Source organism: Thermithiobacillus tepidarius DSM 3134, assembly GCF_000423825.1.
In the GTDB taxonomy this organism is placed as follows: Bacteria; Pseudomonadota; Gammaproteobacteria; order Acidithiobacillales; family Thermithiobacillaceae; genus Thermithiobacillus; species Thermithiobacillus tepidarius.
This window is the reverse complement of the sequence record NZ_AUIS01000003.1, coordinates 220,947-276,835: the sequence shown is the minus strand read 5'-3', so window position 1 is coordinate 276,835 and position 55,889 is coordinate 220,947. Positions and strand designations below refer to the sequence as shown.

Genomic DNA, 55,889 nt, shown 5'->3' with positions numbered 1-55,889 from the left:
CCGCCGCTATCGTCGTCCCGTGGCGCATCCCCCAGCACATCCCATGTCAAGGCCACCCGGGCTGTAGCTTTGGGTGCCCCCGGACAAGCAACCGGAAATTATCGGCGCAGCGCCGGGTCTATGTGGTACGGGGCGCTGGCGTGAGCCCTGCGCGGGCCCTGGCGCTGCATCTCTGCAATGCCGGGTCGTCACTGAATGACGAGGAGGTGCCATGATCAGTAAAGTGGTGGGATTCTACGACAATGCCGCCGACGCGGGGCGGCTGGTGCTGGAGCTGGTGAACGACGGCTTTGCGCGGGCCGACATCGATCTCTTCGCCTGGGAAGAGAGCTTTGGCCCGGGCGATGATTTCCGCCTCGAACAGGGCGGAGCCTCGGCCCATCCCGGCACCGATCCCCTGGACGGCCTGCGCGCCGTGCTGGAAGAGGTAGGTACGGCGGATGTGCGCAGCCGCGAAGGCATCAGCGCGGTCATGCTGAGCAACTATCTCGACGGCGTGCGTCGGGGCGGAGCGGTGGTGGCGGTGCGGGTCAACGAGAACAAGACCGAGCAGGCCTTTGCGCGCTTGAGCGAACATGGCCCTGCCGACATGAGCATGCCGGCGGGGGCGGCCGGGCGGCCCGGCGCGGAAGCGGGCGCCTCCGCGCCTGCACCTTAGGCACCGACCGCCACGGCAGCGGCCTGTACCCGGCCCTGCGCGGCGAGGCCTCCCACACCCTCATCCGGCATTTGCCCCTCGCCCGCCATCCGGCGCGGGGCTATGCTGAAAGCAGGCCGGCCGGTCCCAGGCCATGATTCATCAGGCGATAGCCAGAGGAGTACCTGTACATGCATGATCAGACGTTAAAAAAGAAACGGTGGTGGCAGAGCAGTCCCCTCTACGTGGTCGTCGTGCTCACCGTGTTGGCGTGGGCCTCGCTGTTCAGCGTGATCTTCGCCAGTCTGCTCACCGATTCCACCGGCGTTTCCCAAGCCTCTGCCGCGCTCCACGCGCCTGCCCAGGTACCCCAGTCCGCGCAGACGCAGCAAAACCAGCAGCCCGCCGGGGCGTCCAAGCAGGCGGGGGCGGAGGCCGGGTCGGCGGCTGAGGGGTAGATGAGGGGTAGAGTGGGCTGGGTTTGGTTCAGCCAGTCGATTTAGAGTTGGAGCGGGTTGGCGCCCGCGCTGGTTAGGTGTCGGGGGTTACCCGACAGCAAATCGCTTGGACGCTCTCGCTGCACTTGTTTTGCCGTTCGCTGCGTTCACGCTCGCCTGCGGCTCGCGAAAACGGGCAACGCCCGTTGCCTGACTCGCCGGCCGCGCTGACTCAGACAGACGCTCGCTCGTTGCTGCCGCCATTGGCTGTAGGAGCAAGCTTGCTCGCGATCCACTGTGCCGATCGGGAAGCAGTCGCGAGCAAGCTCGCTCCTACATTTCCCGCCGGCCCGGCGGGACAGCGGGGTGGAAAAACCAAACCCTGAACCCCGCTGTCGCCACCGGCGACAGGAGCGAGCTTGCTCGCGATCCGCCGTAGCGGCCGCCGCATTGAATCGCGGGCAAGCCCACTCCCACCGCCGGCAGTTGTAGCGCGACCTAGGGTTGCTGCCGGAACGCTCGTTGCATTGCTCCTTACCCGGCCCTCTCCCGGCGGGAGAGGGTGTTCGGGGCGGACCGGCACCTAGGCTACGGAGTGAGCTTGCCTGCCATCCGCCCGCACATCGCGGGCGCAACCCGTTACCTCTCTCAACCAAGCTGCGCCAGGTTCACGCCGCGGCTTCAATCGAAATCAAACAGCTCGCCAAGGAAAGACTTGTGCTTTTTCTTGCGGTAGTGGCCGCCGTGATGATAGTGGCTGTCGGCGTGCTGCGGCGGGTAAGGGCTGGGCTGCGGCTGGGGGGCTGCGGTCGTGGCGGAGCGTTCGATGAGCTTGTCCAGCTCGCCGCGGTCCAGCCACACGCCGCGGCACTGGGGGCAGTAGTCGATTTCGATGCCCTGGCGTTCCGCCAGCTTCAATTCCACATTGCAGATCGGACATTTCATGGGCTTGCTCCTCTCGGAAAAAGCGAAAGGCGCCCGGAGGCGCCTTCGCGGTAGCGTCAGTCCTGGAACACCGGGTTGCGGCCGGCGCTGGCGCGCAGGGCGGCGATGCGCTCCTCCAGGGGCGGGTGGGACAGGAAGAGCTTCATCAGCCCCGACGCCGCGCCGCCCTTGATGCCGAAGGCGGCCATCTGCGACGGCAGGTGAGAGGGCTCCTGCATGGCGCGCAGGCGCTCCAGGGCGGCGATCATCTTGCTGCGGCCGGCCAGGCCGGCGCCGCCGGCATCCGCCCGGAACTCGCGGCGGCGGCTGAACCACATGACGATCATGGTGGCCAGGAAGCCCAGCAGGATCTCGGCGGCGATGCTGGTCACCCAGTAGGCGATGCCGGGGCCCTGGTATTCCTCGTCGCTGTTGGAGGAGAGGAAGCGGTCGACGGCGTAGCCGACGATCTTGGCGATCATGATCACGAAGGTGTTCACCACGCCCTGGATCAGCGCCAGCGTCACCATGTCGCCATTGGCCACGTGGCTGACCTCGTGGGCCAGCACCGCCTCCACCTCATCCTCGCGCATGCTGTGCAACAGGCCGGTGCTCACCGCCACCAGCGCGTTGTTGCGGCTCGGGCCGGTGGCGAAGGCGTTCGGCTCCGGGGAGTCATAGATCGCCACTTCCGGCATCTTGATGCCGGCCTGCCGCGCCTGGCGCTGCACCGTCTCCAGCAGCCAGGCTTCGGCCTGGTTGCGCGGCTGCTCGATCACCTGGGCGCCGGTGGACATCTTGGCCACCCACTTGGAGATGGCGAGCGACAGGAACGAACCGCCCATGCCGAAAATGGCGGCGAAGGCGAAGAGACTGGTGAGATCCAGCCCCGCCTGCGAGATGAAGCGGCCCACGCCGAGCACGCTGACGGTGATGCCGAGCACCACCATGATGGCCAGGTTGGTCAGGACAAAGAGTACGATGCGTTTCATGACTCCCCTCTTGGAATCTCAAAAATGCCCCTGGTCAACGTTCCGGCTGGTGCCGGCGGGTAAACGCAGCCAGGGGCAAAGGCTACGGGGTTTCCCGTTACATCCTACGGCAGGAGCTAGTGTACGCATCTGTAAACTAATATAAAATTCGATTGTTGTTGGTATATATCTTCGGAAAATCCGAAAGGTTGGTGGCGTGAGAGGATTGAATTACAACCATTTGTATTATTTCTGGACGGTGGCCAAGGAAGGCGGCATCGCCCGTGCCAGCGAGATCCTGCACTTGACCCCGCAGACCATCAGCGGTCAGCTGCGGGTGCTGGAGGACTCGCTGGGGGGCAAGCTTTTCACCCGCTCCGGCCGCAATCTGGTGCTTACCGACATGGGTCGGCTGGCCTTCAACTACGCCGACGACATCTTCCGCCTGGGCGCGGAGATGGAGGACGTGCTGCAGGGACGCGTGAGCGGGCAGCCGCTGGAGTTCACCGTCGGCATCGTGGACGTGGTGCCCAAGATGGTGGCCTACCGCCTGCTGGAGCCGGCCCTGCACCTGCCCGAGCCGGTGCGCATCGTCTGCCGGGAAGGCAAGCTGGACCATCTCCTGGCCGACATCGCCGTGCACAAGCTGGACATGGTGTTGGCCGATACGCCGCTCAGCCCCACGGCCAACGTGCGCGCCTTCAACCACCTGCTCGGCGAATGCGGCATCACCTTTTTCGCCGCCCGCGACCTGGCCGCCCGCTACCGGGAGCGTTTTCCCGAGTCCCTGAGCGAGGCGCCGATGCTGCTGCCGGCCACCAACACCGCCCTGCGCGGCGCCCTGATGCAATGGCTGGACCAGTTGAACATCCGGCCGCGCATCGCCGGCGAGTTCGAGGACAGTGCGCTGATGACCGCTTTCGGCCATGCGGGCGTGGGCATCTTCATCGCCCCCAGCGTGATCGAGCAGGACATCATGCGCAACGCGGCAGTGGAGCCGATCGGCCGCAGCGAGCGGGTGCGCGAGCGCTTCTACGCCATTTCCGCGGAGCGGCGCCTGCGCCATCCGGCGGTGGTGGCGGTCAGCGAGGCCGCCCGCCTGGAGGTCTTCACCAAAGCCCGCAAGGCCGCTTGCGTCAAGGCAACGGCCTGAGCACGGGGAAGTATCCAAAGGGAGGAGGTTTTTCCGGTGCCGTTGCGGCATCATCAAGTCAGCTTCATTTTGAGGAGGTGTGCCATCCATGCTGCCGACCACCTTGCGCCTGCCGGTCAAGATCCTGCCGCAGCCGGACGAAACCACCTGCGGCCCCACCTGCCTGCATGCCCTGTACCGCTACTGGGGCGAGGAGGAGGCGCTGGAGGCCGTCATTCCCCGCACCCGCAGGCTCGAGCACGGCGGCACCTTCGCCGTGTTCCTGGCCTGCGACGCCCTGCGCAAAGGCTATCAGGCCACCATCTACACCTACAATCTCACGGTGTTCGACCCCACCTGGTTCGCGCGGCCCGGGGTGGACATCGCCGAGCGCCTGCGCCGCCAGCGCGAGCTGAAGAGCGATCCGCGGCTGCACCACGCCACCGAGGGCTATCTGGAGTTCCTGGGCCTCGGCGGGCGGCTGCGGCTGGTGGATCTGTCGCGTCATCTGATCCGCGGCCTGCTGCGCCGGGGTCTGCCGATCCTCACCGGCCTGAGCTCCACTTATCTCTACCGCACCGCGCGGGAATACGGGCCGAACGACGAGGCGGACGACGTGCGCGGCCTGCCGGCCGGGCATTTCGTGGTGATTGCCGGCTACAACCGGCCGGAGCGCACCCTGCTGGTGGTCGATCCCTACGGGCCGCACCCCTATGGTCCGGCGCATGAGTACTGGATCAACATCGATCGGGTGGTCGACGCCGTGCTGCTGGGCATCGTCACCCACGATGCCAACCTGTTGGTCATCCATCCGCGCCGGCCGGGGCGTGCATGAGCCTGCTCTTCGTCGTCAGCGATCCCGGCGACTGGGCCATCGACATTCCCGGTGTGACCGTCGTGTCGGCGCGGGCCTATCTGACCGACCCCGCCTTCGGCGAGGACCGCGATGCCAAGGTGTTCAACCTGTGCAGCCGTTACCGCTACCAGAGCTTCGGCTATTACGTCTCGCTGCTGGCCGAGGCCCGCGGCCACGATCCGCTGCCCACCGTGAGCGCCATCGAGGATCTGCAGTCGCCGAACGTGGTGCGGCTTCTGACGGAGGATCTGGACGAGCTGATCCAGCGCCTGTTCGCGCCCATCAAGTCGAACGCATTCGAACTCAGCATCTACTTCGGCCGCAACGTGGCGGGCCGCTACGACCTGCTCTGCCAGCAGATTTTCAGCCTCCTGCCGGCGCCGCTGCTGCGTGCCTACTTCGATCGCCACAACGGCCAATGGCGCATGCGCCGCGTGCAGCCCATCGCTCCCGCCGATATCCCGCTCTCCCATCACGAATGCGTGGTCGAGGCGGCCCTGGACCATTTCGCCGGACGCAAGCGGCGCCTGCGCAAGCGCGCCGCGCCGCGCTACGACCTGGCCATCCTGCATGATCCCGCCAATCCCGAGCCGCCGTCCAACGCCAAGGCCCTGCAGAAGTTCGAGAAGGCCGCGGTTGCCCTGGACATGCAGGTGCAGTTCATTACCCGCGTGGATTTCGACCGCTTGGCCGAGTTCGATGCGCTCTTCATCCGCGACACCACCGCCGTGAACCACTATACCTACCGCTTTGCGCGGCGCGCGGTGGCCGAGGGGCTGGTGGTGATCGACGATCCGGATTCCATCCTGCGCTGCACCAATAAGGTCTACCTGGCCGAACTGCTGGCCCGCCACCACGTGCCCACGCCCCGGACGCTGCTGGTGCACCGGGACAACGTGCATCAGATCGCCGCCCAGATCGCGCTGCCCTGCGTGCTCAAGCAGCCGGACAGCGCCTTTTCCAAAGGCGTGGTGAAGGTGGAGTCGGCGGAGGAGATGCTCGCCAAGGCGGGCGAGCTGCTGGAAAAATCGGAGCTGATCATCGCCCAGGAGTATCTGCCCACCGAGTTCGATTGGCGCGTGGGCATCCTGGACCGGCGCCCGCTCTACGTTTGCAAATACTTCATGGCGGCTGGGCACTGGCAGATCATCAAGCGCGAGGAGGAGCGCAAGCTGGTCGAGGGACCGGCGCGCACCCTGTCCGTGGGCGAGGCGCCGGAGGAGGTGGTAAAGGCCGCCCTGCGGGCCGCCAATCTCATCGGCGAGGGCTTTTACGGAGTCGATCTCAAGCAGGTGGGCGACCGCTGCTACGTCATCGAGGTCAACGACAACCCCAGCGTGGATGCCGGCTGCGAGGACAGCGTGCTCAAGGACGCCCTGTACCGCGAGATCATGGGCGTGTTCCTGCGCCGCATCGAGGCGCACAAGCGGTGTCTGCCGCGATGAGCGCGCTGCACGCTTTCGCCGGCTACGGCGTCGAACTCGAATACATGATCGTGGACCGCCGCACCCTGGCGGTGCGGCCCATCGCCGATCGGCTGCTGCGCGCTGCCGGCGGCGGCAACGAAATGCAGCGCGGGCAGTTGGCTTGGTCCAACGAGTTGGTGTTGCACCTCATCGAGCTCAAGAACGCCGAGCCCGCGCCCGCGCTCGCGCCGCTCGCGCCCGCCTTCCAGGCCGAGGTGGACTACCTCAACGGCCTGCTCGCCGCGCAGGGCGCCCGGCTCATGCCGAGCGCCATGCATCCGTGGATGGACCCGCGCACCGAGACCCGGCTCTGGCCCCACGACAATGCCGAGATTTACCAGGCCTTCGACCGCATCTTCGATTGCCGGGCGCACGGCTGGGCCAACCTGCAGAGCATGCAGCTCAACCTGCCATTTGCCGATGACGCGGAGTTCGCGCGGCTGCACGCCGCCGTCCGGCTGCTGCTGCCCATCCTGCCGGCCCTGGCTGCCAGCTCGCCCATTGCCGCTGGCCGCCCCGCCGGCCTGCTGGACTTGCGCCTGGAAGCCTACCGCAGCAATGCCCTGCAAATCCCGTCCATCACCGGCCTGGTGATCCCGGAGACGGTGACGAGCCGCGCCGACTATGAGGAGCGCATTCTCGCGCCTATGTATCGCGACATCGCACCCTTCGATCCCGGCGGCGTGCTGCAGCACGAGTGGCTCAACGCCCGCGGCGCCATCGCCCATTTCGAGCGCGGCGCCATCGAGATCCGCGTCATCGACATGCAGGAGTGCCCGCAGGCCGACCTCGCCATCGCCGCCGCCAGCGCCGCCGCCATCCAGGCTCTTTATGACGCCCGCTGGGCACCGCTGGCCGCGCAGCAGGCCATCGGCACCGAGGCGCTGGCGGCCATCCTGCGCGCCTGCATGCGCGACGCCGAGCGGACGGTGATCGAGGATGCCGGCTATCTGCGGCTGCTCGGCTTCCCCGGGCGCCGCGGCGAGGCGCGGGAGCTGTGGCGGCACCTGCTTGAAGCGACCCTGTGGAGCAGCGCCGGCGAGCGGGAGGTCTGGCGGGAACCGCTGCAGGTGATCCTGGATCAGGGGCCGCTCGCCCGCCGCATCCAGCGCGCCCTGGGGCCGGGTTGGGAACGGCCGCGCCTGGAGGCCGTCTACCGCGAGCTGTGCGACTGCCTGGCGGCGGGGCGGCTCTTCGCCGGGGCGCCGTGAGCGACCGTTTTCTCATCACCTGCGAGCACGGCGGCAAGCGCATCCCACCGCGCTACCGACCGCTCTTCGAGGGCCGCGAGACCCTGCTGCACAGCCATCGCGGCTACGATCCCGGCGCCCTGCGCCTGGCCCGCGACCTGGCCGCGGCGCTGGACGCGCCCCTGGTCGTTTCCACCACCAGCCGCCTGCTGGTCGACCTCAACCGCTCCATCGGCCATCCGCGCCTCTATTCCGAGGCCACCCGGCAGGCGCCCGCCGCCGTGCGCCGCGAGATTCTGGCACGCTATTATCTGACCTACCGCCGGCGGGCCGAAGCGCAGGTCGCCGCACTGCTGGAGCAGGGCGGTCGGGTACTGCACATCGCCGCCCACAGCTTCACCCCGGTGCTCGACGGCGTCGAGCGCCGCGCCGACGTCGGTCTGCTCTACGACCCGGCGCGGCCCAGCGAGGCCGCCCTCTGCGGCCGCTGGCAGGCCATCCTGCGGGCGCGGGCGCGCGATCTGCGGGTGCGCCGCAACTACCCCTATGCCGGCCGTGCCGACGGCTTCACCACCTACCTGCGCCGACGCTTTCCGGCGGACCGCTACGTGGGCATCGAGCTGGAGGTCAATCAGCGGCACGTCTGGGCGGGCGGGCGCCACTGGCGGGCGTTGCGGGAGCTCTTGGTGGCGACGCTGCGGGAGGCGCTGGCGGCGCCGGGGGAGGGGTAGGCGCAATGCCGCCCGGCGAGGGCGGCAGCGTTATCGCGGGCCAGCCCGCTCCTACGCGCGGTGCCGGCATGTGGGAGCGGGCTGGCCCGCGATGGGGTTCGGCCAAGCGGGAATGCCGCCAGGCGGCTCAGCCCGCCAGACGCTGCCAGGAGCCTTCCTGGTTGGCGACCTCGTACTTGGCCCAGCGGGCGAACTCCTCCCGGCTGCAGGCGGCGGCACGGCCGGCACCCTTGCCGGCCACCACCCGGTAGACAATGGTGCCCTGCGGGGCGTCGGGCGTGCCGTTCACGTCGATCACCTGCCGCACCGCCCAGCTTTCCCCGTAGCGGCCGTTGCTGTAGAAGCCGCCCAGACGGATCAGTTCCGGATCCAGGCTGTCCGCCTGCTGGGCGTGGCGGGCGGCGAGCTGATAGATGCGCGCCAGATCGTCCTCGCTGATGTCGATGAAGGAGTCCAGCTCCCTCAGCGCATAGGCCAGGTCGCCGTGGGAGAAGCGGGCCTCCGGTTCGCCCTGCCAGAGCGGCGTATTCGCCGGCTTCGATCGGCTCTTCGCCAAGGCGGCGGGGTAGCGGCGCCAAGTGAAGAGGGCGTTCACGCCGATCGCGATCAGCAGGATGATGCTCACGTTCAGGAGCACGGGCGTGAGCACGTAGTGGTAGCCCAGCTCGTGTACCGCGGGGCCGCCCAGCACGGCGGTGAGCGCGGTGGCGCCGCCGGGCGGATGCAGGCAGCGCAGATAGTGCATGGCGCCGATGGCGAGGGCGACCGACAGCGCTCCGGCCAGCATTTCGTCGGGAACCAGGCGGGCACAGGCCACGCCGATGGCGGCCGAAATGAGATTGCCGCCCACCAGCGGCCACGGCTGCGAGAGTGGGCCGTGAGGCATGGCGAAAAGCAGGACGGCGGACGCGCCCATGGACGCCACGACCAGGGCGGTTGCGTGGGCGCCCACGAAATGCTGGCTGATCCAGATCACGCCGAGGATGCCGAGCAAGCCGCCCAGCGCGGAGATGAGCCGTTCGGCGTGGCTGACCGGACTGAACTCCACGCCCAGCAGGGACGCCAGAGTTTTCAGGTTTTTGTGCGACATGGCTGGTGGATTTTTTCTCGCCTGAGACAGAGTTTTTTGGGGAGCGCAAACATAGATTGTCCAGTCCGGGTTCGTCAACCCACCGGGTGGCGGATAGTCCCGAGTCGGCTTGTAAAGTAAGCTGTGGCTGCCTATGATGCTAAACAGGTACTCGTTTTTTGTTGCACAGCGCCAGTCGAGTCGATCGTTGTCACCCAAGCTGTTTTTTCGTTTTTCCAGTCTGCCGTCCCACCCGCAAGAGAGCCTCGCCACGCGCTCCTAGCGGGGCGACCGCGCGTGCGTGGCGCCCCATTCTCGTCCTTTTTCCGGCTTTTCTCGTGCACAAAAGGAGCAGGCAATGGCTGCAAGCAATATCTACATCACCGAATTCGATCGTGCGCGCCTGGAGGGCATGATCCGCTCGGCGCGGGCGGCCAGCGACCGCGACTACGAATACCTGGACCGCCTGGAAGCGGAACTCGACCAGGCGCACGTGGTGGAACCCAGAGACGTGCGCCCGGATGTGGTGACCATGAACTCCCAGGTGCGCCTCCAAGATACGCAGACCGGGCAGAGCGAGGACTACGTGCTGGTCTTTCCCAAGGATGCGGATGCCGGCCGCAAGCAGATCTCGGTGCTGGCACCCATGGGTGCCGCGCTGCTGGGGGCCAGCGTCGGGCAGGTGGTCGAGTGGCAGGTGCCCGGCGGCCGGCGCGCGATGCGGGTCGAGGCGGTGCTCTACCAGCCCGAAGCCGCGGGCGACTACCACCTCTGAGTGCCGGAGGGCGGCACCGCTTCAGCGGGAGGCGCCCGCCCGCCGGTCGCCGCTGGCCGAGCGCCGGTGATGTCCCGCCGTGCGGCGGTCCGGCATGCCGGCGTGCCACGCCGCTTCCGGCGCGCTCTTGCGGCTGCGCCGTTTCTTCGCCGGCGTGGCGGCCACGCGCCGGTCGATGCCGACCCGTCGGTCAGCCTTCGCAGCCACGCGCCGGTCCGGCAGGCCGGGATGCCACGCCTCCGTCTCCACCGCTGCCGGCCGCCGGGCGGCAATCCGCTCCACGACCGGCAACTCCACCACGGGTGGGGTGGCGGTGGCCGGCTGGCGCGCCGTGGTGCCGGACTCGCCCATGAAGGCCTCTGGCGTCGCTGCTGACGGTACCGGCTGCGTCATGCTGGCGCCGGCCCGCCGGTCGCGCCCCGCCATCCCGCCGATCAGGCCCCGGGCCGCCGGTTGCAGCACGGCTTTGGCCACCGGCAGGACGATGCCGCTGAAGACCGCCATTCCGGTCAGCGCCGCCAGCCCCAGCGCCACTTTCCCGCCTCTGAACACATCTTCCACGATCGACATGATCCCCTCCTGTTGCTCCGCTGATGGAGTAAATCAGCCTTTTACTCAGTGGACCCGCAAAATCCCGAGGTGGTTCATAAAAGGCAGCGTTTTCACGTTGCGGCGCGCCGGTTAAGACCCTGGTCGGACCTGGGAAACGCCATGAGGGCAATCGGGGTCGAAGGATGAGAGGACAATGATCAATAAAATGGAGGGCAGCATGTTGAAATTCATCGGCTGGACCGTTTTCATCATTTTTTTGATTGGGCTGCTGGTAGTTACGGGCGTGCTCAAAATGATTTTCTGAGGCACTTTTCGATGGCTGCCGAGTGTCGCCGGGCGGGCGGGGTGCCTGCCCGGCAGCCGCTCAGTCCCGCAGATGGCCGGCGATGCTGATGACGTTCCGTAGTATTCCGCCCTTGGAATGCCGCTTGCGGCGTCGGCAGCGCGCTCGGCAAGCCATGGGATCCCGTTCTTGCGCTCACCGACCCGGTGTCGCCGGGATGTAGCGGTAGGTCATCTGCAGCTCATCGGTTTGCCGCGCGGTTTGCGCCTGCCCGGCCTGGACCATAGTCATCGCGCTCACCTTGCGGGATTCCACGCGGTGGGGCAGGAGGGTGCCGGGCTCGGTGACTAGCCTGGCCCGGTAGTCGACGCGCATGGATTTGATCGTCAGCTGGCTGCCCGTCAACCGCTCGAAGCGGGCCATGAACGGGCCCATGGCCTGGGCCAGTTTCTGGGAATCGGCCAGACTGCGCATTTCCAACTCGACGCAGCCCACCGCGCGGTCTGCTGCATGGCAGGGCACCCGGCCCAGATAGCGGATGGAGGTCCGCATGGGGACAGCCGCGTTGTTCAGCATCGGCACCCGCGAGGTGAGGTTCGTCCGGTACACCGAGCCCCGCGCCAATTCGCCGCCCGCCCAGGCGCCGACGCTGCGGTTCCAGTCCTCGGCAATCATGGCTTCCAGCTGTTCCTTGGAAAACAGGGAGTTGATGAGCCCCTCGATCACCTGCCGGGCAGCCGGCGGCAGCTCCCGGCCGCCCGAAGCGTTCTGCACGGTCTCGTCGAAATAGCTCCTGATCCGGCCGTGGAGGCTATCCAGGCCGTCCGTGCGAACGTACTCGCCCGCCGGACTGACGATGTAGCTGGGGCTGACGCTGGTCAGTTTCAGCAGGGCCCGCTGGAAATCGTCCAGCTTCTGCGCGGTCATGCCGGTATTCTGGATGTCCACCCGCACCTCGTCGAAGTCGATGCGCAGCCCCTCGGCCACCGGCACGCTGCGCATCCGGTAGCTGCCCGTCATGGCGAGGCTTTCTTCCTGCTTGCCGGTGATCTTGCTGCTCCTGGACACGAAGTCCACTTGGCTCTCCAGGTGCGCGGGCCAGGCGTAGCTCAACTGCACCGTGTCCTTGGGCGCGGTGTGGGCGTGCAGGGATGCAGCCAGCAGCAGCGGCACGGTGAAAAAACGGGCCGGATCATGTGTTCCCCTTTTTGTTATGGGCGCGGACAGGCTGGTGACCAGCCTCGCTGGCCTAAAAGATAGGCACTTTTCGGCATCTGCCCAGGTGCCCGGCAAGGGCTGCTTTGGTCGGATCGCCAGTTGCGCTCGCAAGCGCGACCATTTTCGGAGCGGGTGGCCGGGGTGGTCGCCTGCGAATGCAGGAGGCATCATGCAAGCGAACGAAGCATTCGAGGTGGTCGCCAGCCAGGAGCGCATCGACCGCACCGTCGCCGCGCTCAAGCAGCACGGCATCGACGCTCTGGTGGTGGAGAACGGCGCCGCGGCCAGGCAGCGGCTCTTCGAGCTGTTGCCGGCCGGCGCGGAGGTCATGAACATGACTTCCATGACGCTCGAAGCCATCGGCGCCGTCCGTGAGATCATGGAATCCGGCCGCTACGATCCGGTGCGCAAGCGGCTGACGGCCATGGACAAGCAAAGCCAGGGCAGCGAGATGCGCAAGCTCGGCGCCGGTCCGGATTGGGCCGTCGGCAGCGTCCACGCCGTGACCGAGGACGGCACGGTGCTGATCGCCTCGGCCACTGGCAGCCAGTTGCCCGCCTATGCCTACGGCGCCGCGCGCGTGATCTGGGTGGTCGGCGCGCAGAAGCTGGTCAAGGACTTCGCCGAGGGCATGCGGCGCATCCACGAGTACAGCCTGCCCCACGAGGATGCGCGCGCCCGCAAGGCTTATGGCGCCGGCAGCGGCGTCAACAAGGTGCTGGTGATCCGCAAGGAGGCGACGCCCGGCCGCATCACGATGATCCTCGTCAAGGAAAGGCTCGGGTTCTGAGGCGGAGACTGCCGCCACATGCGCCGCCGCGCTTTCCGGAACCCGCTTGTCCGCTTGGCCGCTTTCCCTGTTGTCCCGTGCGCAACGCCTGGGTCCGCGAGCGCGAAAGGCGACATGGCGCTTGCCGAGGTCGCGCGCTTCCATCTCCCTGCTGGAAGGCGGCCGGCCATCCCGCATGCCGAGCCGAGAGGTGATCATGGATGCACCGCATTCCCTGCAGACCGCTTTCAAGCCGCTGCCCCATGCGCCCGACGGCTACCTGCCCATCGAGGATCACGGCCTGATCGGGGATGGGGCGGGGGCGGCCCTGGTCGGGCGTGACGGCACCATCGCCTGGCTCTGCGTCCCCCGCTTCGATTCCCCACCCATTTTCTGCGCTTTGCTCGATGCCCGCCGGGGCGGTGCCTTCACCATTGCGCCGGAGCGCCTTGCCGACTCCCGGCAGTACTACCTGCCCGACAGCGGCGTGCTGGTCACCGAGATGCGCGGGCCAGACGGCGTGCTGCGCGTTACCGATGCCATGACCTTCCGGCGCGGCGCCGAGTTGGGCGAGGGCGTCAGGGCCGCGCGCGGCGAACTGCTGCGCAGTGTCGATGTGCTGGAAGGCGAGGTGCCGCTGCGCGTCGCCATGGTGCCCCGGCGGCCGGTCGCCGCCGAGCCCCACGGCGATGGCCTGCGCATCCGTTGCGCGGGCGATCCGTCCCTGCGTTTCCATGCCACCGTGCCCATCCAGGGGCTGCGTGGCCGCTATCGCCTGACCCGCGGCGAGCGCGCCCATTTCGTGCTGTCCTGGGCGCCCGGGTCATACCGCTACGACCCGCTCTCCCACGACGAGGTCATGCAGGACACGCTCGCCGCCTGGCAGGCCTGGATCAGCCGCTTCGACTACGAAGGTCCCCAGGCGCCGCTGGTGCGGCGCGCGGCCGTTACCCTGAAGTTGCTGGACTACTTCGAAAACGGCGCCATCATCGCAGCCCCCACCTCGTCCTTGCCGGAGGCGATCGGCGGCGCCCGCAACTGGGATTACCGCTACACCTGGGTTCGCGATGCCGCCTTCTCCGTCTATGCCCTGCGCCGGGTCGGCCTCACCCATGAGGCCCAGGCGTTCCTGGCCTGGGTGCTCGACGACGTGGAGAGCCCCGGCCGTCCGTGCGTGCTGTACAGCCTGGACGGCACCCAGCCGCCGCCGGAGCGGGAGGATGGCGACCTGGAGGGCTACCGCCGCTCGGCGCCGGTGCGCTGGGGCAATGCCGCCGCGCAGCAGCGTCAGCACGACGTCTTCGGCGAGATCCTCGACTGTGCCTATCAGTGGGCCAGCCGGGGCGGCCGCATCACGCCCCATCTCTGGTCGCGCCTGCATCAGTTCGTTGAGCAGGCCCGGACGGAGTGGCGCCAGCCCGATCACGGCATCTGGGAAGTGCGGACCGTCGGCCATCCATTCACCTATTCGGCCGCCCTGTGCCAAGTGGCGCTGGACCGCGGCGCGCGCTTGGCCGAGCGCCTGGGCCTGCCCGGTGACATCGCCGGCTGGCGGACGGAGGCCGAGGCCATCCGCCGCAGCATCCTCGGCGAGGCCTGGAATCCGCAGCAGGGCACCTTGACCGAGTACCTGGGCGACGGCTGGCTGGATGCCAGTCTGCTGGCGCTGCCGCTCAGGCGGGTGCTGCCCTACGGGCATCCGCGCATGGTCGCCACCGTCGAGTGCGTGCGCCAGCGGCTCGGGGCCGGCGGCGGCCTGCTGTACCGCTATCTGCCGGCGGCGTCGCCGGACGGCCTGCCGGGCCACGAGGGCGCCTTTCTTCTGTGCAGCTTCTGGCTGGTGGACAACCTGAGCGGTCAAGGGCGGGTGCGGGAAGCCATGGATCTGTATGACTCCCTTTGCGGCCGCGCCAACGACCTGGGCCTGCTCCCCGAGCAGATCGATCCCGTCAGCGGCGCGTTTCTGGGAAATTTCCCGCAGGCCTTCAGCCATGTCGGCCTCATCGCCAGCGGCGTGAAGCTGGCGCGCGCCCTGCGGGGAGGGCGGCCATGATCCGCCGCTTGGCGATCCTGGGCGCCGCCGGCGACCTGAGCGCCCGCTATCTGCTGCCGGCCGTGGCGCGCCTGCAGGCGCAGGGCCAGTTGCCGGCGGGGTTCGCGATCCTGGGCATCGCCCGCCAGCCGGGCAGCGACGAGGCCTTTCGCCGACAGATGGCCGAACGGCTCGCCCGCCACGCCGCCGATCTGGATCCAGCGGCCCGGGCCGCGGTCATCGGCATGCTCCGCTACCGCCAGGCCGACGTCAGCGACGCGGAGCAAATGGCGGCGGCGTTGCAGCCGCTGGACGACGAAGCGCTGCTAGCCTATCTGGCGTTGCCGCCCAGCGTCTATGCACCGGCCATGCGCAGCCTGAGCGCCGCCGGCCTGCCCGCGGGCAGCCGCCTGGTGATCGAAAAGCCCTTCGGTCAGGATCTGGCCTCCGCCCAGGCCCTCAACCGCCTGATCGCCGAGCAGTTCGGCGAGGCGGCGGTGTTTCGCATCGACCACTTCCTGGGCATGCAGACGGTGCAGAATCTCCTCGGCCTGCGCTTTGCCAACCGGGTCTTCGAGACCCTGTGGCGCGCGGCGCATGTGGCGCGGATCGAGATCACCTGGGAGGAAACCCTCGCCCTGGAGGGACGCGCCGGCTACTACGACGCCAGCGGCGCCTTGCTGGACATGATCCAGAATCATCTGCTGCAACTCATGTGCCTGGTCGCCATGGAAGTGCCTCTCAGCCTGAGCGCGCGCGACCTGCGTGATCGCAAGCTGGATGTCTTGCGGGCGGTGCGGCGCTTCACCCCCGAGGAGGTGGACCGCTACACCCTGCGCGCCCGCTACGGCGCGGGGCGGATCGGCGCGCGGGCGGTACCGGCCTATGCGCAGGAACCGGGCGTCGATCCGCGCCGAAACACGGAAACCTTTTCCCAGGTGACCTGCTTCATCGACAACTGGCGCTGGACCGGGGTGCCGTTCATCCTGCGCACCGGCAAGGCGCTCGCCCGCGACCGCCAGGAGATCGCCATCCACTTCCGTCCGGTGCCGCACCTTGCCTTCGAAGAGAACGAGGCCACCCCCAACGTGCTGCGTCTGCTGCTGGCGCAGGAGCGAGTCACCCTCAATCTGAACGTCCTGGGTGCCGGTGATCGCTTCTACCTGCAGGAAGCCGTGCTCGACAGCCCGCTGGCCGAGTCGCCGCTGCCCGCCTACAGCCGCTTGCTGCTCGATGCGCTGCGGGGCGACTGCACGCTGGCCATCCGCTGCGACGAGGCGGAAGAAGCTTGGCGCATCATCGAGCCCATCACCCGTGCCTGGCAGGCCGGGCGCGCCCCGCTGCGCGAATATCCGGCCGGTTCTGCCGGGCCGGCCTGAATCGCGCCGCGGGGTTTTGCCGGCAAGAAACGGGGTGCATCCGCGGCCGCCTTGGGCGAAGATCGTCCAGACAAGACGATCGGCAGACGAGGCCGGAAGGAGGGTGTCATGGCAAGCACGAACACGGGCAGGGGGGCACTTTTCGCCACCGATGAGGCGCGCTGGGCGGCGGTGCTGCGCCGCGATCCCGGCGCGGACGGGCTTTTCTACTACGCGGTGCGCAGCACGGGCGTCTATTGCCGGCCGTCCTGCCCGGCGCGCCGGCCGCGGCGGGAGAACGTCCGCTTCCACGCGAGCTGCGACGCCGCCGAACGGGCCGGCTACCGGCCGTGCCGCCGCTGTCAGCCGCGGCAGCCGGCGCCGGCCGCGCGGCACGCGGCTCTGGTGGCCAAGGCCTGCCGCCTGATGGAGCGCAGCGAGGAATTGCCCAGGCTCGAGGCCCTCGCCGCCGCTTGCGGCATGAGCCGCTTTCATTTTCACCGGCTTTTCAAGCGCATCACCGGCATCACCCCGAAGGCCTACGCGGCTGCCCAGCGCGCCCGACGGCTACGCGGCCGCCGCGGCGTCGCCGGGCATGACGCCCGGCCGCTTGCGCGCCGGCGGCGCTGGGCTCACGCTGCGGGTGGCGGTCGGCGACTGCTCGCTGGGCGCGATCCTGGTCGCCGCCAGCGCCAAGGGCATCTGCGCCATCGCCTTCGGCGACGATCCCGATGCCTTGCTGCGCGAGCTCCAGGACCGCTTTCCCAAGGCCGAGCTCATCGGCGGCGATGCCGAATTCGAGCAGTGGGTGGCCCGCGTGGTCGGCCTTGTCGAGGCGCCCTCCCTGAGCCTCGACCTGCCCCTGGACATCCGCGGCACGGCCTTCCAGCAGCGGGTCTGGCAGGCGCTGCGCGCGATCCCGCCGGGCGCCACCCTGAGCTATGCGGAGCTTGCCGCCCGCCTCGGCATGCCCAAGGCGGCGCGGGCGGTGGCCCGCGCCTGCGCCGCGAATCCGCTGGCCGTGGCCATTCCCTGTCACCGGGTGCTGCGCACCGACGGCGCGCTCTCCGGCTACCGCTGGGGAGTGGCGCGCAAGCGTGCGCTGCTCGCGCGCGAGGCGGAAGGGCGTGCCGATTGACAGCGGCGGCGCACAAAAAAGGCCGGACCCAGTGGTCCGGCCTTCGGGCCTGCGGGCTAGGCGGCGTTACTTGTTCATCGCCTTGCCGAAGCGCTGGTCCATGGCGGGTGCCGGCTGCGCGGCGGCCTGCTGCTGCAGCTGGTTCACCCGGTTCATGGCCTCGTTGGCCGTGGTCTGGGCCTGATTGGCGCGCTGAATCGCCTCATTGGCCGTGGTCTGGGCGGCGTTGGCCGTCTGGTTGGCCTGGGTGGCCGTGGTCTGGGCCTGGTTGGCGGTTGCCTCCACGCGCTTCAGGTCGCCGTTGGTGGCGCAGGCGGCCAGGCCGAGGGGCAGGAGGAGGGCGGACAGCTTCAGAGCGGTAGACAGCTTCTTATGCATGGATCTTATCCTTTTCAGTAATTTGAGCTGACACAATCAAAGCCTGAGCGGGTGCCGGTAGCACCCAAACGTAGTATAACGCAGCTTTATGGCAAATGGTTGACAGGCGCGACAAGGCCGGACCGGCGTTGACAAGCTGTGACAGACGGCCCGGGCGCCATCGGCCATGGCGCCCGAGGCGGCTGACCCGCGCCGGATGCTTACGGCTGCTCCTCCCGCGTCGCATCGTGCAGTTTCACCGGCTCGCTCTTCTTCCGGAGCCGGATGTTCAGGAGCTCGACCGCGGTGGCAAAGGCGATGGCGGAGTAGACGTAGCCCTTGGGAATGTGGAAATCCAGGCCATCGGCGATCAGCACTGTGCCGATCAGCAGGAGAAAGCTCAGCGCCAGCATCTGGATGGTGGGGTGCTGCTCCACGAAATTGCCGACCGGATTGGCGAAAATCACCATGACCAATACTGCGATCAGCACGGCCGCGACCATGATCTCCAGTCGGTCCACCATGCCGATGGCTGTGATCACCGAGTCCAGCGAGAAGACTACGTCCAGCATGAGGATCTGCAGGATGGCGGCGCCGAAGCCCAGCGGCACGCCGACCCGCCGCCCCTCGTGGCCGGGCCCTTCCAGCTTGTCGTGCATCTCCATGGCGCTTTTGGCAATCAGGAAGAGCCCGCCGCCGATGAGGATGATGTCCCGCCAGGAAATGGCATTGCCGAAGACCTCGAAGAGGGTCGCGGTCAGCCCGATGATCCAGGTTAGCGAAAAGAGGAGCAGAATGCGCGTGATCGCCGCCAAGCCGATGCCCAGGCGCCGGGCAGGTATCCGCTGATGTGCCGGGAGCTTGCCGGTGACGATGGAAATGAAAATGATGTTGTCGATGCCAAGGACGATCTCCAGCGCGGCGAGCGTCACGAGCGCGAGCAGCAGCTCGGGACTGGTAAAAGCATCCAGGAATTCCATGGGTGGGGGTCCTCTCCGATTTTGTTTATCTTGGGACGGGCGTCCCGTACAGAGCGGGATTGTGGCGCCTGGAGCGCGCGCAGTAAAGCCGACCAAGGCCGGCTACGCGGCCAGCTGCGCTTTGCCAAGCCGATGATGCTCTGGCGCCACATCCCGGGTACTTGCTTCTTTCGTGGGCTTTACTTCGGGCAGCCCAACCTACAAAATCTGGTGTGCTGGTGGATGCCGGTATCCGCAGGGTCCGGCAAGCTCCTGGGTGCAGGCGCCCGCCGACGCGGCAGAAAGCCTTGGTGCCACGATGCCATCCGCCGGCCGTGGGCGCTTCCACGTAGAACGCGGTGCCGACCGTACCCGCCGCCGGTTCCCGTGCGCTTCCCCGGACGGGTGCTCTCAATGGGTGGAAGCCGTCTGGCCGGGCCGAGATATAGATGATAAAAACGAACCCGCCAATGCCGCTGTTCAAAGCAATCATTGGATTCATTGGATAAAGATGAACGTCTTGAGAACCGTTTTTCCCTTTCTAAGTTGGTTGCCCGCGGTGCGCCACTCGCTGCGCGTGGATCTCGTCGCCGGCATCACCGTCGCACTCATCCTGGTGCCGCAGTCCATGGCCTACGCGCAGCTCGCGGGCTTGCCGGTGGTCTACGGGCTTTACGCCTCCTTTGTGCCGGTGATCGTGGCGGCGCTCTGGGGCTCCTGTCCGCAGCTGCACACCGGCCCGGTGGCGATGCTCTCCCTGCTCTCCGCCGCTGCCATCATCCCGCTGGCCGCGCCCGGCACGCCCTCCTACATCGAGCTGTCCATCCTGCTCGCGCTCATGGTCGGCATCCTGCGCCTGGTGCTGGGGCTGGCCCGCTTGGGGCTCCTGGTCAACTTCATCTCCAGCCCGGTCATGGTCGGCTTTACCAATGCCGCGGCGCTCATCATCGGTCTGTCGCTGCTGAACCAGGTCATCGGCGTGCCCATGCCGCGCAGCGACTTCTACCTGGCCGACCTCTGGGGCGTCATCTCGCAGCTCCCGGAAACGCATCTGCCCACCCTGGCCTTCGCGGCCGGCGCCTGGGCCTTCATCTGGTGGCTGAGCCGGACCGCGCCGCGCCTGCCCGTGCTCCTGATCGCCGTGGCGGTGGCGACGGCGGTGAGCGCCTCCATCGGCTTCGAGCGCCGGATCGAGGTGCCGGCCACCGCCATCATGGACCGGGATACCGCAACGCTCATCCAGGACTACCAGCAGGCGGCAAAGAATATCCAGGAGCTCAACGCGGCGGTGGCCGCCAGGAGCGCCGAGCTCAAGGCGCTGCGGGACGCGGGCGGCGAGGACCTCAAGGAAACGCATTTCATGCGCATGGAGAGTGAAATCAAGCTGCTGCGCACGGAAACCAAACTCCTCCGGCGCGACAACGACCAGCGGCGGGTGCGGCTCCATGCCGCTGCGCTCGCTGGCGTCGAGTCTGGCGGGGTGATGCGCTTTTATCCCACCGACAGGCTGCCGGCCGGCGTGGAGACCGACGGCCGCAAGTGGCGCTTCGCCGGCGTGCGGGATGGCAAGGTCGTGCTGTCTGCCGGCGGCGTCGTGGTGGGCGAGATTCCCCGCGGCCTGCCGACCTTCCATGCCCCCGCGTTCCGCTGGGATGCAATCATTCCGCTCCTACCCGCGGCCCTGGTGATGGCCCTGATCGGTCTCATGGAAGCCGTATCCATTTCCAAAGCCATCTCCGCCAAGACGCGCCAGCGCGTCGACGTGAACAAGGAGCTGGTGGGCCAGGGATTGGCAAACATCGCCGGCAGCTTCTTCGGCGCCTACACGGTCAGCGGCTCCTTCTCGCGCTCCGCGGTGGCCGCGCGCGCCGGCGCCCGCACCGGCCTCTTCGCCATCGTCAGCGCCATGGCCGTCGTCCTGGTGCTGCTCTTCCTCACGCCGCTGCTCTATCACCTGCCGCAGGCGGTGCTGGCCGTCATCGTCATGATGGCGGTCTTCGGCCTGATTCGCGTGCGGCCGCTGATCCACGCCTGGCACGTGGAGCGCAGCGGCGCGGTCATCGGCATCGTGACCTTCGCGGCCACCCTGTTCATGGCGCCGTCCATGGCCAGCGGCATCCTGATCGGCGTCCTGCTGACGGCCATCGCCTTCCTCGTCAAGACCATGAAGCCGCGCGCCGAGATTCTGGGGGTGCGCCCGGACGGCGTATTCGCCGGCCTGGACACCCACGGCCTCGTGCCCGTGAGCGAGCGTGTAGTGCCCATCCGCTTCGACGGCTCCCTGATCTTCGCCAATGTCGCCTATTTCGAGGATATCATCCTGGAGGCGCGGGCTCGCTTCCCCAAGGCCGACACCCTGCTGATCGTCGGCAGCGGCATCAACCGCATCGACGCCTCGGGCGAGGAAAAGATCCGCGACATTGCCCAGGTGCTGCGCGAAGCCGGCGTCACGCTCGCCTTCAGCGGCCTCAAGAAACAGGTCCGCGACGCCTTCGAGGCCGGCGGCTTGGCGGCGTTCCTGGGTGCGGAAAACCTGTACGACTCCAAGGAACAGGCCCTGAGCGCGCTGCTCGGGCGGGAGCTTCGGGAAGCGCCGATGGCCGATGAATCGCTGCCGGACGGCCGGGCGGTGAGCCAGTAGGGCGGGTACACGGCCGGCGGGCGATTTGGCCGGCCGTCAGTTCGCAATTCTCCCAAGGCGCCATAAGCGCCGGGCGTGGCGCCGCGCATCAAGCACGCCAGCCCAGGGGCGCGGCTTGTTGCGCTCTACCAAACGATGCGTCATGGACGCTCCCACGGTTCCACTTTACCAGCACAGACTTTGAACAAGGGATGCGCCTCCGGCGCCGCCGTTGCTCGCCACTTCTGATAAAGCGCGGGATTGCGCACCTTCAGCTTGGCCATGAGGTGCGCCCACTCGTATTCCATCTGGCCGGACGTAACCGTAAGGATGGCCTGTTCTCCTGCTGCCTGGATCTTGCTCTTGTCGAAGGAATAGCCGCGGGCCTCGGCTTCTGCATGAACGGCCTGGAGGTACAGCGAGATCGCCGCGAGTGGTGCTGCGTGCCGCTTGAAGCGGTCGAGCTGTGGATGGTGGCGGTAGCCGCGCGTTTCCCCGCGCAGTACGGCCTGCGCCAGGAGCGCTTCCCGCCACAGCGCCATGAGACCTTGCGGATCGAGATATTTGGGATGCAATGACCAAAGCCGCATGTTCTAGCCCAACGTCTGAATTCACCGGCTGCGCAGCTTTCGCGCAGGTCCGGTGGAATGATGGGTTGGCAGCGTAGGTTGGGCTGAGCGCCGCGAAGCCCAACGCTTCCTTCGGCTTATTCCCCAAATTCGCCGTTGGGCGAGCCTGTCCACACCGCATCACCCCAATCCGGCGCGTATACGCCCTGCGCCACGAAGCGCCGGAAAGTCGACCAGGGCCAATCCCCCGCCCGCTGCGCCAGCCCATGCTTCACCGGATTGTAATGGATGTAATTGCAATGTCGCGCAAAATCCGCCTCATCGCGAATCCGGTGCTCCCAATAGCGCCGCTGCCACACCGCCTGCTCCCGCTTGCGGGTGCGCGCGGCATCAGGCGGCGTTTTGAAATCCGGCGGGCAATGGCGGGTGAAATGGCCTTTGATCAGGTTCCAGCGCGTCGGGAAATCGTGATCACCCGGCGGCAGGGTCCAGAGGCAGTGCAGATGCTCCGGCAGCAGCGACATCACCCCAATTTGAGTAGCGGTGTAGTTTAGAGTCCGTTCGCCAGTGTAGTCGATTTCTCGGCCAGGTGTTTTGCATAGGCGGCGGGTGTCCGTCCGCCCAAGGCCTTCTTCGGCCGCTCCTCGTTGTATTCCTGTCGCCAGGCCTCGATGAGCACCTTGGCGTGTTCAAGGGTCAGGAACCAGTGTTCGTTCAGGCACTCATCCCGGAATCTGCCGTTGAACGACTCGATGTAGGCGTTCTGGTTGGGCTTGCCCGGCTCGATCAGTCGTAGCGCCACCTGATGGGCCTGCGCCCAGGCCAGCATGGCGCGGCCACAGAACTCCTTGCCGTTGTCGGTCCGGATCACCTGCGCCAGACCACGCGTTGCCGCCAGCCGATCGAGGATGCGGGTCAATTGCTGGCCGCTGATCGCCCGTTCCGGCACGATGGCCACCGACTCGTGCGTGGCATCATCGACGATGGTCAGGCACTTGATGACGCGCCCATCGGCGCTGCGGTCAAACACGCAGTCCATGGACCAGACCTGATTGGCCGTCGCGGGCCGCACCAGCGGCTGCCGCTCACCCACGGACCCTTTCTTGCGCTTGCGCCGGCGTACCTGCAGATGGGCTTGGGTATAGAGTCGCTCCACGCGCTTGTGATTGACCATCTGACCCTCCTGGCGCCGTTTCAGGTAGATCATCCCCGTCCCGTAGCGCCGATGGCGGTGGGCCAGGGCCTGAATCCGCTCCCGCAGGGCCGCGTTCTGATCGGGCGCTGGCCGGTATCGCAAGCTCGCGGCGCTCATGCCTATCACCCTCAAGGCGCGGCGCTCGGTCAAGCCCCGCTCCTTCATCCAGCGCACCAACTCGCGACGAGCCGGTGCGCCTACCACTTTTTTCGCAAGGCCTCGCGGGTCACCGCCTGTTCCAGCAGTGACTCCGCCAGCAGCTTCTTCAGCCGCGCATTCTCGGCTTCCAGGGCCTTGCGCCGCTTGGCTTCCGAGACCTCCAGCCCACCGAACTTGCTGCGCCAAAGATACAAGCTCGCCTCCGAGAAGCCGTGCTTGCGGCATAGATCCTTCACCGCCATGCCGGCATCCGCCTCCCGCAGAAAACCAATGATCTGCTCTTCCGAAAATCGCTTCTTCATGTCCAATCTCCTTCGGTTAGAGAATTGGACTCCAAAGCGACCCGCTACTCAATCCAGGGGGGACGTCGGCAGGACCAGCGCATCGAGTTGGAAGGGGTGCGCGCGCCTGACCGCCTGCATGGCGCCCTTCAGCAGGTCCACGCTCTCCGGCAGGCACAGAATCGGCCGGCGGTGCTGCGTCACCACGGTAAAGAAATACGTCGCGCCGGGCGTGTTGGAGCGCCGATAACGCATGGGCGGGCGGTTGCCTTCTCATTGGAGATCTACGACGATTCTGTCGCTTGGGCTGCATGAAGTAAAGCCCAACGGCCGATGTTTGAGAGAGGGGGCTAGGCCGCTTGAGGGGGCTGTTGGGCTTCGCGGCGCTCAGCCCAACCTACGCTTACTGCCCTCGCCCGCATGATCCGATGCAAGTTATACAGCGCAATGCAAGACATGACCCCATTCCCTCTGTGACTCCACTGTTTATCTGCGGGACGGGTTAAGTAGATTGTGGCGTCTGAGTGGCGCGCTGTGGAGCGGACCCAGGCGGGGTATACAGCTTGGACTGCGCCGCGCTGACGCGTGTGTAACGGGATTAGCATTGAGTCGGAACGGGCGACTTGAGGCCCAGGCGTATATGAGTGGCACGAAACAGCCCGCCGGATGGCGGGCTAGTCTATGCTGGCACTTGGTACATGGGGAACATGACCTGCGGAAGTCTCATCCGAGCACACATGCTTTGCGCGTACTCACGCCAGTAGGGCCACATATGGAAGCCGGCGTTTTTTTTGGCGAATGCCTCAAACGCTTCGTGAGGCAGGTCGGGACAAAGAATTTGATAGTCCGCAACAAACTCAGCGGAGATAATAGCTCTAATGTACTTCTCGGCAGGTTCCTTCTCGCCATCGCCGGCTGATTCAAAAGCGGGATCAATAAATCGCATGCCTGCCTCAAGCACGACCCGCAGCATTTTCAGGGTATCTTCGCCGGAACTTGGCCCAACGTCCAAGGTCTCGAACGCCTTCGGCCTAAATTTGAACTGAACTAGCAACTCCTGCTGGGCGAGCAGTGGATCAAAATCGCCAACCAGCTCTACCGCAGTGTTCCGCAAGTATACGTCCTGAATGGCCAAACACTTGATAGCCTGCTGAAGCGGGTCCGTGGTGCTCATATCAAGCGGCTTTGGCGGGCGACGACCACTCTTCGCCATCGTTCATGTGAGTAGGGATGCCGAGCCTCGGGACTGACGTGATATGCTGCCAACTTTTCCAGAGATCGTGGTCTTCGTCATCCGTCTTGCACAGCCTGACCTTGACTTTGAGGTTCAAGGCAAAAGCAATGTCCGACAGCGTTCTCAGCGTCAGGTTGCGTGTGCCGTTGAGCAGTTGCGTCACGTTAGGTTTGCTGGTGCCCAAGGCTTCAGCGAGTTGGGTCTTGCTTACCCCCAATTCTTCCATAGCTGCCCAGATTCTTTCCGTGACACCTAGAATCAATTCTTCCTGCTTGACTAGGCGCTCATGCTCTGGAGATTCCTGGAGCCACTGATCAAAAATGTCTGCCATCCTATCTCTCCTCTTTCTCCCAGTTGCGACGCACCAAGTCTTCATCGGCTCTTTTCAGCTTGTCGTAATTCTTGAATACGAAGTGGCTGATGAAGAATACGTGCCTATGTCGACTAGAAAACCACCCATAGGCACGTAGTCCCTGAGTGGTTTTGATTGCAAAGAAGTTGCCGCCGTCTGGCAAGGCTCCTTCCGTGTTGAAGTGTTCCGGCTTCCGCATCTGCTCCCCATCAGCCAAGAGATTGCGCCGGGCCACGAACTGAGCGATGCAGCGATCTTTTAGGTGCGCCGGTATGTGCCTGAGCGCTTCTTGCAGGCTTGCTTCCGCTCCATCGCAATACCGGATGGTCAGCCTGTTGCCGACATGCTCACCTGACCTGAGACGGATCGTGTAGCCATTTGGCTGGTGAGTTCTCTACCCTTAACAGGCAAGGAGAGCTCCATGAAGAAGCGATTCACCGACGAGCAGATCATCGGCATCCTGCGCGAGGCCGAGGTCGGCGCCATGTCGATCAAGGCCCTGTGCAAGAAGCACAACCTGACCGAGCAGACCTTTTTCCGCTGGCGCAACAAGTTCGGAGGCTTGGACGTGCCCGACGCCCGGCGGCTCAAGGACCTCGAGTCCGAGAACGCCCGGCTCAAGCGGCTGGTGGCCGAGCAGATGCTGGTCATCGACGGGATGAAGGAGATCGTCCGAAAAAAATGATGACCCCGTCGGAACGACGCGACACGGTCCAGGTGCTGGTCCGTCGGGGTATCTCGCAGCGAAAGGCCCTTCGTTACTTGGGCCTGAGCCGCCGCATCGCCAGCTACGCCCCGCGCCAGGCCGCCAAGGACCAGGCGGTGGCCGAGCGGCTGCTGGCCGCGTCGCCGAAGGTGCCGCGGTTCGGGTATCGCCGCATGGCGGCCTGGTTGGACCTGGGCGAGGCCCGGGTGCGGCGCCTGTGGCGCCAGCTGGGTTTGAACATTCCCCGCCGCCGGCCGCGCCGCCGCCGTTCCGGCAACGACATCCGCCTGCCGGGCGCGGTTCGCCCGAATGCGGTCTGGAGTTACGACTTCGTCCACGACCAGATGGTCGACGGACGCGCCTTGAAGATGCTGTGCGTGATCGACGAATACACCCGGGAGTGCCTGGCGATCGAAGTCGGGGCAAGCCTGCGGGCGCAAGACGTGATCCTGACCCTGTCGCGACTGATGCGGATCTACGGCAAACCGGCCTTTGTCCGCTCCGACAACGGCGCCGAGTTCACCGCGGCCAAGGTGATGCGCTGGCTGCGCGACGCGGCGATCGGCCCGGCCTTCATCGCGCCGGGTAGCCCCTGGCAGAACGGGTTCGTCGAGAGCTTCAACGGCAAGCTTCGGGACGAGCTGCTGAACCGGGAATGGTTCCGCAGCCGCGCCGAAGCGAAGGTGCTGATCGAACGTTGGCGGCAGTTCTACAACGAGCAGCGGCCGCACAGTGCCCATGGCTACAAGCCCCCGGCGACCGTTCGCCGGAACTGGTCGGAACCCGATACCATCCACCCCGGACTCACTGCCTGATTGGCTACAAGTTCCATACTCAGGTCACACCCATTTACAGTCTGCCTAGTGGTTAATATAGAGGTTAACTGATCATTTTTCAATGGCCGCTCGTCCGCCTTAAGTCCCTATAGCATCTTCCAGGCCATTATAAACCAACAGGGGCCGCGGAGTATGCCAAAGCTCGGCCACCTGCCATTGCCCGTAACATGCCACTCACGCCGGCCATTGCCCGGGCGCGCGAGGCCGCGAATGATAGTTTTGTAGCGCGCCTGAAACGTTGGGTTTCTCCATCCCTGCCGGATTAGGTGTCATATGGCGTTGCGTACTAGATTGCAAGTCCATTCAATCCCAGCTCAACGCCCCCCCCGTCTGATACTCCGTCACCCGCGTCTCGAAGAAATTCTTCTCCTTCTTCAAGTCCATCATCTCGCTCATCCACGGGAAGGGGTTGCTGACGCCCGGGTACTGGGCCGGGAGGCCGAGTTGCTGGAGGCGGCGGTTGGCGATGAAGCGGACGTAGTCGTGGAACATCTGGGCGTTGAGGCCCAGCACGCCGCGGGGCATGGTGTCCACCGCATAGCGGTACTCAAGCTCGACGCCGGTCTTGAAGAGCTCGATGATCTCGGCCTGGAACTCGGGGGTCCAGAGCTGGGGGTTTTCGAGCTTGATGGTGTTGGCCAGGTCGATGCCGAAATTGCAGTGCATGGACTCGTCGCGGAGGATGTACTGGTACTGCTCGGCGGCACCGGTCATCTTGTTTTGCCGGCCCAGGGCCAGGATCTGCGTGAAGCCGACGTAGAAGAAGAGGCCTTCCATGATGCCGGCGAAGACGATGATGGACTTGAGGAGCTCCTGGTCGGCTTCGAAGGTGCCGGTCTTGAAGTCGGGGTTGGTGAGGGTGTCGATGAAGGGGATGAGGAACTCGTCCTTGTCCCGGATCGAGGGCACTTCGTGGTACATGTTGAAGATCTCGCCTTCATCCAGGCCCAGGCTCTCGACGATGTACTGGTAGGCGTGGGTGTGGATGGCTTCCTCGAAAGCCTGGCGCAGCAGGTACTGGCGGCATTCGGGGGCGGTGATGTGGCGGTAGGTGCCGAGCACGATGTTGTTGGCGGCGAGGCTGTCGGCGGTGACGAAGAAGCCGAGGTTGCGCTTGACGATGCGGCGCTCGTCCTCGGTCAGGCCGCGCGGGTCCTTCCACAGGGCGATGTCGCGGGACATCTGGATTTCCTGGGGCATCCAGTGGTTGGCGCAGCCGGCCAGGTACTTGTCCCAGGCCCATTGGTACTTGAAGGGCACGAGCTGGTTGACGTCGGCGTGGCCGTTGATGATGCGCTTGTCGTCCACGTTGATGCGGCGGTCGCTCTCGGCGCGCACGCTGACGCTGGCCAGCGGGGCGGCGGGCGCGAACTCGGACACCGGCTCGGGCACGGCCGGATCGGCGTAGGCCGGGGCGGCGGCGCGCTTGGGGCTGGGGATGACGTCGTCGAAGCTCAGCATTTTTCCTCTCCTTGATTCTGTTCTTTATGGGGCCCCTGGCCCTCTCCGGCGGGAGAGGGGTAGGCGGCCGATCGCGGGCGAGCCCGCTCCTACATTTCTCGTTGCGCGGCGCTTACTGGCAGGCCTCGCAGTCCGGGTCCAGGATCGAGCAGACCTTGGGCGCGGGCTCGGCCGGGGCGGCCTGCACCGCATTCAGGGTCGAGGCGTTGACCGTGGACTTCTCGGCGGCGGTGGCGCCCAGGGAGCGCAGGTAGTAGGTGGTCTTCAGGCCGCGCAGCCAGGCGAGCTGGTAGGTCTCGTCCAGCTTCTTGCCGGAAGGCTGAGCGAAGTAGAGGTTGAGGCTCTGGGCCTGGTCGATCCACTTCTGCCGGCGCGCCGCCGCCTCGATCAGCCACTTGGGGTCCACCTCGAAGGCGGTGGCGTAGAGGGGCTTCAAATCGGCCGGGATGCGGTCGATGGGCATGACCGAGCCGTCGAAGTACTTGAGGTCGTGCACCATGACCTCGTCCCACAGGCCGCGCGCCTTCAGGTCCTCCACCAGGTAGTCGTTGAGCACCGTGAACTCGCCCGAGAGGTTCGATTTCACGTAGAGGTTCTGGTAGGTGGGCTCGATGCTCTGGCTCACGCCGACGATGTTGGAGATGGTGGCCGTGGGCGCGATGGCCAGGCAGTTGCTGTTGCGCATGCCGTAGGCCTTGATGTGCTCGCGTACCTGGCTCCAGTCGAGGCGGCTGGAGCGGTCGATCTCCAGGTAGTCGCCGCGCGCCCGGGCCAGCAGCTCGATGCTGTCCTGGGGCAGGATGCCCTGGCTCCACAGGGAGCCCTGGTAGCTGGCGTAGGCGCCGCGCTCGCGGGCCAGCTCGCTGGAGCCGAGGATGGCGTAGTAGCTCACGGCCTCCTGGCTGTAGTCGGCGAACTCCACCGCCTCGTCGGAGGCGTAGGGAATGCGCAGCTTCAGGAGGGCGTCCTGGAAGCCCATGATGCCGAGGCCCACCGGCCGGTGCTTGAGGTTGCTGTTGCGCGCCTTGTTGATGGCGTAGTAGTTGATGTCGATGACGTTGTCGAGCATGCGCATGGCCACCCGGCAGGTGCGCGCCAGCTTGTCCAGGTTGATGCCGTCCTCGTCCACGTGGGCGACCAGGTTGATGGAGCCCAGGTTGCAGACCGCCGTCTCCTTGTCGGAGGTGTTCAGGGTGATCTCCGTGCACAGGTTGGAGCTGTGCACCACGCCGGCGTGCTGCTGCGGGCTTCTGAGGTTGCAGGGATCCTTGAAGGTGATCCAGGGGTGGCCGGTCTCGAAGAGCATGGTCAGCATCTTGCGCCACAGGCCCACGGCGGAGACGCGCTTGAAGCGCTTGATCAGGCCCTCGTCGGCCATGCGCTCGTAGCGCTCGTAGGCTTCGCGGAAGGCCGGGCCGTAGAGGTCGTGCAGCTCGGGCACCTCGTTGGGGGTGAAGAGGGTCCACTCGCCGTTCTGCATGACCCGCTCCATGAAGAGGTCGGGGATCCAGTTGGCGGTGTTCATGTCGTGGGTGCGGCGGCGGTCGTCGCCGGTGTTCTTGCGCAGCTCCAGGAATTCCTCGATGTCCAGGTGCCAGGTCTCCAGGTAGGCGCAGACCGCGCCCTTGCGCTTGCCGCCCTGGTTCACGGCCACGGCGGTGTCGTTGACCACCTTGAGGAAGGGCACGACGCCCTGGCTCTTGCCGTTGGTGCCTTTGATGTAGGCGCCGAGGGCGCGCACCGGGGTCCAGTCGTTGCCGAGACCGCCGCTGAACTTGGACAGCAGGGCGTTTTCCTTGATGGCGTCGTAGATGCCGTCCAGGTCATCCGAGACCGTGGTCAGGAAGCAGGAGGAAAGCTGCGGGCGCAGGGTGCCGGCGTTGAAGAGGGTCGGCGTGGAGCTGACGAAGTCGAAGCTCGACAGCACCTCGTAGAACTCGATGGCGCGCGCCTCGCGGTCGATTTCGTTGACCGCCAGGCCCATGGCGACGCGCATCCAGAAGGCCTGGGGCAGCTCGATGCGGCGCTCGTCCTTGTGGATGAAGTAGCGGTCGTAGAGGATCTGCAGGCCGAGATACTGGAAATTGAGGTCACGCTCGGGCTTGAGGGCGGCGCCCAGCACGTCCAGGTCGAACTGGCCGAGCTTGGGGTCGATCAGTTCGTATTCGATGCCGGCCTTGATGTAGTCGGCGAAGTACTCGGGGTAGCGCGCGGTCATCTCGGCGTGGGTGACGGCCTCGCCCAGCACCTCGCGGCGGATGTGGTCCAGCAGCAGGCGGGCGGTGGCGTAGGCGTAGGCCGGGTCGCGCTCGATCAGGGTGCGGGCGGAGAGGATGGCGGACTTGAAGACCTCCTCCTCGGGCACGCCGTCGTAGAGGTTGCGCAGGGTGGCGTCGAGGATGGTGCTCACGGACACGGCGTCGCCGAGATTGGCGCAGGCTTCCTCCACCACGGTGCGCAGGCGCGCCTGGTCCAGCGGCACCTGCTGGCCGTTGGGCAGGACCATGCGCAGGACGGGGGCCTCGCTGGGCTGCAGCTTGGCCGCCTCGGCGCGCTCGCGGGCGCGGGCCTCGCGATAGAGCACGTAGGCGCGCGCCACTTCGTGCTCGCCGCCGCGCATCAGCGCCAGCTCCACCTGGTCCTGGATGTCCTCGATGTGCACGGTGCCGCCGCCGGGCTGGCGGCGCAGCAGGGCCTGCACCACCTGCTCGGTGAGCCGGGCCACCACGTCGCGCACGCGCGCGCTGGCCGCGCCGGTGCCGCCCTCGACGGCGAGGAACGCCTTGGTCATGGCCACGGCGATCTTGTTCGGCTCGAAGGCCACGACGCCGCCGTTGCGGCGGATCACCTTGTAGTTGGCGTAGGCGGCGGTATCGGCGGGGGTGTCCTGGAACGGCATGGCGCTGCTGGGTCGGCTCATTATTGTATCCTCCTGGGGTGTTTCCGTTGCGAAGCAGTGTAGCAGATCTTGACCGTTAGAGTAATAGATATAGGGGAAAGTTTTGTCAAGGCATACTACATATTGTGGATATCGCGGTGGATGCATGGTGGAATAGCGGTGGGCGAAGCGTGCACATCCGGTGGATAAGTCGGAAAAAAGCAGGCGCGATCCGCGCTTAGAAAACTTGGTGAAAACCCCGGCGAAAGACGGAAGCGCGGCGGTGATGCCGGGGGGCGTTGCGCGCATAATAGGGGAGAGTCACGGCTTGGCTGGGAGGAGAGAATGGCCTTCGAACTCTTGGTGATCGTGCTGCTGATCCTCTTGAACGGCGTGCTGGCCATGTCCGAGATCGCCCTGGTGTCGGCGCGCAAGGTGCGGCTCCAGCACTGGGCCGAGGCGGGCAGCGAACAGGCCCGTGCCGCCCTGGCGTTGGCCGAGGAGCCGACCCGCTTTCTTTCCACCATCCAGGTGGGCATCACGCTGGTGGGCATCCTGGCCGGGGCCTTCGGCGGCGCCACCATCGCCGAGCGCCTGGCGGTCTACCTGGCGATCTTCCCGGCGCTGGCGCCCTACAGCCAAGGCATCAGCCTGGCACTGGTGGTGGCCGTCATCACCTATCTGACCCTGATCCTGGGCGAGCTGGTGCCCAAGCGCCTGGGGCTCAACAATCCCGAGCGCATCGCCGCGGCGGTGGCCCGGCCCATGCGCGCGCTGTCCGCCGCGGTCCATCCGGTGGTGCGCTTCCTGAGCCTGTCTACCGATTTCGTGTTCCGGCTCCTGCGCGTCAAGCAGCCGACCGAGCCGAGCGTGACCGAGGAGGAGGTGCGCATCATGGTCGAGCAGGGTGCGCGCATGGGCATCTTCGAGGAGATGGAGCGGGAGCTGGTGGAGGGCGTGTTCCGTCTGGGCGGCCGGCGGGTGAGCGCGCTGATGACGCCGCGGCCGGACTTGGTGTGGCTGGACGTGCAGGATGCGCCCGAGCTGAGCCGCCGCGAGATCGCCCGCACCCTGCACTCCCATTATCCGGTGGGCGACGGCAGCCTGGACCAACTGCTCGGCGTGGTGCGCGCCCGCGACCTGCTGGCCCAGTGCATGGAGGGCCGGGCCTTCGACCTGCGCCAGGCGCTGCAGCACCCGTTCTTCATCCCCGAGACCACGCTCGCCGTCAACGCCTTCGAGCTCTTTAAGCAATCGGGCGTGGACGCGGCCCTGATCGTGGACGAGTACGGCGAGATCCAGGGCATGCTCACCCTGAACGGCATCCTGGAATCCATCGTCGGCAGCGTGCCGCTCAGCCGCGACCTGGGCGAGGCGCAGGCGGTGCAGCGCGAGGACGGCTCTTGGCTCTTGGACGGCATGCTGCTGATGGACGACTTCGAGGCCATCTTCCGTACCCGCAAGCTGGCCGAGGGCGGCTTCCAGACCCTGGGCGGCTTCGTCATGAGCCAGCTGGGCCGCGTGCCCCAGGTGGGCCAGCATTTCACCTGGGAGGGACTGCGCTTCGAGGTGGTGGACATGGACGATCACCGGGTGGACAAGGTGCTGGTGACGCCGCCGCGGGAGGAAGGGACGGGGTAGGCGGGGGCTGCGTTTTGAGGGTTGGGGCGGGCTGGCTCGCGATTCAGTGGCGATCCACTGTGCCGATCGGCAAGTCTTCGGGCGCAACCCGCTCCGCTCCTGCATCCGTTGGGCTTGGCGGTACTCAGCCCAAGCTACAAACTGCAACACCCATCGGCCCTCGCAAGCCCATCCTGCTGGCCTCAGCCCACATCAAGGCGCGTGTGCCTCCAAGCTCTGCAGTGCTTCCTCCAGGGCGCGGATCTTGTCCTCCAGCGCGCGCAGGGTGGCGAGGAGTTCGTTTATGGCCGCGGGCTCGGTGGAACTGAGCTTGGTGATGGCGATGTTGATGGTGCCCTTCTGGATGTTGAGGAAATGGCCGATGGCGTAGTTGCTTTCCAGATCGCGCAGGACCCGCTGCATGACGTCGCCGGAGATCCACTGTACCACCTCGGGACGGGTGTGGATGACCACGCCGGCCAGATGGACGCCGTCGCTGGCCCGTTTGGGCAGCCAGGAGACCCGCTTGGTCTGCATCCTGCCGGCGGCATCGCGGATGGCGATATCGACTTCCATCTCACTCCCTGGGGGCGTCTTGGCGCCTGCCTCGATATGAGTTCTTCTGTGCCCGCTCCGGCAGCCGTCCCGGTGCGGGCGGGCCATCCGTGTTTTAACGGCACTTTCCCGGCATTCCGGAGGGTTCCCGGTCAGGGGCATGCCTGCGGTGCGGTCGGCGGGCTGCATGCACCGGATAGTCTAAGCAATAAGGGCGGCGACTCCAAGCGCCGCGGCGGGACGCGGCCCTTGGCGCCTTGCCGCTCCGGCGGCCCTGTGCTTAACTGGACCCGGTCAGGCGCCCGCAAGGCGCCTTTCCGTGTGCCGTTCACAAGGGGAGTGCCTTGCTGCCTGCGTTGATCTGGACCCTCTTTGCCACGGCCGTGCTGGTCGTCGGCATGGCCGGCTACACGCTGTCCCGCTACGGCGATGTGATCGCTGAGAAGACAGGCCTGAGCGGCACCTGGATCGGCTTCGTGCTCCTGGCCACCGTCACCTCCCTGCCGGAGCTGATCACGGGAGTTAGCGCGGTGGCGCTGGCGCGGGCACCGAACATTGCTTTGGGCAATGTGCTGGGCGCCTGCGTTTTCAATTTGGCGCTGATCGTGCTCCTGGATTTCCTCCAGCGCGGAGAGTCCGTTTATACCCGGGCTAGCCGGGGGCACGTCCTGTCTGCGGGCTTCGGTGTCATCCTCATCGGCTTCATCGGCTTCAACCTGCTGCTGGCCGGCAGCGGCGCAGTCTGGGCGATTGGGCATGTGGGCTTCTACTCGCCGGCGATCTTGATCATTTATCTGGTGGCAATGCGCACGGTGTACCGCTACGAGCGCCAGCAGATGGCCGCCTTTTCCTCCGAGGTGGCCGAGCGCTACCCGCATCTGACGATGGCGCAGGCCACCCGCCGCTACGCATTTGCTGCCCTCCTGGTGATCGGCGTCGGTGCCGGCCTGCCCTTTCTGGGCGAGGCTATGGCCACGGCCATGGGTTGGCATCGCACCTTCGTGGGTACCTTCTTCATCGCTCTGGCTACCACGACCCCCGAGCTGGCGGTGACGGTCGCCGCATTGCGCCTGGGTGCGCTGGACATGGCCATCGGCAACCTGTTCGGCAGCATCCTGTTCAATCTCGTCATCGTGGCCGTCGATGACGTGTTTTTCCTGCAGGGTCCCCTGCTGTCCCTTGTGTCGCCGATACACGCCGTGTCCGTGCTGTCGGCCATGATGATGATGGGCGTGGCCATCGTCGGCCTGCTCTACCCCGCGAGCCCGCGTTTTCTCAAGAACGTGGGCTGGGCCAGTCTCTTTCTCCTCTCTTTGTATCTGTTGAACGCTTATGTCCTTTACCTCTACGGCGAATAAGCGGGCGGAAGATGTCACGGGCGCGGCGGTCGAGTCCTGGCATCTGCTGGATGCCGGGGCGGTTGCGGCGCGCCTGCAGACCGATCCCGCGCGCGGCCTGAACGCCGCCGAGGCGGCGCGGCGGCTGGAGGCGACCGGCCCCAACGAAATCGAGGAGCAGCGGCGACGCGGGCCGGCGCGCATCTTCCTGGCCCAGTTCGCTGATTTCATGATCCTGGTGCTGATCGCCGCCGCCGTCATCTCCGGCATCGTGGGCGAGCCCCAGGACACCATCGCGGTGGTGGTCATCGTGGTGCTCAACGCCGTCATCGGCTTCGTGCAGGAGTACCGGGCGGAGCGGGCGGTGGCGGCCCTGCGGCAAATGGCGGCGCCGGCGGCGCGGGTGCGGCGCGGCGGGCAGGTGCTGAGCGTGCCGGCGGCGGCGCTGGTGCCCGGCGATGTGGTGCTGCTGGAGGCCGGCGACGTGGTGCCGGCCGACCTGCGCCTCACCGAGGCGGCGCAGCTCAAGCTGGGCGAGGCGGCCCTGACCGGCGAGTCGCAGCCGGTGGAAAAGCATGTCGCGGCGCTCGCGGAGCGCGAGCTGCCCCTCGGCGATCGCCGCAACCTGGCCTACAAGGGCACGCTGGTGAGCTACGGGCGCGGGACGGGTCTGGTGGTGGCAACCGGCATGGCCACCGAGATCGGCCGCATCGCCGCCCTGCTGCATGGCGCGGAGGAGATCAAGACGCCGCTGCAAAAGCGCCTGGCCCGCTTCGGCCGGCGCCTGGCGCTGGTGGTGCTGGCCATCAGCGCCATTCTCTTCGCCGTCGGCCTCCTGCGCGGCGAGCCGCCGGTGCTGATGTTCATGACCGCCGTGAGTCTGGCGGTGGCGGCCATTCCCGAGGCGCTGCCGGCGGTGGTGACGGTGGCGCTGGCTCTGGGCGCGCGCAAGATGGTGCGCAAGCAGGCCCTGATCCGGCGCCTGCCGGCGGTGGAGACCCTGGGCTCGGTGACCTACATCTGCTCGGACAAGACCGGCACCCTGACCGAGAACCGCATGCGGGTGGAGGCCTTCCACGTGGACGGGCGGACGGTGCCGGCGGCCGCACCGGCGGGGGGCGGGCCCTGGCCCCTGCTGCTCCGCGCCCTGGCCCTGAACAACGACGCCGTGCGCGGGGAGGGTGGGGCGCTTTTGGGCGACCCGACCGAGCTGGCCCTCTTCGAAGCCGCCGCCCAAGCGGGCTATGACAAGGCCGTCCTGGAACGCGAGACACCGCGCGTCGCCGAGCTGCCCTTCGACTCGGAGCGCAGCCGCATGAGCACGCTGCATCCGGCGGACACAGGCATCATGGTTTACGTCAAGGGCGCCCCTGAGCGCGTGCTGCCGCGCTGCACGCAGGCGCTGACGGCGGACGGCGCCAGGCCCGTGGATGGAGCGGCGGTGCTGGCGGAGGCCGAGCGCCTGGCCGCCGACGGCCTGCGGGTGCTGGCGGTGGCGTACCGGACGCTGCCGGCGCGGCCCGCGACGCTCGACCCGGAGGCCGTGGAGACGGCGCTCACCTTCCTGGGGCTGGTGGGGCTCATGGATCCGCCGCGGCCGGAGGTGGCGGAGGCGGTGGCCTTGTGCCGGACCGCCGGCATCACGCCGGTGATGATCACCGGCGATCATCCGGCCACGGCGCGCGCCATCGCCCGGCGCCTGGGCATCGTCGCGGCGGACGATGACGACGGCGTCATCACCGGACCAATGCTGGCGCGCCTGCCGCTGGCCGACTTCGAGGCGCGCGTCGAGCATATCCGCGTCTACGCCCGCGTCAACCCCGAGCAGAAGATCAAGATCGTCCAGGCCCTGCAGGACCGCGGCGAGTTCGTGGCCATGACCGGCGACGGCGTCAACGACGCGCCTGCCCTGCGCGCCGCCGACATCGGCGTGGCCATGGGGCGCGGCGGCACTCAGGTGGCGCGCGAGGCGGCGCACATGGTGCTGCTGGACGACAACTTCGCCACCATCGTCAGCGCCGTGCGCGAGGGCCGGCGCATCTTCGACAACATCCGCAAGTTCATCAAGTACACCATGACCAGCAACTCGGGCGAGATCTGGACGCTTTTTCTCGCCCCCTTTCTGGGGCTGCCCATTCCGCTGCTGCCCATCCACATCCTGTGGATCAATCTCGTGACCGACGGCCTGCCGGGCCTGGCCCTGGCTGCGGAGCCGGAGGAGAAGGGCGTCATGCAGCGCCCGCCGCGCCCGCCGCAGGAGAGCATCTTCGCCCACGGCATGTGGCAGCACATGCTGTGGGTGGGCCTGCTCATGGGCGGCGTGACGCTGCTGACCCTGGCCTGGGCTTACCACCAGGGCTCCGAGAACTGGCAGAGCATGGCCTTCACCGTGCTGACCCTGTCGCAGATGGGACACGTGCTGGCCATCCGCTCGGAGCGCGAGTCCCTGTTCCGCCAGGGGCTGCTGTCCAACCGCTGGCTGCTGGGCGCGGTGCTGCTCACCTTCGTGCTGCAGATGGCCACCCTTTACGTGCCGGCCCTCAACCCCATCTTCAAGACCGCGCCGCTGAGCGCGGCGGAGCTGATCCTGTGCCTGGTGCTGTCGACTGTGGTCTTCTTCGCGGTGGAGGGAGAGAAGTGGCTGGTGCGCCGCGGGCTTTTGTACCGCAACGCCGATTGAGGGGCCGGGAGTCTTTGCGGGTTTTTTCGGACTAAGGTTATAGGAGGGCAGGCGCGCGGCCGCCGCGCCTGCCTGCGGCCCATCTCACCCGGGGACGTGCGTGAGCATCTACTACGAATTGACCGGTCTGCTCCTGCTCGCCGCGCTCGCGGGCGCCGTCGCCGTGCGCCTGCGCCAGCCCCTGCTGGTCGCCTTCATCGCCACCGGCATCATCGCCGGCCCGGCGGTGCTCGGCTGGGTGGTGACGAGCGACCCCATCGAGCTGCTGGCCGAATTGGGCATCACCGTCCTGCTCTTCGTGGTCGGCCTCAAGCTCGACCTGCGGCTGGTGCGCAATCTCGGGCCGGTGGCGCTGGCCACCGGGCTCGGGCAGATCGTCTTCACCACCGTGTTCGGCTTTGCGCTGGCCCTGGCCCTGGGCATGCCGCCCCTGACCGCGCTCTACGTGGCCGTGGCGCTCACCTTTTCCAGCACCATTATCATCGTCAAGCTGCTGTCCGACAAACGCGAGATCGACTCCCTGCATGGACGCATCGCCATGGGCTTTCTCATCGTGCAGGACATCGCCGTGGCCCTGGCCATGATGGTGCTGAGCGTGCTGGGGGCGGGCCTGGCGCCGGCGGCGGACAACGGGCTGCTGTGGCTGCCGCTGAAGCTGGCGGCGGTGGTGATCGGTATCCTGCTCCTGATGCGCTACGTGCTGCCCCGCGTCCTGCACCTGCTGGCGCGCTCGGGCGAGCTGCTGCTCATCGTCGCCGTGGCCTGGGGCGCGGTGCTGGCGACCCTCGGCGACATGCTCGGCTTCAGCAAGGAGGTGGGCGCGCTCCTGGCGGGCTTTTCGCTCGCCTCCACGCCCTATCGGGAGGCGATCAGCACGCGCCTGACCAGCCTGCGCGACTTTCTGCTGCTCTTTTTCTTCATCGAGCTGGGGGCGCAGCTGGACTTCGCCACCATCGGCGGCCAGGTGCCGGCGGCCGTGGCGCTGTCGCTCTTCGTGCTGATCGGCAATCCACTCATCGTCATGGCGATCATGGGCTACATGGGCTACCGCAGGCACACCGGCTTCCTGGCCGGCCTCACCGTCGCCCAGATCAGCGAGTTCTCCTTCGTCTTCATCGCCCTGGGCGTGAGCCTGGGGCAGGTGCTGCCCGAGGCGGTGGGGCTGGTGACCCTGGTGGGGCTCATCACCATCACCCTGTCCACCTACATGATCCTCTACTCCCATCATTTGTACCGCTGGCTCGACCCCTGGTTGGTCGTTTTCGAGCGGCGCCGGCCCCAACGCGAGGCGGAGGAGGGCGGCCACGTCCTGCCGGGCGAGCGGCCGGTGGACATCATCATTTACGGCCTCGGCCGCTACGGCTGGCTGCTGGCCGACGACCTGCAGAAGAAGGGCTTCCAGGTGCTGGGGGTGGACTTCGATCCGGAGCTGGTGCGCCGTTTCCGCCGCCTGGGCATCAACGTGCGCTTCGGCGACGCCGAGGACCCCGACTACCCGGAAACCCTGCCCCTGCATGAGGCGCGCTGGGTGGTCAGCACCCTGGCTTCCACCGAGGTGAATCTGGCCCTGCTGGAAGCGCTGCGGCGCTGGGGCTTCCAGGGCATGACGGTGCTGACCGCGCATACCGAAGCGGATGCACGGCGCCTGCGCGCGGCGGGGGCCGACCGGGTGCTGCTGCCGTTCCGGGACGCCGCCGCCTTCGCCGCGGAGATCGTGTCCAGCCAGGACGGCCTGGAGGGCGGCAAGGTGCCCGGCGACTATCTCTCCGACCACGGCTGAGGGCCGCGCATCGTCCTTGAGTCGTATTATGCTGCGGCCGTGGGCTGATTACCTTAATAGGCCCGCCGCGTGCCGCAACCGGGGCGGGCAGTGATCGCGGTATCCAGGAGGATCGGTCGCATGCAGGCCGCAGTGCAGGAATCCGAGACGCTGGTCCGGCCGATCCACACGGCGGTGCCGGGGCGCGCCCGCTACAAGGTCGCCGGACTGCAGCGCTCGGCGCCGCTGAAGCAGGTGGTTGAGGCCGGTTTGGCCGGCCGCCGGGGAGTGCGCTATGTGGCCGCCAGCGACCTGACCGGCAACGTGCTCGTCCTTTTCGATCCCAGCCGCCCGCTGGACGAGATCACCGCCATGCTGGCCGAGTTGCTGCGCGCGGCGACCCCGGCACCCGGCGCCGCTCCCGGTGGCCGCCGGCTGCGCCGGCTCATCGGCCACGGCGCCGCCCAGGCGGAGAAACCATGGCATGTCCTGGGAGCGGAGGTGGCGTTGGCGGCCCTGGACAGCGATCCGGGCCTGGGCCTCGGCAGTGCCCGCGCGGCGCAGCGCCTGCAGAAGTACGGACCCAACGTGCTGCCGGAGGCGGTGCCGCGTTCCGGCTTCAGCATCCTCGCCGGTCAGTTCAAATCCCTGCCGGTGGGTCTGCTGGCCGCCTCCGCCCTGGTGTCGGTGTTCACGGGTGGCCTGCTCGACGCCCTGGTGATCATGGGCGTGGTGCTCATCAACGGCGGCATCGGCTATGCGACCGAGAGCCAGGCGGAGAAGACCATCGCCGCCCTGAGCGGCGTCACCCGGCCCGTGGCCCGGGCGCGCCGCGACGGCCAAGCGCGGGACATCCCCGTCGACGAACTGGTGCCGGGCGACATCCTGGTGCTGGCTCCGGGCGCCTACGTGGGCGCCGACGCCCGCCTGATCGAGGCTCGGCAGTTGAGCGTGGACGAGTCCGCCCTGACCGGCGAGAGCCTGCCCGCCGCCAAGCGGGCCGGGCGCCTGAGCCGCGGCGACGTGCCGCTGGCCGACCGGGCGAACATGGTCTACATGGGCACCCTGGTCACCGGCGGCCAGGGTCTGGCGGTGGTGGTCGCCACCGGCCGCCATACCGAGATCGGGCGCATCCAGGCCCTGGTCGGCGAGGCACGGCCGCCGGCCACGCCCATGGAGCAGCAACTGGATGTCATGGGCAACCGCATGGTGCTGCTGGGCGCTGGCGTCTGTGGCCTGGTCTTCGGGCTGGGTCTGCTGCGCGGTTACGCTTTCCTGCCGATGCTGAAGACGGCCATTTCCCTGGCCGTGGCCGCCGTTCCCGAGGGCCTGCCCACCGTCGCCACCACCACCCTGGTGCTCGGCATCCGCCGGATGCGCGCCCACCAGGTCCTGATCCGCCATCTGGATGCCGTGGAGGCCCTGGGGGCGATGCAGGTCATCTGCCTGGACAAGACCGGCACCATCACCCTCAACCGCATGTCGGTGGTGGACATTCACACCGGCCTGCGAGACCTCGACGTCGCCGAGGGCGAACTCCTGCTCGACCGCGATCCAGTCGACCCCATCCTCAACGACGAGCTCATGCGCCTCATGCACGTGGCCGTCCTGTGCAACGAAAGCGAGGTCTGCCGCTTGGACGGCGGCTACGCGCTGCGCGGCTCGCCCACCGAGAACGCCCTGGTGCAGTTGGCGCTCGACGCCGGCGTGGACGTCCTGCGCCTGCGCCGAGATTTTCCCCGGCTGCACGTGGAATACCGCGCCGAGCACCGCAATTTCATGGGTACCGTCCATGCGCGCCAGGATGGGCGGCGCCTGGTCGCCGTCAAGGGCAGTCCGGCGGAAGTGCTGGCCATGTGCGGCTGCTACGTATGCGACGGCGAGCGCCGGTCCTTGAGCGAGGGCGCGCGTCAGGCCATCGAGATGGCAAACGAGCGCATGGCCGGCAATGCGCTGCGCGTGCTGGGCGTGGCCTACGCGGAAACGGACGCGGATGCGGTGGTCACCGAGGACCTGGTCTGGCTCGGCCTGGTGGGCATGGCCGACCCGCTGCGCCACGGCGTGCGCGAGCTCGTCGGCCGTTTCCACGACGCCGGCATCGACACGGTCATCATCACCGGCGACCAGAGCGCCACGGCCTACGCCATCGGCCGCAGCGTGGACCTGAGCCGGGGGGGCGAGCTGCAGATCCTCGACTCCAGCGCCCTCACCGCCCTCGCTCCGGAAGTGCTGAAGACCCTGGCGCCGCGGGTGCACGTCTTCGCCCGCGTCAGCCCGGCCCACAAGCTGCAGATCGTCCAGGCCCTGCAGGCCAGCGGCCGGGTGGTGGCCATGACCGGCGACGGCATCAACGACGGTCCCGCCCTCAAGGCCGCCGACATCGGCATCGCCATGGGCCACACCGGCACCGACGTGGCGCGCCGGGTGGCGGACGTGGTGTTGGAGGACGACAACCTGCAGACCATGATCGAGGCCGTCAGCCAGGGACGCACCATCTACGACAACATCCGCAAGTCCGTGCACTTCCTGCTGGCCACCAACCTGAGCGAGATCGTGGTCATGACCGGCGCGATCGCCGCCGGCATGGGCCAGCCCCTGAGCCCCATGCAGCTGCTGTGGATCAACCTGGTCACCGACATCTTCCCCGGGCTCGCCCTGAGTCTGGAGGCGCCGGAGCCCGACGTGCTGCGGCGCCCGCCGCGCGATCCGGCCGAGCCCTTCGTGCAGGGGGCGGATTTCAGGCGCATCGGCTTCGAGGCCGCCATGATCAGCGCCGGCACCCTGGGCGCCTACGGCTACGGCCTACACCGCTACGGCCCGGGGCCGCAGGCCGGCACCCTGGCCTTCATGAGCCTGACCCTGGCGCAATTTCTCCAGGCGATCAGCAACCGTTCGGAAAACCACAGTGTCTTCGACCACGAGCGGTTGCCGCCCAATCCCTCTCTGCGCCTGGCCGTGGGCGGTTCCTTCGCCGCCCAGCTTCTGGCCGCCCTGCTGCCGGGCCTGCGGCGTTTTTTGGGCATGGCGGCCATGCGGCCCGCCGATGCCTTGGTGATCGGCGGCGGGGCGCTGCTGCCTTTCCTCGTCAACGAGACCAGCAAGAGGCAGCGCCGCCGGCAGGGCGCTTCCCCCTCGAACCGAAGCGCGCCAGCACGCGCGGGGAGGCAGATCCCATGAAACAGGATTTCATGTTCACCTCGGAATCGGTCACGGAAGGCCATCCCGACAAGCTCTGCGATCAGATCAGCGACGCCGTCGTCGACCGCTTCCTGCAGCAGGATCCCCAGGCGCGGGTGGTGGCGGAGTGCGCCGTGGCCACCGGCATCGTCTTCATCGCGGCGCGCTTCGACGCCCGCGCCGCCGTGGACATCCCCGGCGCGGCCCGCCAAGTCATCCAGCAGGTCGGCTATGAGCAGCCGGCGTTCAATGCCCGTACCTGCAGCATCATGACCAGCATCAACGAGCTGGGCGCCGGCCGCGACGGGCGCGTGGACGAGCGGGAGATGAGCGAGGCGGAGATCGAGCGGGTGCCGGCACATCATCAGGCCACGGTCTTCGGCTATGCCTGCAACCAGAGCGCGGCCCTGATGCCGCTGCCCATCTGGCTGGCCCACCAACTGGCGCGGCAGCTTGCCGCCGTGCGGCGGGACAAGCGCCTGGCTTACCTGGGGCCCGACGGCAAGAGCCAGGTGGGTGTCGAGTTCCGGGAACGCAAGCCGCACCGCATCCACAGCATCACCCTGATCGCCAGCCGGAACGGTGCGCCGCTGCCGCCGCCGGCCCGCTTGCGGGACGATCTGCTGGAGCTGGTGATCCGGCCCGTGTTCGCGCATGAGCCCATCCGGCTGGACGAGCGCACGCAGATCTGCATCAATCCGGAGGAGCCGTTCAGCAGCGGCGGCCCGGCGGTGCACGCGGGCCTGACCGGGCGCAAGAACGCCATCGACACCTATGGGGAGTATTCCCGGCACAGCGGGGCGGCGCTGAGCGGCAAGGACCCGACGCGCATCGACCGGATCGGCGCCTACGTCGCCCGCTACGCGGCCAAGAACGTGGTGGCCGCCGGCCTGGCCGAGGAATGCGAAGTGCTGCTCAGCTATTCCATCGGCCGTGCCCGCCCGGTCAGCGTCCAGGTGGACACCTTCGGCACCGGCCGGCTGCCCGACGAGGCCATCGGCGCGCGCGTGCAGGCGGCCTTCGATTTCCGCCCGGCCGGCATCATCCGCCAGTTCAATCTGAGAGAACTGCCCGCCCTCCGCCAGGGCGGCTTTTACCGCAAGCTTGCCGCCTATGGCCAGATGGGACGCATGGATCTCGACCTGCCGTGGGAAGCCACGGATCGAGCCTCCATGCTGGAGGCGGGCTGAGCACAAGGAGCGACTGCATGGACAACAGCTTGTACGACAGCGACAGCGAGCGGGATCAGCATTGGCACGCCATCGAGATGCTGGCGCAGGAGTGCGGCGTGCCGGCCGAGGAGGTGTGTTCCCTTTATGAAGCGGAGCTGGCCAAGCTCAAGCCGGGCGCCCACATCAAGGACTATCTGTCCATCCTGATCAGCCACAACGTCAAGGAGCACATCCGGGCCGTCCGGCACGGACACCGTTCCGGGTGACGCGGCCCCGCCCGGCTCAGAGCACGGCGGCGATCACCGCCATGGCGGCGCGCTCCACCGCCTTTTCCATCAGCCGGTCGAACACGGCCCTGCCCAGGGTCTCGGCCGCCTGGCCGACGGCGCGGTCCAGGGCGGCATTGCCGCCGGAGCGGGCGGCCGCCTTGACCGGCACGGGCAACGGCGCTTCCAGCAGGCCCTGCTGCTGCAGCGCCTGCAGGATGGCGCGGGCATCGAAGAGCTGATGGTCGTAGTGAATGGTGACGCTGCCGGTGGTGAGGTTCACGCACACGCTGCGGATGCCGTCCAGTTCCTCCAGAAAGCCCTTGAAGCCGCGGGCTGCATTGTCATTCTTCTTCAAGGCGCGGATCTTGATCCGCAGTCTGCCGGGGGTGTCGTGAATGTAATGCATCTGGGCCATCCTCCTGGCTCATCATCTCTGCCCATTATTTAAGCAGGGCAATGTTACAGTTTGATGACGCGGCGACGGGCCGTGCCGCGGCCACAGGGCGCCGCGGGCCGCCGTAGGAGCGAGCTTGCTCGCGATGATGCGCGGCCACACCCGAAGCGAACGGCCGCTAGATCAGCAGCAGGCTGACGATGGTGAAATAGACCAGCAGGCTGAGCACGTCCTGGATGATGGTGGCCACCGGGCCGCTGCCGAACGCCGGGTCCTTGCCGGCGCGCGACAGGAGCCAAGGCAGCAGCAGACCGATGGTGGTGGCGGCGGCGCCGGCCACCAGCACGCCCAAGGCCACGCTGACTGCCAGGCGCAGGTCGCCGAAGGCGAGCAGCACCGACGGGAAGATCAGCGCGCCCAGACCCAGGCCGATGAGCAGCCCGGTGCGCAGCTCGCCGCCCAGCAGGCGGCGCAGCGGCGCGTGGCTCAGGGACAGACCGCGCACGGCGATGGCCTCGGTCTGGGTGCCGATGGCGTCGGCCAGGTAGACGATGCCGGGCACGAAGAAGGCCACCGCCACGTAAGCTTCCAGCACGCGCTCGAAGCGGGACACCACCAGAGTGGCGATCATGCTGCCGAGGAGACCGACCAGGAGCCAGGGCAGGCGGTCGCGCGCGCGCCGCGCCGGCGGCGCCTCCATGGCGTTGCGCGCCTGGTCGTTTTCGCGGCGGATGCCCGCCAGCCGATGCAGGTCCTCCACGTGCTCGCGCCGCAGGATCTCGATCAGCGCCTGGGCCGGCACCACGCCCAGCAGCCGCCCGCCTTCGTCCACCACCGGCACCGCCGCCACCCGGTGGCGGATGGCCAGCACGGCGACCCGCTCCTGGTCCTCGTCGGGCCGCACGTGCGGCGGCCGGGCATCCATCGCCTCGCCCAGCGGGCGCTCCGCCGGCAGGACGAAAAGGTCGCGAAGGCGCACCAGGCCCTGCAGGCGGCCGTCCTCGTCCACCACATAGACCGCGTCCACCGCGTCGTAATCCCCGCCCGCCAAGCCGGCGAGCACCGCTCCGGCGCGGTCCCGCGCCCGCGCCCGCGGGACCCGCCGCACCAGATGCCGGGCCGCCGTCTCGGCGCTGCGCTGCTCGGGCGCCTCCATCCCTAAGGCCGCCGCAGCCGTTCCAGCCAGCGGTGCAGCGTGGTGTCGCTGCCGAGCCACTGCAGCAGCGTGTCCGGGAAGAGCAGCACGCCCAGGATGATGAGGCTCAGGATCAGGAGCACCACGTAGCTCAGGATGCTCTCCGGCCGCAGCACGCCCACGTAGCGCATGGCGAAGAAGACCAGATCCTTGCGGTGCTCGGTCATCTTCAGATAGCGCATCACCAGGCGCACGGCCAGGTAGATGCCGTAGCCCGCCGTGAGCGAGATGAAGACCACGCGGAACACGTCGAAGATGTCCATGCGGCCGGTGGTGGCGCGGTGGTACATGAGCGAGAGCGCGCCCATCACGACCGAGGCGATCACGGCGATGCCGATGTTGATCACCAGGCGCCGCCGCTCGCGGGCCAGGTCCTCCTGGCGGCGGATGAAGAAGGTGTCGATCTCGTGCTTGAACACGTCGATCTTCTCGCGCACCAGGCCGGCGAGCTCCGCCCGCGTGCGCTGGATGCGCTCGTCCACGGCGTCGCCCAGGCGCAGCGCCGCGTAATCCACCAATTCCTTGATGTCATCCTTGGTCATCTGGCGCTGGCTGTGGATTTCACGGGAGATGTTCTCCAGCTTGGCGTCGATCTCGCGGCTGGCGTCCGTGAGCGCGCGTTGGAAGGCGTTGCCGGCCTGTTCGATGCCGTTGCGCACCACCGCATCGAAGCGCTCGCCGGCCTGGTCGATGGCGTTTTGGGCCAGGCGGATGCGCGCGTCCGCCGTCTCGCCCAGCCTGTTCGTGGAGTAGTCCACCAGCTCCTGCAGGTCCGCCTTGGCCAGCTCGCGCTGGCTGTGCAGTTCCTGGGTGATGCGGTCCACCTTGCCGTCCAGCTCCCGGCTGGCATTGTTGATGGCGCGCTGCAATTCCTCGCCGGCCTGTTCGATGCCATTGCTGACGATTTCATCGAGCCGCTCGCCGGCCCGGTCGACGGCGGCCTGGCTGACTTTCTCCAGATTCTGTCGGGCGAGATTGATGTCTTTTTCAAACCATGCCATGGGCGCGTGCTCCGGCGGATGACGTGGGCGTTGTTCGAGATAGATAGTCTAAGATGGCGCCCGGTGTCGCTTTTGTCCAGGTACGGGAGCACGATGCCGCCGGACGGCGGGGTAGGAGGGGAAGCGGATGTGCGGAAGGCGGCGTGGGATCGGCGCCGATGCGGGGCCGCACCGGCGCCGGCTGAAGCGTTTTACATGGCGGTCTGTTGCCTGTCCCCCCGTTGCGCCTGCATCACCAGCAGCGCCAGGCTGATGGCGTACCAGAGCAGGGTGGTGGCGGGGGCGGTGATGTTGCCCCGGCGCAATTGGGCGACGGCCATGCCGACCAGGTTCAGGAAGGCCACGGTCGGCAGGTCCATCTCGCCGCCGCTCAGTTTCCTGACGCGCTCGTTGACGAGCCGGAAGTTGTCGGACAGCCGGGTCATGAAGGAAGTCGCCTGCGGTTGGCTTTCCAGATGGAACAGCTGCTTGTCCTCGGCGTAGCGGGTCAGGGTATCCACGTCCGAGTCGTGGATGACGAGCACGCTGGCCGTCAGGGGATTGGTATGCAGCTCGATCACGCCGGGCGCCTGGGCCAGTTCCGCCTGCACCCGCTCGAAATAGGCGGCGTCACCGCGCCTGGCCGGCACCTTGAAGCGGATGCGCGGCAAGGTGCGGTGACTGATGTGGGCGGCCGGCAGGCTCATGCGCTGGGGCTCGGCTTGGCTTCGGTCCCGCCCTTTTGGGCATGCGTGCCCCGGCCCGCCGATTTGGCTTCGGTGCCCTGTTCGCCTGCCTCCTCGCCGGAGAAAGCCATCTCGGCCTTGGTCTCGGCCACCAGATCCTGAGCCATTTCGGTCACCTCGGCGGCCATTTCCCGGCCACGGTCATAGACAGCGATGCCGCCCTTGATGGCGGCCTTGGCCACCGGGCGGGCGACGTTGCGCACCACGGGCATGAGCATGGGGCCGATCACCGCCGCGCCGATGCCGATGGCGAGCCCGGTGACGATGTTGCCGCCTTTGAACATGTCTTCGATGATAGCCATGAAAATCTCCTTTCTTTCAGGCGTCCGAAGTGGACGGGCAGAGTGCCGGGAATGGGTGAGGGCTCGATCGGGTATCAGGGAGGGAGGGGCCTCTGCGGCCTCTCCGTGCATCGGGCGACGCCCTCGGTCGTCGAGCACACCTGTAGTGTAGGCGATCGGGGCCAGGGACAAGGCGGACCAAAGTCCTAAGACCGTCAAAAAATTGACGATTGCGTGGTGGTGCTCAGGCCGCCGCGGCCCGGTCCAGCCGGCGGTACTGGATGGCTTCGGCCACGTGGGCGCCGTGGATGGACTCGGCTTGGGCCAGGTCGGCGATGGTGCGGGCCAGCTTGAGGATGCGGTGGTAGGCGCGGGCGGAGAGTCCGAGGCGGGCGAGGGCGGCGTCCAGGAGCTTTTGCCCCGCGGCGTCGGGCTGGCAGTGGGCGCTGATCTCCTCCGGGCCGAGCAGGGCGTTGGCCTTGCCCTGGCGGGCCAGTTGCCGCGCCCGGCTGCGCATCACGCGCTCGCGCACGGTAGCGCTGCTTTCCGCGCTGGCGGGTGCCTGGCCGTGCAGGGCCTCCACCGGCAGCGCCGGCACTTCCATCTGGATGTCGATGCGATCCAGCAGCGGCCCGGACAGGCGGGCGCGGTACTGGGCCACCTGCGCCGGGGTGCAGCGGCAGTGGTGGCGCGGGTCGCCCAGGTGCCCGCAGGGACACGGGTTCATGGCCGCCACCAGTTGGAAGCGGGCCGGGAACTGCGCCTGGCGGCCGGCGCGGGAGATGTGGATCTCCCCGGTTTCCAGAGGCTCGCGCAGCACTTCGAGCACCTGGCGCGGGAATTCGGGCAGCTCATCGAGAAAGAGCACGCCGTGGTGGGCCAGGGAAATCTCGCCGGGCTTCGGCTGCGAACCGCCGCCCACCAGGGCCACGCTGCTGGCGCTGTGATGCGGCGAGCGGAACGGGCGCCGGCCCCAGCTGGCGGGGTCGAAGCCGTGCTCGCGGGTGCTGTGGATGGCGGCGATTTCCAGGCTCTCCTCGCGCGCCGGCGGCGGCAGGATGCCCGGCAGGCGGCTGGCGAGCATGGTCTTGCCGGTGCCGGGCGGGCCGAGGAAAAGAATGTGGTGGCCGCCGGCCGCGGCCACTTCCAGGGCGCGCTTGGCGCCCTCCTGGCCGCGCACTTCGGCCAGATCGGGATAGCCGGCCGCCAGCGCCTCCGCCGCGTAGGGCGGGCAGGGATCCAGGCGCTCCAAGTCGCGCAGGTGGGCCGTGACCTGGGCCAAGCTGGTCGCGGCGAAGACCGGGGTGCAGCCGGCCAGGGTGGCTTCAGGGGCGCTGGCGGCGGGCAGCAGCAGGGCATGGCCGGCCTGGCCCGCCGCCAACGCGGCGGCCAGCGCGCCGCGAACGGGCCGCAGGGTGCCGTCCAGCGCCAGCTCGCCCAGGAACTCGCAATCGCGCAGGTGCGTGGCCGGGACCTGGCCATTGGCGGCCAGGATGCCCAGCGCGATGGGCAGGTCGAAGCGCCCGCCTTCCTTGGGCAGATCGGCGGGGGCCAGGTTGACGGTGATGCGCTTGGCCGGGAACTCGAAGCCGCTGTTGTGGATGGCGGCGCGCACCCGGTCCTTGGCTTCCTTGACGGCGGCTTCCGGCAGTCCGACCACGGTGAAGCCGGGCAGGCCGGCGGCCAGGTCCACCTCGACGGTCACCGACGCGGCATGGATGCCGGTGAGCGCCCGGCTGTGGACGATGGCCAATGCCATGCGCGGGTGCTCAGTCCTTGGCCGGCTCGTCGTTGGCCCACTGCTCGGCGGCGCCGGCCGCGTGGGTCTCGGCCTGCTGCGCCTGGCGCTTGCCGCTGCTCTTCTTGGGCGCGCCCTCCTCGAAGGCGGCCACCCGCTTTTCCAGCGCTTCCAAGCGCTCGCGCAGGCGCGTCACCATCATGCGCTGCACCTCGAATTCGTCGCGGCTGACGAGATCCAGCTTGTCCAGATTGGCGCTGATGGTGGCGCGAACCTGTTTTTCCACGTCGTCCTTGACCGCGCCGAGCTTCACCACGGTTTCGGTAATGCCGCGGACCACTTCGTCGATGAGGGTGTTCCTGATCATGGTGTTGGCTCCTTGTCGAGTTATTGGATGCCCATGGCCTGCCGGATGAGGAAGCGCTTCACGGGCAAGGCCACCTGGGTGGCGAGCATGCCCAGATCGCGCAGCCAGGCCACGGGGGCGATGTCGTTGGAAAAGAGGCGGTTGATTCCGTCCGTGGCCGCCAGGGTGGCCAGGTTGTCCGGGCGGCGCAGGGTCTCGTAGCGGCGCAGCAGCCGCCGTTCGCCCCAGTCATCGCCGCGCCGCGCCGCGTCCTTGACCAGCTCCGCCAGGCAGGCGGCATCGCGCAGGCCCAGATTGACGCCCAGGCCGGCCAGCGGGTGCACGCCATGGGCGGTGTCGCCCAGCAGCACGCTACGGCGGCCGATGTAGCTGTCGGCGTGCAGGGCGCTCAAGGGAAAGGCCGCGCGCGGGCCGATGCCATGAATACGACCGAGCTGCGGACCGAAGGTTTCGTTGAGACGGGTGAGAAACTGCGCATCCTCCAGGTCCATCAGGGTGCGCGCCACCGGCGCGCGGGCGCTCCAGACCATGGAGCAGCGCGGGCCGCCGTCCGGCGCCGGGGAGAAGGGCAGCAGCGCCAGCGGGCCGCTGGGCAGAAAGCGCTGGTAGGCCACGCACTGGTGCGGCCGCTCCACCTGCACGGTGGCGATGATGCCCAGCTGCTGGTAGTCGCTGCGCAGGGTGGGAATGCCCAGGGCGCGGCGCAGGGCCGATTCACGGCCTTCGGCAATGGCCAGCAGCCGGGTATGCCAGCGCTGGCCGTCCACCTCCACGGCGATCTCGTCTTCCAGGAACCACGGGTCGCGCACCTGCGCGCCGTAGTGGACCTGCACGTTGCCGCGGCCGGCCAGGGCGCGGTGCAGGGCCTGTTCCAGCTTGCGGTTCTCCACGATGCGGCCCAGCTCGGCGGCGCCCACCTCCTCGGCGTCGAGCTGGATGGTGCCGAAGCGCTCCGCGTCCCAGACGCGCATGCGCTGCACCGGCGTGCCCAGTTCGTCCACCGGCACGCCGAGCCCGCGCAGGAAGCGCAGCGAGCCCTCGGCGATGAGGCTGGCGCGCTCCAGCGGGTCGGCGGCCTCGACCTGCTCGCGCCGGCGCAGCTCCACCACCCGGGTTTGCAGCAGGGTGTCGCCCAGGGCCGCCGCCAAGGCGGCGCCGACCATGCCGCCGCCGGCCACCACCACGTCGGGCTGGATCTCAGCGTAGTGCATGGCGGTCTCCGGAGGGCGTCAGGGCCGGGGTGTGGCTGGCGGCGGGCAGGGCCAAGCCGGCGGCCCTGGCGGCCAGTTGGCGCTTGAGGCCGGGCAGGCGCTCCAGGGCGGCCAGGCCGGCGGCGCGGGCCAGCTGCAGGGGCAGAAAGTCGCTGGAGAAAAGCCGGTTGAGGCCCTCGGTGAAGCCGATGACCTGAACGGCGTCCCAGCGTCGGCTGGCCAGATAGCGGCTCAGGAGGAGCGGCCCGCCGATGTCCTCGCCGCGTTCGGCGGCGGCCTTGAGCATGGCCGCCAAGGTGACGGCATCGCGCAAGCCCAGATTGAAGCCCTGACCCGCCACCGGATGCAGGGTCTGGGCGGCGTTGCCGATCAGGGCCAGGCGCCGGTCCGGCCGCGCGAGGAGGCGCTGGAAACCGAGCGGCAGCTGCGCGCGCGGGCCGGTGGCGACCACCCGCCCGAGGCCCGGCGGCAGATGCCGGTTCAGCTGGTCCAGGAAACCGGCATCGTCCAGGGTCTGCAGGCGCGCCGCCTCGCTCGGCGTCAGGCTCCAGACGATGGAAAAGCGATCTTCGGTGAAGGGCAGGAAGGCCAGGGGGCCGCTCGGCAGAAAATGCTCGTAGGCGATGCCGGCCGGCGCGCGCGCGGTCTTCACGGAAGCGATGCAGGCATAGCGGTTGTGGTCCCAACCCAGCCGCGCCAGCCCCGCCAGCGGGGCGAGCCCGCCCTGGCCGCCATCCGCCCCCACCAGCAGCTGCGCGCGCACCACGCCCTTGGCGCTGTGCACCGCCACTGCGTCGCCGTGCTGCTGCAGGGCCTGGAGCGGGCCGGTCGCCATTTGCACCAAGTTGGTGCTGGCGGGGAGGGCATGCGCAATGGCCGCGCGCACCCGGTCCAACTCCACCACCTGCCCGAGGAAGCTTTCCCCCAGCAGGCCGGCATCCAGACGCACCACGCCGCTCAGGCCGGCCTGGGATACCTGGATGTGAGTGATGGGCGCGGCGTCGTCCAGGTAAGCGGCGACGCCCAGGCTGGCGAGAATGCGGCTGCTGCCCAGCGACAGGGCGATGGTGCGTTCGGGCGCGCTGGCGGGCACGGCGGCGCGCGGTGCGGGAAAGGTGTCCAGCAGGGCCACGCTCAGGTGGCTGTCAGCCAGCGCCAGCGCCAGGCTCAGGCCCACCGGCCCGGCGCCGAGTATGGCGACATCCACCTGCATCGTTTCTGCCATGCACCACTCCACTGAAGGCGAAGCTCACCCGCGGACCGGGGAAACATTGGTTTTTCTTTACGGCATTGATAGCACAAGTTCTGATGCAAGGCCAATCCTGGTAAGGTCTGGCCGCCCCGCTCCCTGCACCAGTTCGGGGCATGCCGGCGGCATTGGCCGGCCCGGCACCTCAGGATTTTTTGTAAGATATTGAAACATATGAATTAAAAATGCTGGCATGGCTTGTGCTTTGGTCATGTCGGCAGCGCTCCGGCACTTTTTTGCTTTACATCTTGCTTTACATGATCAGGAGGAATTACATGCGTCCGTTCAATAAAAAGATCCAGACTCTCGCTTTACCCACTTTGGGTGCCGTACTGCTGGGCTGTGCCCTGCCGGCCAGCGCCGAGATCAGCGGCAATGTCGGCGTGGTCAGCGATTACATCTTCCGCGGCATCAGCCAGAACGTGGGCCGGGCGGTGGCGGTGCAGGGCGGCCTGAGCTACAGCCACGCAAGCGGGCTTTCGCTCAGCTACTGGGGCTCCAGCGTGGATTACGGCGATCTGCCCGTGGGCGGCGGTGGCGGCCTGGAAAACGACCTGATTCTCGGCTATGGCGGCAAGGTCGGCGACTTCGGCTACGGTCTGGGGGTCATCGGCTATCTGTACACCGGCAGCCGGTCCATCGATGACAACAACACGGTGGAGCTGAACGGCAAGCTGTCCTACGGGCCGGCCGTCCTCAACGTCTATTACGCCCTGCAGGACGCGGCCTGGACCAGCGCCGGCGACGTCTACGTCAATCTGGCCGGCAGCTTCCCCCTGTCGCAGGATTTCACTCTCGGCGCCAATGCGGGCATGTATTTCTTCAACAAGGACGACACCAGGTTCATCAGCGGGCGCACCAAATCCAGCAGCTTCACCGACGCCACCGTGAGCCTCAGCCATCCGCTGCCGGTCAAGGGCTCCGCCATGAGCGTGAACTATACCTTCGGCGGCAAGGATGCCTTCGGCAACGATCTCGAAAACAACGCCTGGCTGGGGTTGAATCTGAGCTTTTAGGCGGTTTTCCGGATTTTCAGGAGAAGACGTGATGAAACTCATCATTGCTGTGATCAAGCCCTTCAAGCTGGACGACGTGCGCGAGGCCCTGTCGGAGATCGGCGTGCAGGGGGTGACGGTGACCGAGGTCAAGGGCTTCGGCCGCCAGAAGGGCCACACCGAACTCTACCGCGGCGCCGAGTACGTGGTGGATTTTCTGCCCAAGGTCAAACTGGACGTGGTGGTGCCGGACGAGCTTTTGGAGCAGGCCATCGACGCCATCGAGCGGGCGGCGCGCACCGGCAAGATCGGCGACGGCAAGATCTTCGTCCAGGACGTGGAACGGGCGGTGCGCATCCGCACCGGCGAAGTCGATGGCGAGGCGCTTTGAGATCCATGCGGGATTACCACACTGAGAGGAATGCAAGATGAAAACACTGAAGCAGTGTCTGACGGGCTGGCTGCTGGCCGTGCTCCTGCTCTGCGCGAGCCCGCTGGTGCTGGCCCAGGAGGAGGGCGCGGCGCCGGCCGCAGCCCCGGCGGTGTCGGCCCCCGCTGCGGCCCCCGCGCCGGCACCGACCCTGGATGCGGGCAACACCGCCTGGATGCTCACGGCCACGGCCCTGGTCCTGCTCATGACCATCCCGGGCCTGGCCTTGTTCTACGGCGGCATGGTGCGCAAGAAAAACGTGCTGGGCACCCTGATGCAGAGCTTCGCCATCACCGCCCTGGTCAGCATCCTGTGGATGATGGCCGGCTACAGCCTGGCCTTCACCGAGGGCAGCCCGCTGGTCGGCGGTCTGGACAAGCTCTTCCTGGGCGGTCTGGGCGTCGATGCCCTGACCGGCACCATCCCGGAATCGGTCTTCATGACCTTCCAGATGACCTTCGCCATCATCACCCCGGCGCTCATCACCGGGGCCTTTGCCGAGCGCATGAAGTTCTCCGCCATGCTCTGGTTCATGGGCCTGTGGGTGCTGCTCGTCTACGCGCCCATCGCCCACTGGGTCTGGGGCACGGGCGGCTGGCTCTTCGACCGCGGCATCCTCGATTACGCCGGCGGCACGGTGGTGCACATCAACGCCGGCGTGGCCGGCCTGATGGCGGCGCTGGTGCTGGGCAAGCGCATCGGCTACGGCAAGGAGCCCATGCCGCCCCACAACCTGGTGCTGACCGTCATCGGCGCCTCCCTGCTGTGGGTCGGCTGGTTCGGCTTCAACGCCGGCAGCGCCCTGGCGGCGGACGGGCGCGCCGGCATGGCCATGGCGGTGACCCAGATCGCCACCGCGGCGGCCGCGCTGGCCTGGATGTTCGCGGAATGGCTGACCCACAAGAAGCCCAGCGTGCTCGGCATCGCCTCCGGCGGCGTGGCCGGCCTGGTGGCCATCACCCCGGCCTCCGGCTTCGTCGGCCCCGCGGGTGCGCTGGCCATCGGCCTGGCGGGCGGCCTGGGCGCCTTCTGGGGCGCCACCGGCCTCAAGAAGATGCTGGGCTACGACGACTCCCTGGACGCCTTCGGCGTGCACGGCATCGCCGGCATCATCGGCGCCGTTCTGACCGGCGTCTTCGCGGTCAAAGCCATCGGCGGCACGGCGGGCCTGCTGGAGGGCAACCCCGGCCAGGTGCTGATCCAGTTGCTCGGCGTGGGCGCCACCGTCGCCTACACCGCCGTCGCCACCTTCGTCATCCTGAAGCTGCTCGACCTGGTCATCGGTCTGCGGGTAGCGGAGGAGCACGAGCGGGAAGGCCTGGACCTCAGCCAGCATGGCGAGCAGGTATACGAGTAGCTGCAGGCGCCCTCTCCTCAGGCGCGGGCTTGGCGGGCAGGCGACTGCCCGTTTTTTTGTTGGTGGAAGGGGAAGGAATTTGGCGAAGCCCAGCGGGGTTGGAGCAGGCTGCGCCCGCGGCTGGAGTGGGGTGCCGGGGTTGCCCGGCGCAGCCTGCTTTGCCTTTCGCTGCGCTCGCGAAACTTCCGCTGGTCGTTTTGCCGTTCACTGCGTTCGCTTTCGCTGCGCTTCGCGAAAACGGGCAACGCCCGTTTCATGAGGCGCCGCAGGCGCCGACAGCGCAGCGGTAAACTTCCGCTGGTCGTTTTGCCGCTCACGGTCTTCGCGTTCGCCCGCACCTCACACCGATTGATCCATTGCCGCCATCGGCTGTGGGAGCGAGCTTGCTCGCGATCGACCATCCCAGTCGCCCGGACATCGCGAGCAAGCTCGCTCCCACATCACTGCGCCCCCCGCAGACCCGCTCCCGCCGGAAGAGGGCATGCCTCCGGCAGCCCCCCTGGGCCGCGCTGGCTCATGGGCTGTAGGAGCGGGCTTGCCCGCGATCCACCGTGCCGTTCGCCACCGAATCGCGGGTAAGCCCGCTCCTGCGATCCGTGCCGACACCCGTTCAGCATGCCGCGCCGCCGGGTAATCTTTCGCGCTCCCATCCAACCCGTCGTGGCACCCTAATGATTGATATGGCATAATTTTTTGATGCATCTCATCGACAGCCACTCCCATTTCGACGACGACAGCTTCGACGCCGACCGGGGCGCGGCTTTGACGCGGGCGCGGGCAGCCGGGGTGGTGGCGCAGGTGGTGCCGGCGGTGAATGCGCGCCTATGGCCGCGCCTGCGCGAGGTCTGTGCGGCGCACCCCGGCCTGTACCCGGCCTATGGCCTGCATCCCATCTGTCTGGCGGACCACGACCGCGCGGATCTGGACCAACTGGCGGCCTGGATCGAGCAGGAGCGGCCGGTGGCGGTGGGAGAGATCGGACTGGACTACTACATCGAGGAGCTGGACCGCGACGCCCAGCGCGAGTATTTCCTGGCCCAGCTCGGCATCGCCCGCGACGCGCGCCTGCCGGTGGTGGTGCACGCCCGCCATGCGGTGGAGGACACTTACCAGCTGCTGCGCCGCTTCCCCACCGTGCGCGGGGTGGTGCACAGCTTTGCCGGCAGCGAGCAGCAGGCCCGGCGCCTCATCGACCTGGGCTACTGCCTGGGCTTTGGCGGGCCCGTGACCTA

51 protein-coding genes and 1 pseudogene (1 of these 52 only partly in view) are annotated in these 55,889 nt (G+C 67.6%); 27 read left to right on the top strand and 25 right to left on the bottom strand.

Going from position 1 to position 55,889, the window contains the following annotated elements:
- Positions 1–211 precede the first annotated feature (211 nt).
- Positions 212–658 carry a hypothetical protein gene (locus G579_RS0101415; protein WP_028988771.1) on the top strand — a complete coding sequence of 149 codons (447 nt, stop codon included), beginning with the start codon at positions 212–214 and terminating at the stop codon, positions 656–658.
- 170 nt (positions 659–828) lie between these two features.
- Positions 829–1,095 (top strand): hypothetical protein, encoded by a 267-nt coding sequence (locus G579_RS0101405; RefSeq protein WP_028988770.1) that lies wholly within the window; start codon positions 829–831, stop codon positions 1,093–1,095.
- Positions 1,096–1,755: 660 nt separating this feature from the next.
- Here G579_RS0101405 and G579_RS0101400 read toward each other — a convergent pair.
- Together G579_RS0101400 and htpX are read right to left on the bottom strand one after the other, a co-directional pair.
- A complete protein-coding gene (locus G579_RS0101400) occupies positions 1,756–2,019 on the bottom strand; it encodes a TFIIB-type zinc ribbon-containing protein (protein ID WP_028988769.1) in 264 nt (87 codons plus the stop codon).
- A gap of 56 nt (positions 2,020–2,075) precedes the next feature.
- The gene (gene htpX / locus G579_RS0101395; protein ID WP_028988768.1) at positions 2,076–2,990 is read right to left on the bottom strand and encodes a protease HtpX; all 915 of its coding nucleotides are present in this window, start codon (positions 2,988–2,990) and stop codon (positions 2,076–2,078) included.
- Between the two features lie 196 nt (positions 2,991–3,186).
- Here htpX and nhaR point away from each other — a divergent pair, with 196 nt between their 5' ends.
- The 5 genes from nhaR to G579_RS0101370 all read left to right on the top strand — a co-directional run bounded on the left by nhaR (position 3,187) and on the right by G579_RS0101370 (position 8,344).
- The gene (gene nhaR, locus G579_RS0101390) at positions 3,187–4,122 is read left to right on the top strand and encodes a transcriptional activator NhaR (protein WP_028988767.1); all 936 of its coding nucleotides are present in this window, start codon (positions 3,187–3,189) and stop codon (positions 4,120–4,122) included.
- A gap of 88 nt (positions 4,123–4,210) precedes the next feature.
- Entirely contained in the window at positions 4,211–4,936 is a 726-nt protein-coding gene (locus G579_RS0101385) for a hypothetical protein (RefSeq protein WP_028988766.1), read from the top strand.
- Entirely contained in the window at positions 4,933–6,402 is a 1,470-nt protein-coding gene (locus G579_RS0101380; RefSeq protein ID WP_028988765.1) for a RimK family protein, read from the top strand. The genes G579_RS0101385 and G579_RS0101380 overlap by 4 nt, the downstream gene beginning before the upstream one ends.
- On the top strand, positions 6,399–7,634 hold the full coding sequence (locus tag G579_RS0101375; RefSeq protein WP_028988764.1) for a carboxylate-amine ligase: 1,236 nt from the start codon (positions 6,399–6,401) through the stop codon (positions 7,632–7,634). Before G579_RS0101380 ends, G579_RS0101375 begins: the two co-directional genes overlap by 4 nt.
- Entirely contained in the window at positions 7,631–8,344 is a 714-nt protein-coding gene (locus G579_RS0101370) for an N-formylglutamate amidohydrolase (RefSeq protein WP_028988763.1), read from the top strand. The genes G579_RS0101375 and G579_RS0101370 overlap by 4 nt, the downstream gene beginning before the upstream one ends.
- Positions 8,345–8,471: 127 nt before the next feature.
- Here G579_RS0101370 and G579_RS0101365 read toward each other — a convergent pair whose 3' ends face one another.
- Positions 8,472–9,434, bottom strand: a complete 963-nt coding sequence (locus G579_RS0101365; RefSeq protein ID WP_038017419.1) for an HPP family protein — start codon at positions 9,432–9,434, stop codon at positions 8,472–8,474.
- Positions 9,435–9,771: 337 nt separating this feature from the next.
- Between G579_RS0101365 and rnk the strand changes: the two genes are divergently transcribed.
- Positions 9,772–10,188 (top strand): nucleoside diphosphate kinase regulator, encoded by a 417-nt coding sequence (rnk, locus tag G579_RS0101360; RefSeq protein WP_028988761.1) that lies wholly within the window; start codon positions 9,772–9,774, stop codon positions 10,186–10,188.
- A 21-nt stretch (positions 10,189–10,209) separates the two neighbouring features.
- Here the strand turns inward: rnk and G579_RS18870 are convergent, their stop codons facing one another.
- Positions 10,210–10,758 carry a hypothetical protein gene (locus tag G579_RS18870; RefSeq protein ID WP_028988760.1) on the bottom strand — a complete coding sequence of 183 codons (549 nt, stop codon included), beginning with the start codon at positions 10,756–10,758 and terminating at the stop codon, positions 10,210–10,212.
- 202 nt (positions 10,759–10,960) lie between these two features.
- Between G579_RS18870 and G579_RS19750 the strand changes: the two genes are divergently transcribed.
- Positions 10,961–11,044 carry a small membrane protein YohP gene (locus tag G579_RS19750; RefSeq protein WP_456243242.1) on the top strand — a complete coding sequence of 28 codons (84 nt, stop codon included), beginning with the start codon at positions 10,961–10,963 and terminating at the stop codon, positions 11,042–11,044.
- 174 nt (positions 11,045–11,218) lie between these two features.
- On the opposite strand, the gene G579_RS0101345 is transcribed toward G579_RS19750, so the two are convergent.
- Entirely contained in the window at positions 11,219–12,196 is a 978-nt protein-coding gene (locus G579_RS0101345; protein ID WP_028988759.1) for a hypothetical protein, read from the bottom strand.
- Positions 12,197–12,410: 214 nt separating this feature from the next.
- Here G579_RS0101345 and G579_RS0101340 point away from each other — a divergent pair, with 214 nt between their 5' ends.
- The 5 genes and pseudogenes from G579_RS0101340 to G579_RS19290 all read left to right on the top strand — a co-directional run bounded on the left by G579_RS0101340 (position 12,411) and on the right by G579_RS19290 (position 17,538).
- Positions 12,411–13,031: an LUD domain-containing protein gene (locus tag G579_RS0101340; protein ID WP_051180682.1), complete on the top strand. Its 621-nt coding sequence runs from the start codon at positions 12,411–12,413 to the stop codon at positions 13,029–13,031.
- 196 nt (positions 13,032–13,227) lie between these two features.
- Positions 13,228–15,063: a glycoside hydrolase family 15 protein gene (locus tag G579_RS0101335; RefSeq protein WP_038017533.1), complete on the top strand. Its 1,836-nt coding sequence runs from the start codon at positions 13,228–13,230 to the stop codon at positions 15,061–15,063.
- Positions 15,060–16,421: a glucose-6-phosphate dehydrogenase gene (locus G579_RS0101330; RefSeq protein ID WP_028988756.1), complete on the top strand. Its 1,362-nt coding sequence runs from the start codon at positions 15,060–15,062 to the stop codon at positions 16,419–16,421. The genes G579_RS0101335 and G579_RS0101330 overlap by 4 nt, the downstream gene beginning before the upstream one ends.
- 108 nt (positions 16,422–16,529) lie before the next feature.
- Positions 16,530–16,931: pseudogene (locus G579_RS19670) on the top strand (Ada metal-binding domain-containing protein); the annotation flags it as partial.
- 64 nt (positions 16,932–16,995) lie between these two features.
- Positions 16,996–17,538 (top strand): methylated-DNA--[protein]-cysteine S-methyltransferase, encoded by a 543-nt coding sequence (locus G579_RS19290; protein ID WP_211218622.1) that lies wholly within the window; start codon positions 16,996–16,998, stop codon positions 17,536–17,538.
- Positions 17,539–17,604: 66 nt separating this feature from the next.
- Here the strand turns inward: G579_RS19290 and G579_RS19285 are convergent, their stop codons facing one another.
- Both G579_RS19285 and G579_RS0101315 read right to left on the bottom strand, forming a co-directional pair.
- A complete protein-coding gene (locus G579_RS19285; protein WP_038017416.1) occupies positions 17,605–17,916 on the bottom strand; it encodes an Lpp/OprI family alanine-zipper lipoprotein in 312 nt (103 codons plus the stop codon).
- A gap of 200 nt (positions 17,917–18,116) precedes the next feature.
- Positions 18,117–18,875 carry a TerC family protein gene (locus G579_RS0101315; RefSeq protein WP_028988754.1) on the bottom strand — a complete coding sequence of 253 codons (759 nt, stop codon included), beginning with the start codon at positions 18,873–18,875 and terminating at the stop codon, positions 18,117–18,119.
- A gap of 490 nt (positions 18,876–19,365) precedes the next feature.
- Here G579_RS0101315 and G579_RS0101310 point away from each other — a divergent pair, with 490 nt between their 5' ends.
- The gene (locus G579_RS0101310) at positions 19,366–21,495 is read left to right on the top strand and encodes a SulP family inorganic anion transporter (protein WP_028988753.1); all 2,130 of its coding nucleotides are present in this window, start codon (positions 19,366–19,368) and stop codon (positions 21,493–21,495) included.
- A 140-nt stretch (positions 21,496–21,635) separates the two neighbouring features.
- On the opposite strand, the gene G579_RS0101305 is transcribed toward G579_RS0101310, so the two are convergent.
- The 6 genes from G579_RS0101305 to G579_RS18000 all read right to left on the bottom strand — a co-directional run bounded on the left by G579_RS0101305 (position 21,636) and on the right by G579_RS18000 (position 25,243).
- Positions 21,636–22,064 (bottom strand): pyrimidine dimer DNA glycosylase/endonuclease V, encoded by a 429-nt coding sequence (locus G579_RS0101305; RefSeq protein ID WP_028988752.1) that lies wholly within the window; start codon positions 22,062–22,064, stop codon positions 21,636–21,638.
- A 116-nt stretch (positions 22,065–22,180) separates the two neighbouring features.
- Complete coding sequence (locus G579_RS15145) at positions 22,181–22,570, bottom strand: REP-associated tyrosine transposase (protein ID WP_408033210.1); 390 nt, start codon at positions 22,568–22,570, stop codon at positions 22,181–22,183.
- 23 nt (positions 22,571–22,593) lie between these two features.
- Positions 22,594–23,699 (bottom strand): IS3 family transposase gene (locus tag G579_RS0101295; protein WP_155989691.1). Its coding sequence is split into 2 segments (ribosomal slippage): positions 22,594–23,441 and positions 23,441–23,699, totalling 1,107 coding nucleotides; the frame shifts between segments, so codons are not numbered across the junction.
- Between the two features lie 48 nt (positions 23,700–23,747).
- On the bottom strand, positions 23,748–23,933 hold the full coding sequence (locus G579_RS18865) for a hypothetical protein (protein ID WP_051180680.1): 186 nt from the start codon (positions 23,931–23,933) through the stop codon (positions 23,748–23,750).
- 424 nt (positions 23,934–24,357) lie between these two features.
- On the bottom strand, positions 24,358–24,852 hold the full coding sequence (locus tag G579_RS0101280; protein ID WP_028988749.1) for a hypothetical protein: 495 nt from the start codon (positions 24,850–24,852) through the stop codon (positions 24,358–24,360).
- Position 24,853: 1 nt separating this feature from the next.
- A complete protein-coding gene (locus G579_RS18000) occupies positions 24,854–25,243 on the bottom strand; it encodes a helix-turn-helix domain-containing protein (protein ID WP_051180679.1) in 390 nt (129 codons plus the stop codon).
- A gap of 442 nt (positions 25,244–25,685) precedes the next feature.
- Between G579_RS18000 and G579_RS0101260 the strand changes: the two genes are divergently transcribed.
- Positions 25,686–26,785, top strand: a protein-coding gene (locus tag G579_RS0101260; protein ID WP_155989690.1) for an IS3 family transposase whose coding sequence is annotated in 2 segments (ribosomal slippage) — positions 25,686–25,935 and positions 25,935–26,785 — 1,101 coding nt in all. Because the reading frame shifts where the segments join, the coding sequence is not laid out codon by codon here.
- A gap of 324 nt (positions 26,786–27,109) precedes the next feature.
- Here G579_RS0101260 and G579_RS0101255 read toward each other — a convergent pair.
- Positions 27,110–28,267, bottom strand: a complete 1,158-nt coding sequence (locus tag G579_RS0101255; protein WP_028988747.1) for a ribonucleotide-diphosphate reductase subunit beta — start codon at positions 28,265–28,267, stop codon at positions 27,110–27,112.
- Between the two features lie 112 nt (positions 28,268–28,379).
- Positions 28,380–31,166, bottom strand: coding sequence for a ribonucleoside-diphosphate reductase subunit alpha (locus tag G579_RS0101250; RefSeq protein ID WP_230973766.1), 2,787 nt, complete (start codon positions 31,164–31,166; stop codon positions 28,380–28,382).
- 324 nt (positions 31,167–31,490) lie between these two features.
- Here G579_RS0101250 and G579_RS0101245 point away from each other — a divergent pair, with 324 nt between their 5' ends.
- On the top strand, positions 31,491–32,786 hold the full coding sequence (locus G579_RS0101245) for a hemolysin family protein (RefSeq protein ID WP_028988745.1): 1,296 nt from the start codon (positions 31,491–31,493) through the stop codon (positions 32,784–32,786).
- A gap of 192 nt (positions 32,787–32,978) precedes the next feature.
- Here the strand turns inward: G579_RS0101245 and G579_RS0101240 are convergent, their stop codons facing one another.
- Positions 32,979–33,341 (bottom strand): restriction endonuclease subunit S domain-containing protein, encoded by a 363-nt coding sequence (locus G579_RS0101240; RefSeq protein WP_028988744.1) that lies wholly within the window; start codon positions 33,339–33,341, stop codon positions 32,979–32,981.
- Between the two features lie 323 nt (positions 33,342–33,664).
- Between G579_RS0101240 and G579_RS0101235 the strand changes: the two genes are divergently transcribed.
- The 6 genes from G579_RS0101235 (at position 33,665) to G579_RS0101210 (ending at position 43,711) form a co-directional block, all read left to right on the top strand.
- A complete protein-coding gene (locus G579_RS0101235) occupies positions 33,665–34,678 on the top strand; it encodes a sodium:calcium antiporter (RefSeq protein ID WP_051180678.1) in 1,014 nt (337 codons plus the stop codon).
- The gene (locus tag G579_RS0101230; protein WP_051180677.1) at positions 34,653–37,337 is read left to right on the top strand and encodes a cation-translocating P-type ATPase; all 2,685 of its coding nucleotides are present in this window, start codon (positions 34,653–34,655) and stop codon (positions 37,335–37,337) included. Before G579_RS0101235 ends, G579_RS0101230 begins: the two co-directional genes overlap by 26 nt.
- Positions 37,338–37,437: 100 nt before the next feature.
- Positions 37,438–39,117, top strand: a complete 1,680-nt coding sequence (locus G579_RS0101225; protein WP_028988741.1) for a cation:proton antiporter — start codon at positions 37,438–37,440, stop codon at positions 39,115–39,117.
- A gap of 120 nt (positions 39,118–39,237) precedes the next feature.
- Positions 39,238–42,273 (top strand): cation-translocating P-type ATPase, encoded by a 3,036-nt coding sequence (locus tag G579_RS15125; protein WP_211218620.1) that lies wholly within the window; start codon positions 39,238–39,240, stop codon positions 42,271–42,273.
- Positions 42,270–43,463: a methionine adenosyltransferase gene (gene metK, locus G579_RS0101215; RefSeq protein ID WP_028988740.1), complete on the top strand. Its 1,194-nt coding sequence runs from the start codon at positions 42,270–42,272 to the stop codon at positions 43,461–43,463. The genes G579_RS15125 and metK overlap by 4 nt, the downstream gene beginning before the upstream one ends.
- Before the next feature lie 17 nt (positions 43,464–43,480).
- Positions 43,481–43,711, top strand: coding sequence for a DUF3562 domain-containing protein (locus G579_RS0101210; protein ID WP_028988739.1), 231 nt, complete (start codon positions 43,481–43,483; stop codon positions 43,709–43,711).
- A gap of 16 nt (positions 43,712–43,727) precedes the next feature.
- Here G579_RS0101210 and G579_RS0101205 read toward each other — a convergent pair whose 3' ends face one another.
- The 9 genes from G579_RS0101205 to G579_RS15105 form a co-directional block, all read right to left on the bottom strand.
- Positions 43,728–44,120, bottom strand: a complete 393-nt coding sequence (locus tag G579_RS0101205; RefSeq protein ID WP_155989689.1) for an HMA2 domain-containing protein — start codon at positions 44,118–44,120, stop codon at positions 43,728–43,730.
- A 166-nt stretch (positions 44,121–44,286) separates the two neighbouring features.
- Positions 44,287–45,264 (bottom strand): magnesium transporter, encoded by a 978-nt coding sequence (locus G579_RS0101200; RefSeq protein WP_028988737.1) that lies wholly within the window; start codon positions 45,262–45,264, stop codon positions 44,287–44,289.
- 2 nt (positions 45,265–45,266) lie between these two features.
- Entirely contained in the window at positions 45,267–46,304 is a 1,038-nt protein-coding gene (locus G579_RS0101195; RefSeq protein ID WP_211218619.1) for an apolipoprotein A1/A4/E family protein, read from the bottom strand.
- Between the two features lie 191 nt (positions 46,305–46,495).
- Positions 46,496–46,990, bottom strand: a complete 495-nt coding sequence (locus tag G579_RS0101190; protein ID WP_028988735.1) for an HMA2 domain-containing protein — start codon at positions 46,988–46,990, stop codon at positions 46,496–46,498.
- Complete coding sequence (locus tag G579_RS15115; protein ID WP_051180676.1) at positions 46,987–47,331, bottom strand: DUF5132 domain-containing protein; 345 nt, start codon at positions 47,329–47,331, stop codon at positions 46,987–46,989. The genes G579_RS0101190 and G579_RS15115 overlap by 4 nt, the downstream gene beginning before the upstream one ends.
- A gap of 223 nt (positions 47,332–47,554) precedes the next feature.
- Positions 47,555–49,069: a YifB family Mg chelatase-like AAA ATPase gene (locus tag G579_RS0101180; protein WP_028988734.1), complete on the bottom strand. Its 1,515-nt coding sequence runs from the start codon at positions 49,067–49,069 to the stop codon at positions 47,555–47,557.
- A 10-nt stretch (positions 49,070–49,079) separates the two neighbouring features.
- The gene (locus G579_RS15110; RefSeq protein WP_051180675.1) at positions 49,080–49,415 is read right to left on the bottom strand and encodes an accessory factor UbiK family protein; all 336 of its coding nucleotides are present in this window, start codon (positions 49,413–49,415) and stop codon (positions 49,080–49,082) included.
- A 20-nt stretch (positions 49,416–49,435) separates the two neighbouring features.
- Positions 49,436–50,626, bottom strand: coding sequence for an FAD-dependent monooxygenase (locus G579_RS0101170; protein ID WP_028988733.1), 1,191 nt, complete (start codon positions 50,624–50,626; stop codon positions 49,436–49,438).
- The gene (locus G579_RS15105) at positions 50,613–51,851 is read right to left on the bottom strand and encodes an FAD-dependent monooxygenase (protein WP_038017405.1); all 1,239 of its coding nucleotides are present in this window, start codon (positions 51,849–51,851) and stop codon (positions 50,613–50,615) included. Before G579_RS15105 ends, G579_RS0101170 begins: the two co-directional genes overlap by 14 nt.
- A gap of 299 nt (positions 51,852–52,150) precedes the next feature.
- Here G579_RS15105 and G579_RS0101160 point away from each other — a divergent pair, with 299 nt between their 5' ends.
- The 4 genes from G579_RS0101160 to G579_RS0101145 form a co-directional block, all read left to right on the top strand.
- Positions 52,151–52,891, top strand: a complete 741-nt coding sequence (locus tag G579_RS0101160) for a TorF family putative porin (RefSeq protein WP_028988732.1) — start codon at positions 52,151–52,153, stop codon at positions 52,889–52,891.
- Positions 52,892–52,922: 31 nt separating this feature from the next.
- On the top strand, positions 52,923–53,261 hold the full coding sequence (gene glnK, locus G579_RS0101155; RefSeq protein ID WP_028988731.1) for a P-II family nitrogen regulator: 339 nt from the start codon (positions 52,923–52,925) through the stop codon (positions 53,259–53,261).
- Between the two features lie 37 nt (positions 53,262–53,298).
- The gene (locus tag G579_RS0101150) at positions 53,299–54,657 is read left to right on the top strand and encodes an ammonium transporter (RefSeq protein WP_081662486.1); all 1,359 of its coding nucleotides are present in this window, start codon (positions 53,299–53,301) and stop codon (positions 54,655–54,657) included.
- 696 nt (positions 54,658–55,353) lie between these two features.
- Positions 55,354–55,889, top strand: partial view of a TatD family hydrolase gene (locus G579_RS0101145; RefSeq protein WP_028988729.1) — the 5' portion only. The gene runs 241 nt beyond the window's last position; 536 of the gene's 777 nt are visible here — the first part of the coding sequence; the start codon lies at positions 55,354–55,356; its stop codon lies beyond the right edge, outside the window.

Coding starts and splice junctions, on each gene's coding strand:
- G579_RS0101415 (WP_028988771.1), top strand. CDS start 212: ATGATCAGTAAAGTGGTGGGATTCTACGACAATGCCGCCGACGCGGGG.
- G579_RS0101405 (WP_028988770.1), top strand. CDS start 829: ATGCATGATCAGACGTTAAAAAAGAAACGGTGGTGGCAGAGCAGTCCC.
- G579_RS0101400 (WP_028988769.1), bottom strand. CDS start 2,019: ATGAAATGTCCGATCTGCAATGTGGAATTGAAGCTGGCGGAACGCCAG.
- htpX (WP_028988768.1), bottom strand. CDS start 2,990: ATGAAACGCATCGTACTCTTTGTCCTGACCAACCTGGCCATCATGGTG.
- G579_RS0101385 (WP_028988766.1), top strand. CDS start 4,211: ATGCTGCCGACCACCTTGCGCCTGCCGGTCAAGATCCTGCCGCAGCCG.
- G579_RS0101380 (WP_028988765.1), top strand. CDS start 4,933: ATGAGCCTGCTCTTCGTCGTCAGCGATCCCGGCGACTGGGCCATCGAC.
- G579_RS0101375 (WP_028988764.1), top strand. CDS start 6,399: ATGAGCGCGCTGCACGCTTTCGCCGGCTACGGCGTCGAACTCGAATAC.
- G579_RS0101365 (WP_038017419.1), bottom strand. CDS start 9,434: ATGTCGCACAAAAACCTGAAAACTCTGGCGTCCCTGCTGGGCGTGGAG.
- rnk (WP_028988761.1), top strand. CDS start 9,772: ATGGCTGCAAGCAATATCTACATCACCGAATTCGATCGTGCGCGCCTG.
- G579_RS18870 (WP_028988760.1), bottom strand. CDS start 10,758: ATGTCGATCGTGGAAGATGTGTTCAGAGGCGGGAAAGTGGCGCTGGGG.
- G579_RS0101340 (WP_051180682.1), top strand. CDS start 12,411: ATGCAAGCGAACGAAGCATTCGAGGTGGTCGCCAGCCAGGAGCGCATC.
- G579_RS0101335 (WP_038017533.1), top strand. CDS start 13,228: ATGGATGCACCGCATTCCCTGCAGACCGCTTTCAAGCCGCTGCCCCAT.
- G579_RS0101330 (WP_028988756.1), top strand. CDS start 15,060: ATGATCCGCCGCTTGGCGATCCTGGGCGCCGCCGGCGACCTGAGCGCC.
- G579_RS19290 (WP_211218622.1), top strand. CDS start 16,996: ATGACGCCCGGCCGCTTGCGCGCCGGCGGCGCTGGGCTCACGCTGCGG.
- G579_RS19285 (WP_038017416.1), bottom strand. CDS start 17,916: ATGCATAAGAAGCTGTCTACCGCTCTGAAGCTGTCCGCCCTCCTCCTG.
- G579_RS0101315 (WP_028988754.1), bottom strand. CDS start 18,875: ATGGAATTCCTGGATGCTTTTACCAGTCCCGAGCTGCTGCTCGCGCTC.
- G579_RS0101310 (WP_028988753.1), top strand. CDS start 19,366: ATGAACGTCTTGAGAACCGTTTTTCCCTTTCTAAGTTGGTTGCCCGCG.
- G579_RS0101305 (WP_028988752.1), bottom strand. CDS start 22,064: ATGCGGCTTTGGTCATTGCATCCCAAATATCTCGATCCGCAAGGTCTC.
- G579_RS18865 (WP_051180680.1), bottom strand. CDS start 23,933: ATGCGTTATCGGCGCTCCAACACGCCCGGCGCGACGTATTTCTTTACC.
- G579_RS0101280 (WP_028988749.1), bottom strand. CDS start 24,852: ATGAGCACCACGGACCCGCTTCAGCAGGCTATCAAGTGTTTGGCCATT.
- G579_RS18000 (WP_051180679.1), bottom strand. CDS start 25,243: ATGGCAGACATTTTTGATCAGTGGCTCCAGGAATCTCCAGAGCATGAG.
- G579_RS0101255 (WP_028988747.1), bottom strand. CDS start 28,267: ATGCTGAGCTTCGACGACGTCATCCCCAGCCCCAAGCGCGCCGCCGCC.
- G579_RS0101250 (WP_230973766.1), bottom strand. CDS start 31,166: ATGCCGTTCCAGGACACCCCCGCCGATACCGCCGCCTACGCCAACTAC.
- G579_RS0101245 (WP_028988745.1), top strand. CDS start 31,491: ATGGCCTTCGAACTCTTGGTGATCGTGCTGCTGATCCTCTTGAACGGC.
- G579_RS0101240 (WP_028988744.1), bottom strand. CDS start 33,341: ATGGAAGTCGATATCGCCATCCGCGATGCCGCCGGCAGGATGCAGACC.
- G579_RS0101230 (WP_051180677.1), top strand. CDS start 34,653: ATGTCCTTTACCTCTACGGCGAATAAGCGGGCGGAAGATGTCACGGGC.
- G579_RS15125 (WP_211218620.1), top strand. CDS start 39,238: ATGCAGGCCGCAGTGCAGGAATCCGAGACGCTGGTCCGGCCGATCCAC.
- metK (WP_028988740.1), top strand. CDS start 42,270: ATGAAACAGGATTTCATGTTCACCTCGGAATCGGTCACGGAAGGCCAT.
- G579_RS0101210 (WP_028988739.1), top strand. CDS start 43,481: ATGGACAACAGCTTGTACGACAGCGACAGCGAGCGGGATCAGCATTGG.
- G579_RS0101205 (WP_155989689.1), bottom strand. CDS start 44,120: ATGCATTACATTCACGACACCCCCGGCAGACTGCGGATCAAGATCCGC.
- G579_RS0101200 (WP_028988737.1), bottom strand. CDS start 45,264: ATGGAGGCGCCCGAGCAGCGCAGCGCCGAGACGGCGGCCCGGCATCTG.
- G579_RS0101195 (WP_211218619.1), bottom strand. CDS start 46,304: ATGGCATGGTTTGAAAAAGACATCAATCTCGCCCGACAGAATCTGGAG.
- G579_RS0101190 (WP_028988735.1), bottom strand. CDS start 46,990: ATGAGCCTGCCGGCCGCCCACATCAGTCACCGCACCTTGCCGCGCATC.
- G579_RS15115 (WP_051180676.1), bottom strand. CDS start 47,331: ATGGCTATCATCGAAGACATGTTCAAAGGCGGCAACATCGTCACCGGG.
- G579_RS0101180 (WP_028988734.1), bottom strand. CDS start 49,069: ATGGCATTGGCCATCGTCCACAGCCGGGCGCTCACCGGCATCCATGCC.
- G579_RS15110 (WP_051180675.1), bottom strand. CDS start 49,415: ATGATCAGGAACACCCTCATCGACGAAGTGGTCCGCGGCATTACCGAA.
- G579_RS0101170 (WP_028988733.1), bottom strand. CDS start 50,626: ATGCACTACGCTGAGATCCAGCCCGACGTGGTGGTGGCCGGCGGCGGC.
- G579_RS15105 (WP_038017405.1), bottom strand. CDS start 51,851: ATGGCAGAAACGATGCAGGTGGATGTCGCCATACTCGGCGCCGGGCCG.
- G579_RS0101160 (WP_028988732.1), top strand. CDS start 52,151: ATGCGTCCGTTCAATAAAAAGATCCAGACTCTCGCTTTACCCACTTTG.
- glnK (WP_028988731.1), top strand. CDS start 52,923: ATGAAACTCATCATTGCTGTGATCAAGCCCTTCAAGCTGGACGACGTG.
- G579_RS0101150 (WP_081662486.1), top strand. CDS start 53,299: ATGAAAACACTGAAGCAGTGTCTGACGGGCTGGCTGCTGGCCGTGCTC.